The organism is Sphingobium sp. SG1, from assembly GCF_057063145.1.
On sequence record NZ_JBVVOJ010000005.1, the window covers coordinates 166,706 to 222,368 of the forward strand.

At 65.2% G+C, this 55,663-nt stretch carries 56 protein-coding genes, 1 tRNA gene and 2 pseudogenes (1 of these 59 only partly in view); 18 read left to right on the forward strand and 41 right to left on the reverse strand.

Translation table 11 applies throughout. From position 1 onward, the window contains the following. Positions 1-183: 183 nt before the first annotated feature. The 6 genes from AC0KVN_RS13560 to AC0KVN_RS13585 form a co-directional block, all read right to left on the reverse strand. Positions 184-390, reverse strand: coding sequence for a hypothetical protein (locus tag AC0KVN_RS13560; protein ID WP_435568478.1), 207 nt, complete (start codon positions 388-390; stop codon positions 184-186). Between the two features lie 90 nt (positions 391-480). Then, positions 481-557, reverse strand: a tRNA-Arg gene (locus AC0KVN_RS13565). A gap of 36 nt (positions 558-593) precedes the next feature. Next, entirely contained in the window at positions 594-1,088 is a 495-nt protein-coding gene (locus tag AC0KVN_RS13570) for a DUF1178 family protein (RefSeq protein WP_435568477.1), read from the reverse strand. Further along, a complete protein-coding gene (locus AC0KVN_RS13575) occupies positions 1,085-1,915 on the reverse strand; it encodes a carbon-nitrogen hydrolase family protein (RefSeq protein WP_435568476.1) in 831 nt (276 codons plus the stop codon). The genes AC0KVN_RS13570 and AC0KVN_RS13575 overlap by 4 nt, the downstream gene beginning before the upstream one ends. A gap of 6 nt (positions 1,916-1,921) precedes the next feature. Further along, the gene (gene grxC, locus AC0KVN_RS13580; RefSeq protein WP_010335902.1) at positions 1,922-2,179 is read right to left on the reverse strand and encodes a glutaredoxin 3; all 258 of its coding nucleotides are present in this window, start codon (positions 2,177-2,179) and stop codon (positions 1,922-1,924) included. Between the two features lie 50 nt (positions 2,180-2,229). Further along, the gene (locus AC0KVN_RS13585) at positions 2,230-2,976 is read right to left on the reverse strand and encodes a double zinc ribbon domain-containing protein (protein WP_435568475.1); all 747 of its coding nucleotides are present in this window, start codon (positions 2,974-2,976) and stop codon (positions 2,230-2,232) included. 41 nt (positions 2,977-3,017) lie between these two features. On the opposite strand from AC0KVN_RS13585, the gene AC0KVN_RS13590 reads away from it, so the two are divergent. Continuing rightward, a complete protein-coding gene (locus AC0KVN_RS13590) occupies positions 3,018-3,878 on the forward strand; it encodes a class I SAM-dependent methyltransferase (RefSeq protein WP_483656147.1) in 861 nt (286 codons plus the stop codon). Positions 3,879-3,881: 3 nt separating this feature from the next. Here AC0KVN_RS13590 and AC0KVN_RS13595 read toward each other — a convergent pair whose 3' ends face one another. Both AC0KVN_RS13595 and AC0KVN_RS13600 read right to left on the reverse strand, forming a co-directional pair. Further along, entirely contained in the window at positions 3,882-5,459 is a 1,578-nt protein-coding gene (locus AC0KVN_RS13595; RefSeq protein WP_435568473.1) for an EAL domain-containing protein, read from the reverse strand. A gap of 129 nt (positions 5,460-5,588) precedes the next feature. Next, on the reverse strand, positions 5,589-6,518 hold the full coding sequence (locus tag AC0KVN_RS13600) for an AEC family transporter (protein ID WP_435568472.1): 930 nt from the start codon (positions 6,516-6,518) through the stop codon (positions 5,589-5,591). 97 nt (positions 6,519-6,615) lie between these two features. Between AC0KVN_RS13600 and AC0KVN_RS13605 the strand changes: the two genes are divergently transcribed. Then, positions 6,616-7,491, forward strand: a complete 876-nt coding sequence (locus AC0KVN_RS13605; RefSeq protein WP_435568471.1) for a LysR family transcriptional regulator — start codon at positions 6,616-6,618, stop codon at positions 7,489-7,491. Between the two features lie 185 nt (positions 7,492-7,676). Here AC0KVN_RS13605 and AC0KVN_RS13610 read toward each other — a convergent pair whose 3' ends face one another. Next, the gene (locus AC0KVN_RS13610; RefSeq protein ID WP_435568501.1) at positions 7,677-9,458 is read right to left on the reverse strand and encodes a diguanylate cyclase; all 1,782 of its coding nucleotides are present in this window, start codon (positions 9,456-9,458) and stop codon (positions 7,677-7,679) included. A 166-nt stretch (positions 9,459-9,624) separates the two neighbouring features. Continuing rightward, positions 9,625-10,503, reverse strand: coding sequence for a metallophosphoesterase family protein (locus tag AC0KVN_RS13615; protein ID WP_435568470.1), 879 nt, complete (start codon positions 10,501-10,503; stop codon positions 9,625-9,627). Positions 10,504-10,572: 69 nt separating this feature from the next. On the opposite strand from AC0KVN_RS13615, the gene AC0KVN_RS13620 reads away from it, so the two are divergent. The 4 genes and pseudogenes from AC0KVN_RS13620 to AC0KVN_RS13635 form a co-directional block, all read left to right on the forward strand. Continuing rightward, positions 10,573-11,466 (forward strand): diacylglycerol/lipid kinase family protein, encoded by an 894-nt coding sequence (locus AC0KVN_RS13620; RefSeq protein ID WP_435568469.1) that lies wholly within the window; start codon positions 10,573-10,575, stop codon positions 11,464-11,466. A gap of 112 nt (positions 11,467-11,578) precedes the next feature. Further along, a pseudogene (locus tag AC0KVN_RS13625) lies at positions 11,579-11,821 on the forward strand (transposase); the annotation flags it as partial. Between the two features lie 98 nt (positions 11,822-11,919). Beyond that, positions 11,920-12,705: an IS5 family transposase gene (locus tag AC0KVN_RS13630; protein ID WP_483656183.1), complete on the forward strand. Its 786-nt coding sequence runs from the start codon at positions 11,920-11,922 to the stop codon at positions 12,703-12,705. Beyond that, positions 12,699-13,616 (forward strand): annotated as a pseudogene (locus tag AC0KVN_RS13635) (transposase); the annotation flags it as partial. The gene AC0KVN_RS13630 and the pseudogene AC0KVN_RS13635, both read left to right, overlap by 7 nt. A 468-nt stretch (positions 13,617-14,084) precedes the next feature. Here the strand turns inward: AC0KVN_RS13635 and AC0KVN_RS13640 are convergent. Continuing rightward, positions 14,085-15,152 (reverse strand): fatty acid desaturase family protein, encoded by a 1,068-nt coding sequence (locus tag AC0KVN_RS13640; RefSeq protein WP_483656148.1) that lies wholly within the window; start codon positions 15,150-15,152, stop codon positions 14,085-14,087. 301 nt (positions 15,153-15,453) lie between these two features. On the opposite strand from AC0KVN_RS13640, the gene AC0KVN_RS13645 reads away from it, so the two are divergent. Next, positions 15,454-16,611, forward strand: coding sequence for an N-acetyltransferase (locus tag AC0KVN_RS13645; protein ID WP_435568662.1), 1,158 nt, complete (start codon positions 15,454-15,456; stop codon positions 16,609-16,611). Between the two features lie 15 nt (positions 16,612-16,626). Here the strand turns inward: AC0KVN_RS13645 and AC0KVN_RS13650 are convergent, their stop codons facing one another. From AC0KVN_RS13650 to AC0KVN_RS13660, 3 genes are all read right to left on the reverse strand, one after another. Beyond that, complete coding sequence (locus AC0KVN_RS13650) at positions 16,627-17,442, reverse strand: sialate O-acetylesterase (protein ID WP_435568663.1); 816 nt, start codon at positions 17,440-17,442, stop codon at positions 16,627-16,629. Continuing rightward, positions 17,439-19,649, reverse strand: coding sequence for a TonB-dependent receptor (locus tag AC0KVN_RS13655; RefSeq protein WP_435568664.1), 2,211 nt, complete (start codon positions 19,647-19,649; stop codon positions 17,439-17,441). Before AC0KVN_RS13655 ends, AC0KVN_RS13650 begins: the two co-directional genes overlap by 4 nt. A gap of 347 nt (positions 19,650-19,996) precedes the next feature. Continuing rightward, positions 19,997-20,902, reverse strand: a complete 906-nt coding sequence (locus tag AC0KVN_RS13660; RefSeq protein WP_017503424.1) for a LysR family transcriptional regulator — start codon at positions 20,900-20,902, stop codon at positions 19,997-19,999. A gap of 231 nt (positions 20,903-21,133) precedes the next feature. Between AC0KVN_RS13660 and AC0KVN_RS13665 the strand changes: the two genes are divergently transcribed. Both AC0KVN_RS13665 and AC0KVN_RS13670 read left to right on the forward strand, forming a co-directional pair. Then, positions 21,134-21,388 carry a hypothetical protein gene (locus AC0KVN_RS13665; protein WP_435568665.1) on the forward strand — a complete coding sequence of 85 codons (255 nt, stop codon included), beginning with the start codon at positions 21,134-21,136 and terminating at the stop codon, positions 21,386-21,388. 23 nt (positions 21,389-21,411) lie between these two features. Then, positions 21,412-22,308 carry a bestrophin family protein gene (locus AC0KVN_RS13670; RefSeq protein ID WP_069336090.1) on the forward strand — a complete coding sequence of 299 codons (897 nt, stop codon included), beginning with the start codon at positions 21,412-21,414 and terminating at the stop codon, positions 22,306-22,308. 308 nt (positions 22,309-22,616) lie between these two features. On the opposite strand, the gene AC0KVN_RS13675 is transcribed toward AC0KVN_RS13670, so the two are convergent. The 8 genes from AC0KVN_RS13675 to AC0KVN_RS13710 all read right to left on the reverse strand — a co-directional run bounded on the left by AC0KVN_RS13675 (position 22,617) and on the right by AC0KVN_RS13710 (position 29,590). Next, positions 22,617-22,928, reverse strand: a complete 312-nt coding sequence (locus tag AC0KVN_RS13675; RefSeq protein ID WP_026109517.1) for a YdeI/OmpD-associated family protein — start codon at positions 22,926-22,928, stop codon at positions 22,617-22,619. Between the two features lie 30 nt (positions 22,929-22,958). Beyond that, positions 22,959-23,474, reverse strand: coding sequence for a DUF2239 family protein (locus AC0KVN_RS13680; RefSeq protein ID WP_435568666.1), 516 nt, complete (start codon positions 23,472-23,474; stop codon positions 22,959-22,961). Between the two features lie 67 nt (positions 23,475-23,541). Beyond that, positions 23,542-24,318, reverse strand: a complete 777-nt coding sequence (gene xth, locus AC0KVN_RS13685; RefSeq protein ID WP_004211011.1) for an exodeoxyribonuclease III — start codon at positions 24,316-24,318, stop codon at positions 23,542-23,544. A 71-nt stretch (positions 24,319-24,389) separates the two neighbouring features. After that, on the reverse strand, positions 24,390-24,716 hold the full coding sequence (gene erpA / locus AC0KVN_RS13690) for an iron-sulfur cluster insertion protein ErpA (protein WP_004211010.1): 327 nt from the start codon (positions 24,714-24,716) through the stop codon (positions 24,390-24,392). 82 nt (positions 24,717-24,798) lie between these two features. Further along, positions 24,799-25,527, reverse strand: a complete 729-nt coding sequence (locus AC0KVN_RS13695; RefSeq protein WP_435568667.1) for a M23 family metallopeptidase — start codon at positions 25,525-25,527, stop codon at positions 24,799-24,801. Positions 25,528-25,636: 109 nt separating this feature from the next. Continuing rightward, positions 25,637-26,446 (reverse strand): ferritin-like domain-containing protein, encoded by an 810-nt coding sequence (locus AC0KVN_RS13700; RefSeq protein WP_435568668.1) that lies wholly within the window; start codon positions 26,444-26,446, stop codon positions 25,637-25,639. Continuing rightward, positions 26,443-26,904, reverse strand: a complete 462-nt coding sequence (gene bcp, locus AC0KVN_RS13705) for a thioredoxin-dependent thiol peroxidase (protein WP_097382403.1) — start codon at positions 26,902-26,904, stop codon at positions 26,443-26,445. Before bcp ends, AC0KVN_RS13700 begins: the two co-directional genes overlap by 4 nt. Next, positions 26,897-29,590 carry a bifunctional [glutamine synthetase] adenylyltransferase/[glutamine synthetase]-adenylyl-L-tyrosine phosphorylase gene (locus AC0KVN_RS13710; RefSeq protein ID WP_435568669.1) on the reverse strand — a complete coding sequence of 898 codons (2,694 nt, stop codon included), beginning with the start codon at positions 29,588-29,590 and terminating at the stop codon, positions 26,897-26,899. Before AC0KVN_RS13710 ends, bcp begins: the two co-directional genes overlap by 8 nt. Positions 29,591-29,676: 86 nt before the next feature. Here AC0KVN_RS13710 and AC0KVN_RS13715 point away from each other — a divergent pair, with 86 nt between their 5' ends. Together AC0KVN_RS13715 and AC0KVN_RS13720 are read left to right on the forward strand one after the other, a co-directional pair. Beyond that, entirely contained in the window at positions 29,677-29,868 is a 192-nt protein-coding gene (locus AC0KVN_RS13715; protein ID WP_037491094.1) for a hypothetical protein, read from the forward strand. 84 nt (positions 29,869-29,952) lie between these two features. Beyond that, positions 29,953-30,264 (forward strand): hypothetical protein, encoded by a 312-nt coding sequence (locus AC0KVN_RS13720; RefSeq protein WP_435568670.1) that lies wholly within the window; start codon positions 29,953-29,955, stop codon positions 30,262-30,264. A 6-nt stretch (positions 30,265-30,270) separates the two neighbouring features. On the opposite strand, the gene ypfJ is transcribed toward AC0KVN_RS13720, so the two are convergent. Next, positions 30,271-31,161, reverse strand: a complete 891-nt coding sequence (ypfJ, locus tag AC0KVN_RS13725) for a KPN_02809 family neutral zinc metallopeptidase (protein ID WP_435568671.1) — start codon at positions 31,159-31,161, stop codon at positions 30,271-30,273. A 152-nt stretch (positions 31,162-31,313) separates the two neighbouring features. On the opposite strand from ypfJ, the gene AC0KVN_RS13730 reads away from it, so the two are divergent. Together AC0KVN_RS13730 and AC0KVN_RS13735 are read left to right on the forward strand one after the other, a co-directional pair. Continuing rightward, on the forward strand, positions 31,314-32,492 hold the full coding sequence (locus AC0KVN_RS13730; protein ID WP_004210996.1) for a patatin-like phospholipase family protein: 1,179 nt from the start codon (positions 31,314-31,316) through the stop codon (positions 32,490-32,492). Further along, complete coding sequence (locus AC0KVN_RS13735; protein ID WP_099232602.1) at positions 32,489-33,280, forward strand: 3-hydroxybutyrate dehydrogenase; 792 nt, start codon at positions 32,489-32,491, stop codon at positions 33,278-33,280. Before AC0KVN_RS13730 ends, AC0KVN_RS13735 begins: the two co-directional genes overlap by 4 nt. Before the next feature lie 15 nt (positions 33,281-33,295). Here AC0KVN_RS13735 and AC0KVN_RS13740 read toward each other — a convergent pair whose 3' ends face one another. From AC0KVN_RS13740 to AC0KVN_RS13750, 3 genes are read right to left on the reverse strand one after another with little or no spacing between them, the layout of a single operon-like run. After that, complete coding sequence (locus tag AC0KVN_RS13740) at positions 33,296-34,843, reverse strand: hypothetical protein (RefSeq protein WP_010337642.1); 1,548 nt, start codon at positions 34,841-34,843, stop codon at positions 33,296-33,298. Between the two features lie 3 nt (positions 34,844-34,846). Further along, positions 34,847-35,458, reverse strand: coding sequence for a class I SAM-dependent methyltransferase (locus tag AC0KVN_RS13745; protein ID WP_010337641.1), 612 nt, complete (start codon positions 35,456-35,458; stop codon positions 34,847-34,849). Next, on the reverse strand, positions 35,455-36,684 hold the full coding sequence (locus AC0KVN_RS13750; RefSeq protein ID WP_333884677.1) for a glycosyltransferase family 2 protein: 1,230 nt from the start codon (positions 36,682-36,684) through the stop codon (positions 35,455-35,457). Before AC0KVN_RS13750 ends, AC0KVN_RS13745 begins: the two co-directional genes overlap by 4 nt. A 334-nt stretch (positions 36,685-37,018) precedes the next feature. Between AC0KVN_RS13750 and AC0KVN_RS13755 the strand changes: the two genes are divergently transcribed. Together AC0KVN_RS13755 and AC0KVN_RS13760 are read left to right on the forward strand one after the other, a co-directional pair. After that, entirely contained in the window at positions 37,019-37,885 is an 867-nt protein-coding gene (locus AC0KVN_RS13755) for an SDR family NAD(P)-dependent oxidoreductase (RefSeq protein WP_483656149.1), read from the forward strand. Continuing rightward, on the forward strand, positions 37,882-38,796 hold the full coding sequence (locus AC0KVN_RS13760) for a TIGR03619 family F420-dependent LLM class oxidoreductase (protein ID WP_435568673.1): 915 nt from the start codon (positions 37,882-37,884) through the stop codon (positions 38,794-38,796). The genes AC0KVN_RS13755 and AC0KVN_RS13760 overlap by 4 nt, the downstream gene beginning before the upstream one ends. Here AC0KVN_RS13760 and AC0KVN_RS13765 read toward each other — a convergent pair. Next, a complete protein-coding gene (locus AC0KVN_RS13765) occupies positions 38,793-39,368 on the reverse strand; it encodes a hypothetical protein (RefSeq protein WP_435568674.1) in 576 nt (191 codons plus the stop codon). The two genes, AC0KVN_RS13760 and AC0KVN_RS13765, sit on opposite strands and share 4 nt — an antisense overlap. 163 nt (positions 39,369-39,531) lie before the next feature. On the opposite strand from AC0KVN_RS13765, the gene AC0KVN_RS13770 reads away from it, so the two are divergent. Next, positions 39,532-40,953, forward strand: a complete 1,422-nt coding sequence (locus AC0KVN_RS13770; RefSeq protein ID WP_435568675.1) for an APC family permease — start codon at positions 39,532-39,534, stop codon at positions 40,951-40,953. A 4-nt stretch (positions 40,954-40,957) separates the two neighbouring features. Here the strand turns inward: AC0KVN_RS13770 and AC0KVN_RS13775 are convergent, their stop codons facing one another. The 5 genes from AC0KVN_RS13775 to glmM form a co-directional block, all read right to left on the reverse strand. After that, positions 40,958-41,596: a L,D-transpeptidase family protein gene (locus tag AC0KVN_RS13775; RefSeq protein WP_435568676.1), complete on the reverse strand. Its 639-nt coding sequence runs from the start codon at positions 41,594-41,596 to the stop codon at positions 40,958-40,960. 79 nt (positions 41,597-41,675) lie between these two features. Further along, positions 41,676-42,275 carry a ribonuclease HII gene (locus tag AC0KVN_RS13780; protein WP_037509721.1) on the reverse strand — a complete coding sequence of 200 codons (600 nt, stop codon included), beginning with the start codon at positions 42,273-42,275 and terminating at the stop codon, positions 41,676-41,678. After that, positions 42,268-43,029, reverse strand: coding sequence for a bifunctional hydroxymethylpyrimidine kinase/phosphomethylpyrimidine kinase (thiD, locus tag AC0KVN_RS13785; RefSeq protein ID WP_435568677.1), 762 nt, complete (start codon positions 43,027-43,029; stop codon positions 42,268-42,270). The genes AC0KVN_RS13780 and thiD overlap by 8 nt, the downstream gene beginning before the upstream one ends. Further along, positions 43,026-43,250: a DUF1272 domain-containing protein gene (locus AC0KVN_RS13790; protein ID WP_010337632.1), complete on the reverse strand. Its 225-nt coding sequence runs from the start codon at positions 43,248-43,250 to the stop codon at positions 43,026-43,028. Before AC0KVN_RS13790 ends, thiD begins: the two co-directional genes overlap by 4 nt. Further along, positions 43,250-44,590: a phosphoglucosamine mutase gene (glmM, locus tag AC0KVN_RS13795; protein WP_122927864.1), complete on the reverse strand. Its 1,341-nt coding sequence runs from the start codon at positions 44,588-44,590 to the stop codon at positions 43,250-43,252. The genes AC0KVN_RS13790 and glmM overlap by 1 nt, the downstream gene beginning before the upstream one ends. Before the next feature lie 93 nt (positions 44,591-44,683). On the opposite strand from glmM, the gene AC0KVN_RS13800 reads away from it, so the two are divergent. After that, entirely contained in the window at positions 44,684-46,051 is a 1,368-nt protein-coding gene (locus AC0KVN_RS13800; protein ID WP_037509730.1) for an alanine/glycine:cation symporter family protein, read from the forward strand. A gap of 159 nt (positions 46,052-46,210) precedes the next feature. On the opposite strand, the gene AC0KVN_RS13805 is transcribed toward AC0KVN_RS13800, so the two are convergent. The 7 genes from AC0KVN_RS13805 to AC0KVN_RS13835 form a co-directional block, all read right to left on the reverse strand. Then, positions 46,211-46,393, reverse strand: coding sequence for a CsbD family protein (locus tag AC0KVN_RS13805; RefSeq protein ID WP_004210977.1), 183 nt, complete (start codon positions 46,391-46,393; stop codon positions 46,211-46,213). An 87-nt stretch (positions 46,394-46,480) separates the two neighbouring features. Beyond that, entirely contained in the window at positions 46,481-49,246 is a 2,766-nt protein-coding gene (locus AC0KVN_RS13810) for a DUF3857 domain-containing protein (RefSeq protein WP_435568694.1), read from the reverse strand. Positions 49,247-49,430: 184 nt separating this feature from the next. Then, positions 49,431-49,967 (reverse strand): 30S ribosomal protein S9, encoded by a 537-nt coding sequence (gene rpsI, locus AC0KVN_RS13815; RefSeq protein WP_004210975.1) that lies wholly within the window; start codon positions 49,965-49,967, stop codon positions 49,431-49,433. Then, positions 49,967-50,446: a 50S ribosomal protein L13 gene (gene rplM / locus AC0KVN_RS13820; protein WP_004210974.1), complete on the reverse strand. Its 480-nt coding sequence runs from the start codon at positions 50,444-50,446 to the stop codon at positions 49,967-49,969. Before rplM ends, rpsI begins: the two co-directional genes overlap by 1 nt. 130 nt (positions 50,447-50,576) lie before the next feature. Further along, on the reverse strand, positions 50,577-51,368 hold the full coding sequence (locus AC0KVN_RS13825) for a hypothetical protein (protein WP_435568678.1): 792 nt from the start codon (positions 51,366-51,368) through the stop codon (positions 50,577-50,579). Next, the gene (gene cutA / locus AC0KVN_RS13830) at positions 51,365-51,682 is read right to left on the reverse strand and encodes a divalent-cation tolerance protein CutA (protein ID WP_374552936.1); all 318 of its coding nucleotides are present in this window, start codon (positions 51,680-51,682) and stop codon (positions 51,365-51,367) included. The genes AC0KVN_RS13825 and cutA overlap by 4 nt, the downstream gene beginning before the upstream one ends. Next, a complete protein-coding gene (locus AC0KVN_RS13835; protein ID WP_435568679.1) occupies positions 51,679-52,722 on the reverse strand; it encodes a COX15/CtaA family protein in 1,044 nt (347 codons plus the stop codon). Before AC0KVN_RS13835 ends, cutA begins: the two co-directional genes overlap by 4 nt. 137 nt (positions 52,723-52,859) lie before the next feature. On the opposite strand from AC0KVN_RS13835, the gene AC0KVN_RS13840 reads away from it, so the two are divergent. Continuing rightward, complete coding sequence (locus AC0KVN_RS13840) at positions 52,860-54,896, forward strand: hybrid sensor histidine kinase/response regulator (RefSeq protein ID WP_483656151.1); 2,037 nt, start codon at positions 52,860-52,862, stop codon at positions 54,894-54,896. A 5-nt stretch (positions 54,897-54,901) separates the two neighbouring features. Here the strand turns inward: AC0KVN_RS13840 and AC0KVN_RS13845 are convergent, their stop codons facing one another. Both AC0KVN_RS13845 and AC0KVN_RS13850 read right to left on the reverse strand, forming a co-directional pair. Further along, positions 54,902-55,534 (reverse strand): 2-dehydro-3-deoxy-6-phosphogalactonate aldolase, encoded by a 633-nt coding sequence (locus AC0KVN_RS13845; protein WP_483656152.1) that lies wholly within the window; start codon positions 55,532-55,534, stop codon positions 54,902-54,904. Positions 55,535-55,537: 3 nt separating this feature from the next. Beyond that, a protein-coding gene (locus AC0KVN_RS13850) for a 2-dehydro-3-deoxygalactonokinase (RefSeq protein ID WP_435568682.1) crosses the window boundary here: on the reverse strand, positions 55,538-55,663 show its end. Its footprint extends 777 nt past the window's final position; 126 of the gene's 903 nt are visible here — the last part of the coding sequence; its start codon lies off the right edge, out of view — the gene reads right to left on this strand; the stop codon is at positions 55,538-55,540.

The window sequence follows — 55,663 nt, forward strand, 5'->3', positions numbered from 1 at the left end:
CGCCTGAACCTCCTGTTGCAGACTTGGCTGGATCGATCGCAAACCGCCGTCGCCGAACGCCAGGTCGAATTGAAACGGTTGCGAACGAAACTGACACAGCTTGAAGGTGAAAGCGCCAGAGTCATCAAGCTCGTCAGAGCCGGTATCTGCAGCCCTGAGGACCCGCAGATCGCCAGCGAACTCTCAAATATCCGCGCTCAGCGGGCCAGCACAGAAGCCGATCTGGCTGTCCTTGAACGCCAACTCGAAGCAGGCGACCGCAGGATAACTCCTGCCATTATCGCTGCCTTTGGCCAGCTTCTCGATAAAAATTTGCGAGGCTCGGATCCGAAGCTGCGCCGTGAGTACGTCCAATTGCTGGTCGACCGCGTCGAAGTCGGCAACCGCCAAATCCGAATCTTGGGTCGCAATGACATGCTCGAACGAGCGGTCATCGCGTCACAGGCACCGAAAGCCTTGGTGCCCAAAGCTGAACGGAAATGGTGCACCCGACGGGATTCGAACCCATGGCCCTCAGATTAGGAATCTGATGCTCTATCCTGCTGAGCTACGGGTGCACGCAGCGCCGGCTCTATTATGCGCGGCGCGCGCGGTCAATTCTTCGCTTCGGGCGGAATCACCGGAAAGGGCAGTTGGGCGACATTGATGCCTTCCTCGGCCAGTGCCTTGGCCTCGGCCGGGGCGACCTCGCCATGGATGCTGCCCTTGTCCTGCTCGCCATAATGCATGGCCCGCGCCTGCTCGGCAAAGCCGCGCCCGACCCAGGTCGAGCCTTCCAGCACCTTCTTCTGCGCGTCCGCCAGTGCTTCGACCAGCGCGCGCATCTTCGCCTCGTCCGGCCCGGCCGCGACCGGCGCCGTCTCCGCTGCGGCCGCCGGTTGCTGCTGCTGCGACGGCACGATCTCGCGCCGCTGGTTGCCCTTGGCCGCCACCGCCGGCGCCATCAGCGCCTTGCCGACCCGCGTGTCGCCGCATAGCGGACAGGCCAGCAGGCCGCGTTCCTTCTGGTCCGCATAGTCTGCGCTGGAACCGAACCAGGCCTCGAAGACATGGCCCTGGCCCTCGCACTTAAGGTCGAAAACGATCACCTGATCTCAACATCCTGCGGTATCACGCGCCGATTGGCGATAGCGGGCACCCGCCCGCGCACCGCCTCTACGCGGGTCAGGTCAAGATCGGCAAGGGCCAGCCCCGCCCCCTCGCCCATGTCCAGCAGCACATCGCCCCACGGATCGACCACCAGGCTATGGCCATAGGTGGTGCGCCCGTCCTGATGCTCGCCCGCCTGCGCGGCAGCGATCAGGAAGCAGCCCGCCTCGATCGCGCGGGCGCGCAGCAGGACGTGCCAGTGCGCCTGTCCGGTCGGCACGGTGAAGGCCGCCGGCGCCAGCAGTACGGTCGCACCCGCATTGGTCAGCGCCCGGTAGAGATCGGGAAAGCGCATGTCGAAGCAGATGGAAAAGCCCATCCGCGCCCAGGGCGTATCGACCGCCACCACGCTTTCCCCCGGCCCATAGACCGAGGATTCGCGCCAGCTTTCGCCCGATGCCAGGTCGACGTCGAACAGATGGATCTTGTCGTAGCGCGCTCGTATTTCGCCCTGATCGTCGATCATGAAGCTGCGATTGGCCCAGCGCCCGTCGCTGCGCGCATCTTTCAGTGGCAGCGATCCGATATGGACCCACAGCCCCTCGCGCGCCGCCGCTTCGCGCACCGCGGCCAGCACGATATCATCCGCCTCGCCGCCCAGCGTTGCCGCCGCGCGCTTGCGATCCCGGTCCAGATAGCCCGCCATTTCCGGGGTGAAGAGCATGTCCGCCCCCTCCCCCTTGGCGCGCGCCGCCGCATCCACGATCGCGGCCGCATTGGCGGCCGGGTCGATCCCGGTCGTCATCTGGAAGATCGCGGCGCGCATCGGGCGTTACAGACCCAGCAACGGGTCGAGCTTGCCTTCGCGGTTCAGCGCGGCGAGATCGTCGCTGCCGCCGATATGCTGACCGTCGATGAAGATCTGCGGCACGGTGGTGCGTCCGGGCGCCCGCTCCAGCATTTCCTCGCGCTTGGGACCGCCCAGCGAGATATCATATTCCTCGAAGGCAACACCCTTGCCCTCCAGCAGTGCCTTGGCCCGCGCGCAATAGCCGCACCAGTCCTTGGTATAGATTTCGACCTTTGCCATTATCTCGGTAAAACTCCTTTCCCCCGAAATTGGGGGGAATGCGCGCTTTGTCAATCGTCGCCGGTTCTGGGTAACGCCCGCGCCCAGCAGAGCAGATGCACCTCGCGCGCGCCGCCGGCCTTCAACAGCTTCGCGCAGGCTGCCGCCGTCGCTCCGCTGGTATGGACATCATCGACCAGCCATATCACCCGTCCCGCCAGCCCATGGTCCGGCCCCAGTGCAAAGGCGCCGCGCACCGCCTGCGCCCGCTGTTTCGGATTCATCCCCCGCAGCGGCTGCGTCCGCTTCACCCGGCGCAGGCCATGCTTGTCCACCGCCAGACCCGTCAACCGCCCCAGATGATCGGCGATCAGCGCCGACTGGTTGAAACCCCGCCCCCACAGCCGCCAACGATGCAGCGGCACAGGCACGATCAGCGCGTCCTCCATCTCCGGCCGCACATGGCGCAGCATCTGCCCCGCCACCAGCCCGGCCAGGCCGATCCGCCGCCCATATTTCAACCGCAGCGCCACGGTCCGCGCGACATCGCCATAGGCCAGCACCGCCCGCGCGCTGTCGAACGGCGGCGGATTGGCCAGGCAGGCGCCACAGGCCGCGCCCTCGCCCATCTCATGCTCGAACGGCAGGCCACAGCGCGCGCAGCAGGGCGGCCCCAGAAACCGCATCCCGCTCCAGCAATCCAGGCAGAATCCATGATCCGCGCCGACGATCGCGCCGCATCCGGGGCAGCGGGGCGGAAGGGCATAATCCATGACCGGACGCATCACGGTCTTGAGAAGCGGGACCAGCGACATCATCTGCCTTGTCCCCGCTTCGTCCCCGATGCACAAGGCCCGCCATGACTGCCCCCGAAATCCGCCCCGATATTTTCGACCGCGCCCTGCGCGCCCGCCACCGCGACCGGATGCTCGGCGCCTTTGCCGATCACGACTTCCTCCACCGCGCGATGCTGGACGAACTGCTCGAACGGCTGGCCGATGTGCAGCGCGACCTGCCCGAAGTCCTGCTGATCGGCTGCCCGGACGGCAGCGCGAAGGCCGCGCTCGAAGCCATGGGCAAGCGCGTCGCCTGCGCCGATCCCGGTTTCCTCGCCGCGCAGCGGGCCGGCGGCGTGCAGGCGGATGAGGACGCCCTCCCCTTTGCCGACAATAGTTTCGACCTGGTCATCGCCTGCGGCACGCTCGACAGCGTCAATGATCTGCCCGGCGCGCTGATCCTGATGCGCCGCGTGCTGCGGCCTGACGGGCTGATGCTCGCCGCCTTTGCCGGCGCAGGCAGCCTGGCCCGCCTCAAATCCGCCCTGCTCGCGGCCGAAGGCGACCGGCCCGGCCAGCATGTCCATCCCCAGGTCGATGTCCGCTCGGCCGGCGATCTGCTGAGCCGCGCCGGCTTCGCCATGCCGGTCGCCGATGGCGAGACGCTCAATATCCGCTATGGCGACATCGTCCGGCTGATGCATGATCTGCGCGGCATGGGCGCGGGCAATGCGCTCGCCACCCGCCCGCCGGCCCTGTCGCGCGATGTGCTGATGCGCGCCGCCGCCCATTTCGCCAACGCCGCCGATCCCGACGGCCGCACCGCCGAACAGATGGCGCTCATCTATCTGTCCGGCTGGAAACCCGACGCCAGCCAGGCCGCCCCCGCCCGCCGCGGCAGCGCCACCGTCTCGCTGGCCGCCGCGCTCAAGGGCAAGGACTGATCCTCAGGCCGCGACGCTCAGGAAGCGGGATCGCTTGCCCCGGTTATAGTCGCGATAGAAGGCCATGAACTCGTCCGCCGGCAGCGCCTTGGCATAATACCAGCCCTGCGCGAACTGGACGCCGGCCTTGCGGACATAGGCATCCTGTTCGCGCGTCTCCACCCCTTCGGCGATCAGGTTCAACTTCAGCGCCCGCCCCATCCCGATGATATGGGGCGTGACCACGCTGGCCGCCGCATCCCGGCCGATCGCATCGATGAAGCATTTGTCGATCTTGAGCGCGTCGAGCGGCAATGTCTCCAGCAGCGACAGGCTGGAATAGCCGGTGCCGAAATCGTCGATCGCCATCAGATGCCCGGCATCGCGCGCACGGGCAATGGTCGCGCGGGCCGTGTCCGGATTGATCAGGCTGCGCTCGGTCACCTCCAGCCAGATCTGGCCCGGCGCGATGCCGGCCTTGGCTATCTCGCGCTCCAGCACGTCCAGGAAGCGGCCGCTTTCCAGGTCGCGCGCGGAGATGTTGATCGCCACATGCACATGCTGCTCCGCCAGCAGCATGGCGTGCAGATCCGACACCACCTGCTCGATCACATGGTCGGTAATGTCCAGGATCAGCCCGCTCTGCTCGGCCAGCGGGATGAACAGGTCGGGCGCTATCCACCGGCCATCGGGCCGCCGCCACCGCACCAGCGCCTCGGCGCCCACGCAATAGCCAGTCGCAAGCTCGATCAGCGGCTGGTAATGAACCTGGAACTCGCGCTTGCGGATGGCCAGCTTCAGTTCCTTTTCCGGCGACAGGCGCTGGCGCGACACCCACAGGATCAGCAGCATCAGGATCGCGGACGCCACCAGTCCGATCGGCAACAGCAGGCGCATCTCGCTGCCCAGCTTCGCATCGATGGCGCTGCGGTCGGCAATGGCAAAGCCGGTCAGGTCGCCGCGCTGCACCGACGCATAGATGTCCGTATCGTCTATCCCGGTCATCGCCTGCCGGCTCAATTGTCCCACCAGCCCGTCATTGGCCCGCCCGGTAATGGCGATCAGCGTCCCCTGCCGCGTCGCGATGCCCAGGATCATGTGGCTGTCGGACAAGACATCGACCAGCCGCTGCGGCAGGATCAGCACATTATGGTCGCGATAGCCCAACACCATCACCTCGCGGGCATGGCTGATGCGCGGCTTCACATGCAGATGAAGCGCATAACCGCCCGCCAGCGTCGCCGAAGGCGTCCCGCGCCCGATGACGACATCCGCCGGCACCTTGCCCCAACCGGTGCAGGCCAGCCGATCGCCATCATAATGGCCCACCTCCTCCACCGCCCCGCTGTCGATCGCCAACTGGCGCATCCGCTCGATATGGCCGACGGAACAATCGCCCTCGCCGACCTGCGCCAGCACATCCTTGGCGTCGGTCAGCACCTGTTCGGCGCGCAGCAGCGTCCAGTTGGCATATTCCTGCATATGCGCGCGCTCGGCGGCGATCGCCCGCTCGCGCGAAAAATGGACGGTCAGTGCCAGTGGAATGACGATCGCCAATATCGCCAGCATCAGGGCCAGAAAGATAATGATCCGTCGCCGCAAGTCCGGCCCCCATCTTCATTCGCCATCGGAGCAGCAAAACCTGCGCCGTCAGCAGAGCAAAGACGAGTATTTATTTTGTTAACGGCCTGTCCTTGCGCGCGAAAGCGCAACGCCCTGTCGCCCTGATGCTCAGCGCAGGCTCAGATAGAGGGTGATGGTCGCCAGCGAGGCGATGGTGGAGACCAGCACCGCCCGCGCGGTGATGCCCGCTTCCCGGCCATAGAATTCGGCGACCATGAACGGGCCGGTGCCGGTCGGCAGCGCCGCCATCAGCACCGCCGTCGCCGCCAGCGCCGGCGGCAGGCGGAAGACCAGCGCCAGCGCCCCGGTCAGCAGCGGCTGCGCCAGCAATTTCATGCCGACCAGAAACCCCACCGCACCCGCCGGCGGCGGCGCGCCCTCCCGCTTTTCGGCAATGAACAGGCCCAGCGCGACCAGCGCACAGGGCGACGCCGCACCGCCCAGCAGCGCCAGGAACTTGTCCAGCGGCGCCGGCAGCGGAATGGCAAAGGCCAGGAACAGCCCACCGGCCAGCGGCGCGACCAGCAGCGGATTGGTCGCCAGCGACCGTGCGACCTTGGCCATCATGTGCCCCGGCCGCCGCTCGCTCTGCATCCCGATCTCGATCAGGATCAGCGCCACCGCAAACAGCAGGCAGACGGTAATGATCGTCGCCACCAAAGTCGGTGCCAGCGATGCCGGCCCCAATATCGTCACCGCCAGCGGAAAGCCGATGAAGCCGGTATTGGCATAGCCCGCGTTCAACCCGTCGACCGTCGCATCCGCCAGATGCCGTCCCCCGCGTCGCCGCAGCATCAGCGTCGCGGCAAAGCTCAGCCCTGCGCCGATGCCGAAGACGGCAAGGAAACCGGGCTGCCAGATGTCGCTCCATCGCGCCTTGGCGACAATGTCGAACAGCAGCGCCGGCAGCGCCAGCCACACCACGAAGCGATTGAGCTCGCCGGTCGCATGCTGCCCCAGCACGCCGCTCCTGCGGGCAATCCATCCCGCCCCGATCAGCGCGAAGATGGGCAGGACGATCAGCAGCACGGACAACATCGGACGGACTTTCGGGACAGCGGAAACAGCGCTCGCCTACGCCGCCCAATCGATGCATACCAATGCCATTACATGGAATGATTGATACCGATTCCGTATGATTGATATTCGCCAGCTCCGCTATTTCGTCGCCGTCGCCGAAACGCTGCATTTTGGTCGCGCGGCCGAGCGGCTGCACGTGACCCAGCCGCCGCTCAGCCGCCAGGTGGCCGCGCTGGAACAGGAACTGGGCGTCCGCCTGATCGAGCGGCATTCGCGGCGCGCCGTGCTGACCCCGGCCGGCGCCCGCTTCCTGGAGGATGCCCGGCAGATCATCGCCGCGCTCGACCGCGCCTGCCGCGATGCCCGCGCCTGGCAGTCCGGCGATCTTGGCGAACTGACGATCGGCTTCATGATGCATGCCGCCTATAGCAGCGTGCCCCTGCTCACCCGCCGCTTTGCCACCGCCCATCCCGACGTGACGCTGCACCTGCGCGAAACGCTGCCAATGATGCTGGCCGACGGCGTGATGGAGGGGCGCTTCGACGCCGCCATCGGCTTCGATCCCGGTGCCCGGCGCGGCCTCGTCACCAGCCCGCTCTATCGTGAGCCGCTCGCCGCCGTCGTCCCGTCGGACCATCATCTCGCCAGTGCCAGCGCCCTCACCCCCGACCAGTTGGCCGGCGAACGCTTCATCCTCTCGCCCGCGGATGTGACACCCACGCTGCGTCGCGCGATCCTGGGCTGGCTGGCCGCGCCGCCCGCCATATTGCTCGAAACCCAGTTGCAGCAGACGATCGTCAGCCTGGTGGGCGAAGGGCTGGGCGTCGCGATCGTGCCGGAATCGCTGCGGCGCCTCGCCATGACCAGCGTGCGCTTCGTGCCGCTGGTCGACGCGCCGATGATCGAGCAGTTGCTGATGGTCCGCCCCGACGCCCGCAATCCGGCGCTCACCCATCTGCGCGCGATCGCCGACAGCCTCCAGCCCGCATGAAACGGTCCGCTGTCCTACAGCGCGCCGAACTGCCATGATCGCGCCCGGCTCTTTCTCAACTCAGGCAAGCGGGACGACGCAAGGAAATTTCCAACCATCGACATAAAATGTCGAAATATGCAGGAAATATGCGAAGTTAAGCGGCGATTTTCCTATTTTCCGCCGCCCCTTTCAGGCCACTTTGGTCAGGCTGACAGCGCTTCCGCCCGCGCGTCCAGCACCACCCGGTTCCGCCCCTCGCGCTTGGCGCGATAGAGCGCGGCATCGGCCGCCTTGATCAGCGTCGAGCCGTCGCGCTCCATGCTCTCTTCCCAAGTGGCGACGCCGAAGGACATGGTCGTCGACCCCAGCGTGCGGCCACCCTGGTTGACCATCAACTCGCTGATCGCCTGGCGGACGATCTCCACCCGATCGGCCAGCACCACGGCCGACGTGCCCGGCGCGATGATGGTGAACTCCTCGCCGCCAAAGCGGCAAACGACGTCGCCGTCGCGGAAGCGGCTGCGCATTTCCGTCGCGACCGCCTGCAACACCGCGTCGCCCGCCTCATGGCCGAACTCGTCGTTGAAGCGCTTGAAATGGTCGACGTCGCACATCACCAGGCTCAGCGGGCTGCCGGTGCGCGTCGCCCGCGCGATCTCCAGCGCCAGCGTCTCTTCCATGTAGCGGCGGTTGAACAGGCTGGTCAGCGGATCGCGGATCGTCTGTTCGCGCAGGCCGCGCTGCAGGCGATGGTTGACCAGGGCCGACGCGATATTCTCGGTCAGCACGGTCAGGCGGAACCGGTTCTCGGCCCCCACCACGCCGCGCAGATACAGCACGCCGATCACCTCGCCGCCCGCCAGCAACGGCTCGCAATGATAATGGTCCGCCTCGGCCCCGACATGGGCACAGACGATGTCCGACCCCTGCTCGGTCACATAATGGCTCTGTCCGCGCCGCAGCGCCCAGCACTGGTCGGGCGCAAAGCCCGCCTGCTCGACCTCCAGCCCGCCCCAGGCCGCGATTGGCACCAGCAGGTTGCGCGAATTATTATGGGCATAGAGGGCGCCGGGAATATCGGGCAGCACGCGCGGCACGAACACCCGGATGATCGACGCCAGTTCCTCGTCGGTGCGGGCCGCCTGCATCCGGTGGGCCATGCCGCCCAGCAGTTCGATCACCTCGCCCCGTTCGCGCAGCACCTGCGCATTGGCGCTCAGTTCCTGGTTGGCGACCTTCAGCCGCCCCTCGCTGTCCACCTGGTCGGCGACCGCTGCCTCCAGCTCGCGCGCCATTTCATTATAGCCGCCGGCCAGCCGCTCGAACTCGCTCGACCGCATCTCGACATCGATGCGCGCGCTGCGGTCGCCAGCGCCCAGCTTGCCCATCACCGTCATCATCGCCTCGACCGGACGGCGGATGCCGCGGATCAGCGCCACGCCCATGATGACGATGATCGCCACCGTCAGCGGCGTGCCCAGCAGCACCAGCCAGCGAATATAGTTGAGCCGCCGTTCCACCGCGCCCATGCGCTCGACCGACAGCGAACGCTCCTCGGCCAGCAGATCGCCGACCCGCGCCTCGACCATCAGCATCAGATAACGGCCGCGTCCGGTCGCGGTCGATGCCTGCGCCCCGGCAAAGTCGCCCGCGCGGGTCATGGCCGCCGATTTCTCCAGGCTCGCGGCCCGTTCCGTCACCAGCGCGCGCACCTGCCGCGCCCGTTCATTCTGCGGCGGATTGTCGGCGGTCAGATTGACCAGCGCGGCGGCATCATGCTTGGCGGCGGCGATCTCTGCGGCGACGGTCTCGCCAAATTCGGGATTGCGGGTCAGCACATAGCCGCGCTGTCCCGACTCCGCTTCCTGCAGATGGCCCAGCGTCCGGTTCGCGGTCTTGAGCACCTGCGAGGAATGAGTCACCCAGCCCAGGCTACCGCGCATCTGCGCCGACCCGTCGAGCAACAGCCCGGCGAGCAGCACCATCACCACGCACAATATGCCGCACAGCACCACAATCCGATGGGACAATGATCCGACCAACTGACACTCCCTGGGTCCGCAAGCCCATCGCCTTTGGTCAATCGCTTCGCCGATGCAACATGAATCATTGTTTTTTAGGGAGAATTGCGACCGATCGAAGACTCCTGCCTCAGCTTGTCCCTTGTAGCACAGCCACGCTGCCAATCGTCGGCGGGTCGATCACATCCCGTCCCGTCCATGCCTCGCCTTCCCGCACATAATCGACATGGCTGGCCCGACGAAACGCGTTGCCGTCCCAGACGATCACCTGCAGCTCGATCGCATTGTTGCGCCGGACATGCAGCCAGTTGAAGCTTTGCGGCTCGGCATTGCGCAGCCGGGTGGATGTCGCCGTCCCCGCCTGGATGACCAGGGCCCCGCCGCTATGCGCCACCATCTTCTGCGCGGCCTCCGCATAGGTGCGGTGGAAATGGCCGGCCAGGGCGACATGCACCCCCGCCTCGCACGCCGCCTGCACGGCATCCTCATGCCGCCCCACCGCCTCGCTCAATTCCCCGCCCCGGCCGATCGGCATGGCGAACAGCGGATGATGGGTCACCAGGATGCGGGTCTTGGCCGGCGCGACCTGCGCGAAACTCTCGCGCAGCCGGTCCATCTGGTCATGGTTGATCCGCCCGTCCTTGATCGTCAGCGACCGGGCGGTGTTGAGGCCCAGTATCGCGACCTCGTCATCCTCGTAGAAGGGACAGAGATCGCGGCTGATATAGCGCTTGTAGCGCGCCAGCGGCCGGGCGAAGCGTCGCACCACGTCGAACAGCGGCACGTCATGATTGCCGGGGATCACCAATATCTTCAGCCCCGCCGCGCGCAGGCGACCCAGCCAAGCTGCCGCCGCCCGGAACTGCTCCACCCGCGCCCGCTGGGTCAGGTCGCCGCTGATGACGACCAGATCGGGCCGGCGCTCCTCCAGCCAGGCGGTGGCGGCGTCGACGATGCGCGGATCATGCGCGCCGAAATGAATGTCGGACAGATGGGCGATACGGGCCATGCCTCCCCAACGAATCCATCGCTATTCGTTTCCGATGGACCCGAAATCGCCGCACGGTGTTATTGCGGCATGGAAACGAAAACGCTCCCCCGGCAGGCGATCCTCGTCGTCAACGCCCATAGCCGACGCGGCCAGGACAATTTCAATCAGGCAAGGGAAAAGCTCGAAGCCGCCGGCGTCGAGCTGATCGCCGCCCATGCGGTCGACGATCCCGAACAGATGGCCGCAACCGTCCGCCAGGCGGTGGAAAGCGGCGCGCCGATGGTCATCGTCGGCGGCGGTGATGGCTCCATGTCGGGCACGGTCGACGAATTGGTCGGCAAGGATTGCGTCTTCGGCGTGCTACCGCTCGGCACCGCCAACAGCTTCGCCCGCACATTGGGCCTGCCGCTCGACCTCGACGGCGCGGTCCGCGCCATCGCCACCGGCCAGCGCCGCCGCGTGGATCTGGGCATGATTGATCGCGACTATTTCGTGAATGCCGCGTCCCTGGGCCTGTCGCCGATGATCGGCCAGACCGTGCCGCACAAGCTCAAACGCTATCTCGGCCGCATCGGCTATCTGCTCTGGGCGGTCAAATGCTCGGTCGGCTTCCGCGCCTTCCGCCTGACCATCGACGACGGCGTCAAGGAAAGGCGGATGTGGTCGACCGAAGTGCGCATCCTCAACGGCCCCTATCATGGCGGAGTGGAATTGTCGGATCATGCTGCCGTCGATACCGGCGAGATCGTGATCCAGGCGGTGGTCGGCCGTTCCAAGCCGCGCCTCGCCTGGGACTGGTATGCCAAATTCGTGAAGCTGCGCGACCGCAATGCCCATACCGAGGAATTCCACGGCCGCCAGTTCAAACTCGCCTGCCACCCGCCACAGAAAATATCGATCGACGGCGAAGTGCTGGCAAAAACCCCCGTCACGGTAAAGATCGCCCCCGGCGCCGTCGATGTAGCGGTGCCGCAGGACTAGGGCGGCAAGAACAAATCCAGACGGTCGGGAAGCGACCGATAATGTTGAAAACCCGACCTCGCAGTAATGGCGCAATTCCGATTCACTGGCGTTGTCGTTAGGAGGCAGGCTCATGATGAGTGATCGGACGGTGATGCAGGAGGCGCTGTTTTACAGCTTCAGCTTGGAAGATCATGTTCCTCAGAACCACCTATTGCGGACGGTGGAACGCTTCGTGTATTTGGACGGACTCGGAGAGAAGCTGCGGCCATTCTATAGCGAGATAGGCAGGGCCCCGATCAATCCTAAACTGACGATCCGAATGTTACTGATCTGCTACTGCCTGGAAATCCGGTCTGAGCGGCGGCTGTGCGAGTAAGTACATCTCAATCTACGCGCCTAGGCCGCGTTGACAAAGTGGATTCCCAATCTGCCTGATTTCTGATTGAGAGCTTCTTTTTGCGAGGAGCGATGATGGGCCGGGGCGATCTGACGGACGAGGAATGGGATGTGATCGCGGGGTTGTTGCCATCGGAGCGCGGTCGCAAGTCCCGTCCTGCCCATGATAACCGGCGTTTTCTCAACGGCATGCTGCATGTTCTGCGGGTCGGCTGTCCGTGGCGGGATATGCACGAACGCTATGGCCTGTGGAACTTGGTCTATGTGCGGTTCCGGCGCTGGGCCGAACAGGGCGTGTGGGATGCGATCTTGGCGACATTGGTGGAATTGGGACTGACCGACGACTGGCAACACATGATCGACAGCACCATAGTTCGCGGCCATGTATCGGCGGTGGGCGGAAAAGGGGGGGCTTGTGCGCAGGCTCTTGGTCGATCACGCGGCGGCTTTACGTGCAAGGTCCACGCCCGCTGTGACAATCAGGGACGCCCTATCGGCTTCATCCTGACCGACGGGGGGGGGGCGTCGGACTACGGTGCTGTCGATGCCCTCATGGCGATCCCCGTCGCCAAGCCCAAGGCGCTGCTGGCCGACAAAGGCTATGACGGCGATGCTGTCCGCGAAAATTTGCTGATGCAAGGCATCCTGCCGATCATCCCGCCCAAGGCCAATCGCCGCGAACCCATTCCCTGCGACTTCTGCCGCTATCGTGACCGCAACCGCATCGCGCGCATGTTCGGTCAACTCAAGCAGTTCCGCCGTATTGCCACGTGCTACGACAAAACCGCTTTATCCTTTGCCAGCTTCCTCAACCTCGCCGCCATTCGAAAATGGCTGCCTCACTTTGTCAACGCGGCCTAGGCCTCGACGAATTCGTCCCCAATTACTTAATATTCTCGAAGAATCGGCACGGCCGCTTCCGGACAGTGATCTGTTACGGAAACTGTTCGAGATGACCGTCTCGCGCTGCATCCAGGAAGGACTGGTCGGTGGCGAAAGCTTCGTCGTCGACGCCAGTCTGATCAAGGCCGACGCCGATCGCCAGCGCGGCGTTCCCGGCGCAGAGGGGCTACCGCCGGATATCATCAATCATGCTGTTCGGGAGTATCTGGAGGTACTGGACAAGGCCGCCTCTCGCGCAGCTTTGCCCGTCACGCCCAAATATCTGTCGCCAGCTGATCCAGCGGCACGCTCGACGGGCGCCCATGGCGGGCAGGCCTTCCTCGCCTACAGCACCAACTACCTCATCGATCTGACTAATGCCGTGATCGTCGATGTGGAAGCCAGCACCGCCATCCGTCAAGCTGAGGTAACGGCGCAGCGAACGATGATCGACAGGACACAGAAGCGCTTCGGCATCTGGCCCCAGCGGTTAGCTGCCGATACCGGCTATGGCGATGCGGCTAATCTTGCCTGGCTGGTCCATAAGCGCGGCATCGAGCCGCACATCTCCGTCTTCGACCATGTGGGCCGCAGCCCCGACAGCTTCCAGCGCACCGTATCCGCTATGACCACCAGAACGATCTCTATGCCTGTCTCGGCGGCAAGCATCTCGTCCAGCACCGGAGGGACCATGCCAACCCACGGCCCGGCGCGAGCGAAAAAAGGTCGAAATGCTGTTCGCCCATCTCAAACGCATCCTGAAGCTCGACCGCTTGCGCGTACGAGGACAAAATGGCGTAAAAGACGATTTCCACCTCGCAGCTACAGCCCAGAACCTGCGCAAGCTCGCGACACTTATCCCGATCCAGTCGGCTATTCCCCCAGCCTGACACCGGGAGCCGACTTAACCTCAACTTCAGAGACCGACAATCACGGACGCCTTCAAAACCATCTACCACCTACTGAAATCCCACCGTCCGCAGCTTACTTAATATAAAAAATTCGATAAATATAAATAAAATTATCCAATTTATCATAAAATCCCAAAAACAGACCATTTCTCTCATTTCATGATTTGCAACACTATTTTTCTAAAAATCCGCATTGCGATAGCCTGAATGTTAAATAAAGTACCCAATAAGATAACGATTTTAGAGATTACTACAGTATAAATAATAATTTCACGCGGTCGGGTTAGAAGTCTATCCGCCCCTCCCCTTTCCCGGCTGGATCACGACCACCTGATCGCCGCAAAAGCGTCGCCCCACGGTCGCCACGCACCCCGCCCCCCCCCCATCCGCCAACAAAAAAAGGCCGGCGTTTTCACCGGCCTTCTTTCCTGTCCCGATCCACCGCGATCAGCGCGCGTGCATCGTGCTCCGGGCGATCTTGGCGACCAGCAGGAACATGCCGGTGTAATTGCCCTGGCGATAGGGCGAGTCGATGTCGAGCGTCGCCATCATCTGCCGATGGGCAGCCGCCAGATTATGATAGGGCACGCTCGGCAGCAGGTGATGCAACGCATGATAGCGCAGGCCGACCGGCGCCCACAGTTCCGGCAGCGTGCCGGGCGGCGGCACATTGACCGAATCCAGATATTGCGCCGTCACGGTCATCGCCTCGCCCTCATTCTCCCACAGATGGGCGACCAGCGTGCGCAGCTGGTTGATGACGGTCATCGCCGAATGGATCGCCATATAGACCAGTAAGGGCTTCCAGCCGAAGGCGAACACGCTGCCGACCAGCGCCAGCGCGAACAGGCAGGCGCCCGCTTCCTGCCAATGCCACATGCGGGCAAACTCACCCTCGGGCGCACGGCGGCGATAGGCGGGATTGATCGACAGCGCCGAAAACTCCGCCACCACCTTGCGCCGCAGCGGCGGGATGATCAGGCTGAGCGGCGTCAGCACGCCAAAGCGCAGGATCAGGCCGATCGGCGCCAGCGCGGCGACGACGATGAACAGGGGCAGCGACCAGGGCTTCATCAGCGCCAGCGGCAGATATTCCGGGTCTTCCGCCGTGCCATAGCGGGTGCGGGCATGATGCTGGGTATGCACGCCTTCATAGAGGAAGGACGGGATCATCAGCGGAATGCCGACCAGCAGATTCCAGCCGAAGCGGAAGCCGGGCAGCGCGCCTTTGCGGATATGGGTCAGCTCATGGATGAAGCTGGCCGCGCGATAGAGCGCCATCATCGACAACAGGGCACAGCCGATCGCGATCGCCACATTTTGGGCCAGAATCGCACCGGCCAGCGCGCCATAGCCGATCAGCGCCGACGCCAGCATGTCCGGCCAGTAGATGGCCGGGTTCGGGGTCGACAGGGTGCGCGTCAGATCCGCGGCAGCGCGCAGCATCTTCGTATCGTCGGGTATAGCCGACCGCGTACGCGACGCGGCGGCCAAAATGGGATCATGCACAGTCATGCTGCCTTCCCTACACTCCAAATGCGCTGCAATCGTGGCAGCAACGTGACATATTCACCCCGGTTTGGGCTGTTTGAAAATGCGCGAAAGAGCGCATTTTCAAGCGCCGCACCGGCCCACACCCCCACCCGGCCTCCCATCAGGCTACCATGTCTGGGTGGCCGGGTGAGGGTGTGGGCCGGTACAGATGCGCCAGAGGTGCATTTCCAGACCGACTCTTAGCGCTCCTCCCCCGGCCCGAGATTGACATTCCGCAAACAAGCGCCGAACTGCTCGACACATTTCTTCAAGGGCCTGCGCCGTGGCATCAACCGATCTCCTCATCACCCCCGTTTCCTCCAAGGCCGATCTCAAGGCCTTTGTCGACCTGCCCTGGCGGCTCTACGCCAATGATCCCAATTGGGTGCCGCCGCTCAAGTCCGAAGTCTACGGCCTGCTGACGCCGGGCAAGAATCCCTTCTTCGAGCATGCCGAGGCCCAATATTTCCTCGCCCGGCGCGGAAACAAGGTGGTCGGCCGCATTTCCGCGCATTTCGACAAGCTGGCGCTGGCCCAGCCGGTCGAACAGGGCATGGGTCCGGGCACCGGCAATTTCGGCCTGTTCGAGGCGGAAGATGCCGAAACCGGCGCCGCCCTGATCGCCGCGGCCGAAGGCTGGCTCAAGGCCAAGGGCATGACCCGCGTGCTCGGCCCGATCTCGCTGTCGATCTGGGAAGAGCCCGGCCTGCTGATCCAGGGTCATGACCATCCGCCGACGGTGATGATGGGCCATAACAGCGCCGCCTATCAGCCGATGGTCGAAGGCGCCGGCTATCAGCCGGTCAAGCAGCTCAAGACCTATGAGCTGGACATCACCAAGAATTTCCCGCCGCTGATCGAGCGCATCGTCGCCTCGGGCGAAAAGAGTGCGCGCATCACCATCCGCAAGGTCGACAAGTCGAAATTCGATCAGGAAGCCGCGATCATCCTGGGCATCCTCAACGATGCCTGGGGCAAGAATTGGGGCTTCGTGCCGATCACCGACGCCGAAGTCGCCTTCACCGGCAAGAAATTGAAGCCGCTGGTGTTCGAGGATCTGATCATGATCGCGGAGCTGGAAGGCGAGCCGGTCGCCTTCATGATGACCCTGCCCGACCTCAACGAGGCGTTGAAGCCGCTCAACGGTTCGCTCCTCCCGTTCGGCTGGATCAAGCTGCTGCGCTGGCTGCGCAAGCCGCAGGTCCGCACCATGCGCGTGCCGCTGATGGGCGTGGTCCAGCGGCTGCAATCGACCCGCATGGCCAGCCAGCTCGCCTTCATGATGATCGAATATATCCGCCGCAACGCCCTGGCCCATTACAGTGCGACGCGCGGCGAGATCGGCTGGGTGCTGGACGATAATCAGGGCATGAACGCGATCGCCGACGCCATCGAATCCCGGGTCAACAAGATCTATCAGGTCTACGAAAAGACGCTGTAAGGCGGCGGGCGCGCCTCAGCGCCCGCACCCATCCGCCTGCAAGGCCATCATCGCCCGCGCCATCGCCATGCCCAGCCGGCGCTGGGCATCGGTCACCAGATGCAGTTCGTCCGCCTGCCGCACAAGGCCGCCGGTCGGCACCATATAGGCGCAGCGCAGGGCGATGTCGCGCTGCGCCGCCTGCACCACCGCCCATCCCGGATAGCGCGCGACATACTCTGGCGCCGCCGGCCGATCGGCAATCTGCGCAAAGATGAACGGCAGCTCTGCGCGTCCCAGATCCCGCCGAAAATGTCCGGCCAGATCGGCCAGCGCAGCGCCATAGCCCGTTGCCGCCGTATCTTTCTCCGTGTCGCTCTCGCCCTGATACCAGAGGATGCCGGCCAGCCGTCCGCGGACCGATCGCACCCGCGCCAGACAGGATCCATAGAGCGTCGTCCGATCCCCGCCGGGTCGCCAGCGCGCGATCGCGCTGCCGCCCTTGGCGCAGGGGATCAGGAGGATCGGCCGCCGCTGCCGCGCGATCAGCGCGCGGGCAAAGAACAGGCCCGGTCCGACCGCCGCCAGCCGGTCCGCCGACACCATGTCCTGCTGTCCCTGCGCACTGTCGATCGGCTCCATCGCCGGCCGGACGATGCCGTCATTGCCCAACATCATCACGCCCGGCACCGGCGCCCTTTCCGCCTCGGTCAGGTCCGCCAGCGCGCCCCGCCCCGACATGTTAGACTGGCCGGCCAGCACATAGATGTCCGGCAAGGGCGCCGCGCCGCCGGCCGAGCCAGCCGCGCCGATCAGCGCGGTCAGGCCCAGTCCAGCGACCCGCCAGCTCAATAGCTGTAGCTCAGGCGGATGCCGCCATAACGATGGAAATCACGCGGCACATAGCCCTGGATAGCGGTGGTGCCATAGCGGTTCGACACATCGTTGATCAGATAGCGATAATGCTGGTCGAACAGATTGTTGATGAAGCCCGTCACCTGCCAGGACTTGTCGGCGCTGCGCAGGCCCAGCGCGATGTTGACCATCGCATATTCCGGCTGGATGGTGCGCGGATTCTGGTCCAGCGGCACGACCTTGCTCTGCCAGGTGACGGCGCCCTGCGCGACCAGTTCCAGCGGCCCCTGCCCCAACGGCTGGGCATAATCAATATTGCCCGCCAGCTTCCATTTGGGCGAGATCAGCATCGCCTTGCCGCTCAGATCCTGGCGCGGCGGCGTGCCGACGCATCCCTGCGCCGCGGTCTGGTTCACATAGCAGGCCGCGCCGGCAAATTCCTTGAACTTGGCGTCCAGATAGGTCAGCGACCCATTGATCGTCAGCCCGGCCACCGGGCGGACGCTGGTTTCCATTTCCAGGCCCCGGATGCGCACCTTGCCGACATTGGTCAGGCGGAAATTCTGTGTCCCGTCGGCCAGATTTTCCACCGCCTGGGTCTGGAAATCGCGGAAGTCGGAATTGAAGACGGTGACGTTCAGCGTCACCTTGCGATCCAGCAACTGCGATCGGAAGCCAAGCTCCAGGCTGTCGGATTTTTCCGGGTTCACCGGGCCGGCATCGGCGCGCGCCTGGTTGAAGCCCGACGAGATGTCATAGGCCTGCCCCTTATGCCCGGTCGCATAGGTGAGATAGAGGTTCATGTCGCGCGCGACATCCTGCTTGATGCCCAGCTTGTAGGTGCCGAAACTGTCGCTGCTGCGCCCCGCATAGACCCGGCTGGCCGCCAGATCGGTGAACACATAATCGATCTTTTCCCGGCTGTAGCGGCCACCGGCGATCAGCGTCGTGCCGGGCAGCGGATCATATTCCAGCTGGCCAAAGCCCGCGATCAGGTCGCTGCCGTTGGTCGCATCCCAATTGGCGTTGGAAAAGAGCGGTCCGCGATAGAAGTCGCGGCCAATGTCGACATTGCTGTAATAGGCGCCCAGCGTATAGCGGAACCGGTCCTTGCCGGGCGAAATCAGCCGCAGTTCCTGGCTGAACTGCTCGCTGTCGAAATGGCCATATTGGAAATTCTGGAAGCTGCTGATCGCGGAATCGTCGCTGTCGAACCAGTCATGCGACTTGTAGCGGTCATGCGCGGTGATCGACATGATCGTCGGGCCACCCGTATCATAGCTCAGCCGCAGCGACTGGGCGAAGTCATTATAGGTGTTGCCGGTCGGGAAATCGATCGACACGTCCGTATTGTCCTTGTCGACCGTGATGCCCGGCGCGAACACATCCTGGGTGAAGGCGGGATTGCCACGCAGGATCGCATTGTCGCCCAGTTCGATGAAGGGCCGCGTCGCTGTCGTCCGCCCATCGGCATAATCGATCGCCAGATCAGCCTGTAACTCAGCCGTCGGGTTCCAGCGCAGCTTGTTGCGGGTGGAGAAATAGCGGCGCCCGTTCAGTGTCTTGCCATCGGCCAGGTTGCGCGAATTGCCCTTGAAATCATCATAGTTGACGCTGGTGCGGAAACCCAGCGTGTCGGTCAGCGGCCCGGAAAGAACCGCGCCGATCTGCTGCTCGTCATCGGTGGTGATCATGCCGCGCACCGACGCGGTCAGCGTCTTGGTCGGTGCCTTGGACACGATATTGATCAGGCCGGCCGAGGCCGACTTGCCATACAGCGTCGTCTGCGGCCCGCGCAGCACCTCGATCCGCTCGATATCGGAAAGATCGGTGAAGGCGCGCGACTGGAAGGCCAGCGCCACATCGTCCAGGATGACCGCGACGCTCGGCTCGACGCCGGGGCTGAAGGCCAGGGTGCCGACGCCGCGGATCGCGACATTGGCGCTCGCCGGATTTTCCGCCGGCCGGATGCTCAGCGACGGCGACACGCGGCTCAGATCGTTGAAATCCTGCACCGCATTGGCCTGCAACTGGGCCTCGCCCAGCACCTGCACCGACAAGGGCACATCCTGCACATTCTGTTCGCGCTTCTGCGCCGTCACGATGATGTCGCCGGCCGACATATCCTGCGCCTGCGCATGGGCCATGCCCGCCAGCGCCCCCGACGCCACGCCAACCAGCAGGCTCGCCATCACGACTGCCATTTTCGACTGCCCCTTCATCAACCTCTCCCGATCCTGTGTTCCAAAGCTGCCACCGGGAGCCATCGGCCGATGCGCCGGTTTGCCCGACTGCACCGACATCAAAGCCCACATTGCGGGACTCGACTCCAGATTTCGAAAAGGCTGTAACTGACAGATCAGGCCAGCGCAACATATTGGTCAAACCAATATTGATGAACACGGCACTTGTCAGACAAATTGGCCTGACAGATCGATTGTCATGGCGAATGGCTGCGCTCCGGCGGAAGCAGGCCGCCGTGAATCAGCATCGGCGCGATCGACGGTCCGCAGACAGTCGATCGCGCCGATCGCGCATTTTCAAAATCGGGTCAGGCGGCGGCCGGGGTCGCCTCGGCCGGCTTCAGATGGCGCGCCAGGAAGTCGAGGCAACTGCGCACCTTGGCGCTATCCCCCTGCGCCGGCAGATAGAGGGCGACAATCGGCGATTCCGGCAGCGCGACAGCGGGCAGCACCGTCTGCAACCGCCCCTCTTCCAGATCGTCCGACACCGCCCATAGCGACTTGATGACGATACCGGCGCCATTGAGCGCCCACAGCCGTGCCATTTCGCCATCATTGGTGCTCAGCACCCGGCTCGCCCGATTGTCCCGCCCCATGTCCATGTCGATCGCGCGCCACATATCCTGCCCGCCACCAATGACGATCCGGTCATGGCTGGCCAGATCCTCGATCGTGCGCGGGACACCGCGTCGGCTGAGATATTCGGGCGAGGCGCAGAGCATGCGCGGATTGTCGGCCAGCCGCTTCATGATCAGACCGCTGTCGGGCGGCGGATCGAAACAGATGGCGATGTCATGGCCGGTCTCGACGATATTGGCCGCCTGCCCCGCCGCCTCCAGATGCACCGCCACTTCCGGGTGCAGCGTCGCATAATGCTGGAACAATGGCGCCAGCCGACTGCGGCCCGAGTGCAGCGTCGTCACCACGCGCAATGCCCCGACCGGCTCGGTGGCGTTGCGCATCACGACATTTTCCGCCTGGTCGATGTCGGACAGCGCCTGCCCCGCCTTCTCGTAGAAGATCTGGCCTTCCTGGGTCAGCGTCATGTGCCGGCTGTTGCGGCGCACCAGCATCACCCCCAGCCGCGACTCCAGTTGCGACAGGCGACGACTGGTCGCGGCAAGCGACAGGTCCAGTCGTTTGGCCGCTTCGGACAGGCTGCCCGATTCGGCAATTTTCACGAAGGACAGGATTTCAGCATAGCGATCGGCCATGCGCAAAAAGCTATGCGCGTTACGCTGCATTGCAATAGGCGCAAGGTTGCAGTTCCGTGTGAAAACATTGCCACGTCTCCCAAACGGCACGGAAATGCGACGGAATTTTGCTGGCGTTACCGCTACCGCAAGGCTGGCTTGCATGGTGTGGACCACGTTGACCGTCGCTTGTGCGTCGCATCATTTTTCGAACAAAGGCCGCCCGTCGGCTCCATTTCGGAAAGGACCGCCATGATCCGCACGCTCGCCGCAACGCGCGCCGCGCCCACGCCAAAGACCAATCAGCGTCTTGCCTGGAACGATATCGAGGCGCTGCCCATCTATGCCGCCATGGCGCTCTGCTTCGCCTGCGCCTGGCTGGCGATCAGCGATAGCACCCCCACCATCTATGCGACCATCCTGAAGGCGGTCGGCATCATCGGCGGCATGGCGCTGCGCCATGCCTGGCTGAAACTGGATGAAGCCGACGGCACGGACATCGGCTGACCCTGTAGAGAACCGCTCCCCCTATGATCGTCGGACGTGCCCCACGTATCCGCCAGAGTTTCCAGACCGCGTGGCGCGCGCTGATCGCGCTGTTCTTCTGGGATCTGGCGGTCACCATCTTCTACTTCATCTCGCCCTTCAAGGCCCCGGCCCTGCCGCTCACCATCTTCGGCACCGCCCTCGCCCTGGTACTCGGCTTCCGCGTCAACTCCGCCTATCAGCGCTGGTGGGAAGGCCGCATCCTGTGGGGGGCGATGGTCAATGTCTCGCGCAGTTGGGCACGCGCGGTGATGAACTTCATTCCCGACCGGGCCGAAACGGCGGACCTGCGCCAGACCCTGGTCGAACGCCATATCGCCTATGTTCAAGCGCTGCGCTGCCAGCTCCGCCGGATCGATCCCGCGCCCGATGTGCGCCGCGTGCTCGCCGGCCCGGAGATTCCGGAGGAGATTCCGGAACTGGGCCGCCGTAATCCCGCCAACGGCCTGCTCGACGGATCGGGGCGCCGGGTCGAACAGGCGCGCGCGGATGGCTGGATCGACAGCATCCAGCAGACCCAGATCGAACGGCTGCTGGTCGACATGTCGAACGCGCAGGGCGGCATGGAGCGGATCAAGAACACCCCGCTGCCCGCCCAGTATCGCAGCTTCCCCAAATTCTTCACCCGGCTCTTCTGCATCCTGCTGCCGATCGGCCTGGTCGAAACGCTGGGCATCGCCACCCCGGTCGGATCGGCGGTCGCGGGCTTCATGTATCTTGCCGTGCTGCAGATCGGCGACGACCTGGTCGATCCGTTCGGCAACGACGTCCACGACCTCCCGCTCGACAGCATCACCACCACGATCGAAGCGGACATGTGCGACACGCTTGGCCGCGAAGGGCCTCCGCCGGTCCAGCCGGTCGACGGCGTGCTCTGGTAAAGCCAAAGGTCGCCCGTCAAACCGGCCGTCATCCCGGATCCTTCGACGAGTCCAGGCGAGTTTTTCACCAGGATGACGCCGATAGGGATCAACGGATTTCGACCAGCAGCGGACATTCCTCCCCGGCACGGGGAGGTGGCAGCGCGAAGCGCTGACGGAGGGGCAGGTGCCTCTTAGCGCTGCGCTATCCGGCCTGTGCCCCTCCACCACTCGCTACGCGAGCGGTCCCCCTCCCCGTGACGGGGAGGAATGTCTTGTTCCCACCCCATCCCGTCCCTTCGGCGAGCGTTGAATCTGTCCACGCCGGCCTAGCCCCGCTTCCCCTTCCCCTCGATCAGCACCGCCTGTTGCCAGCGGCTTGGCGCCTTGTCGGTGCGGTGGATGCAGCCGGCCCAGCAGCAGGGCCGCTTCTTGCCCTCCTGCAATTCCTCGACAGTGCGCGCAATGCGCCGCGCGCGGGTTGCGGCCTGTTTGGCATCCTCGACCCAGCAGATGAACTCGTTGCGGCCAAGCGGCGTCAGCCCCTGCCACAGTGCGAAGATGCCGGCGTCGGCCCGGATCGCCGCCTGCATGTCATCGGCCGCCTCATGCACTATGCCCTGAAGGAAATCGTCCGTCACCCAGCCTCTCCGATCATTGCGATGCGCAGGCTAGGCGGAAAAGGCCGGCTCCGCCAGCGCCAGACCATGCGCCCGGATCGCGCCGGGCCAGCCTTCCGCCGCTAGGTCGAACGCCGCCCTGTCCCTGGCATAGAGCGCGCGGATCGCCGCTTCATAGCCGGGCCGGTCGCCCGCCATCGCGGTCAGGAAATGATAGGCCGCGTCCATCGCCGCGCGGGGCGACGGCCTGTCCGCGCCCGCCTTCATCGCATCCTCCACCAGTTGCCGCAACGTGGCGGAGGCGCCGCGCGGCTGCGCCGCCAGCCAGTCCCAATGGCGCGGCAGCAGGGTGATCTCGCGCGCCTGCACCCCCATCTTGGGTCGCCCCCGCCCCCGCGGTGCCGCATCGACCTGCAGGTCGATATCCACCTGCCGTCCGGTGCGATCGTCGAACAGCAGGATATTCTGCGCGTCGTCCCCCATCGCACGCAGCGCCGCGCGCACCTCATCCTCGTCGCCGGTCGCGATCCAATAGTCGCCCGAAAAGGCGGTCAATGTACGGTCCATGCCGAATCTCCTTCGGCACGGCATTTATTACCCGGATATAATATAGTCAATAATATCCGGATTAAATTCAGATATCGCGCAGTTCGACCCAGGTCGGCGCATGATCGCTCGCCTTTTCCCGGCCGCGAAACGCCTTGTCGACCTGGGCGTCGACCAGCCGGTCGGCCGCCGCCGGGCTCAGCAGCAGATGGTCGATGCGGAAGCCCGCGTCGCGCGGCCAGGCGCCGGCCTGATAGTCCCAATAGGTCCACACGCCCCCGGCCGGATGGCGGGTCAGGATCGAATCGGTCCAGCCGTCACCCAGCAGCCGGCGATAGGCCTCCCGGCTTTCGGGCTGCATCAGCGCATCGTCCGCCATCGCCTTGGGCGAATAGATATCCACGTCGCGCGGGATGACATTATAGTCGCCAGCCAGGATGGCGGGCACTTCCTCCGCCCAGATTTCCGCCGCCCGTTCCCGCAGCCGCTTCATCCAGCGCAGCTTGTAATCGAATTTCGGCCCCGGCTGGGGATTACCGTTGGGCAGGTAGATGCTGGCGACCCGCACCCCCTTCACATCGGCTTCCAGATAACGGCTCTGCTCGTCCTCGGGCTCGCCCTCCAGGCCCCGGCGCACCTCCACCGGCTGGTCGCCGCGCGCCAGGATGGCCACGCCGTTGAAGCCCTTCTGCCCGTGCCAGATCACGCCATAGCCGGCATCCTCGATATCCTTGACCGGGAAGGTCTCGTCGGACGTCTTGATTTCCTGCAGGCAGGCGATGTCGGGCCGGGTCTCGTCCAGCCATTCCAGCAGGCGCGGCAGCCGCGCCTTGATGCCGTTGATGTTGAAGGTGGCGATACGCATAATGGACCTGTCTCTTTCGCTGTCCACCTCCCTTTAGAGAAGTGGGCTGCGTCTACAAGCCAATGCGCCGATCAGACCGAGAAGCTGGTGCCGCAGCCGCAACCGGCGGTCGCGTTGGGATTGGTCACCTTGAACGCCGCGCCGCCCAGGTCCGACACGAAATCGACCGCGGAGCCGCGCACCAGGTCCAGGCTGACATCGTCCACCACCAGCGTCACGCCATCGCGCTCTACCGCCAGATCCTCGGCTTCCACCTGCTCGGCCAGGCCAAAGCGATACTGAAAGCCCGAACAGCCGCCGCCTTCCACGGCCAGCCGCAATATGGCGGGCTTGCCCTGCTTGGCGGCGATCGCCGCGACGCGCGCGGCAGCGGAGGGGGTGAGGTCAATATCGGCCATGGCGCCTAGATAGGATCAAGCAAAAGCCCCGGCAACCCATGGGCGCCGGGGCTTTGGAAAAGTCGGGATCAAAAGCGGTCGATCAGTCGACGGCCTTTTCGTCCGCCTTGGTCGGGCCGCCCATGGCGACCGGCGGCTTGGTGTTCATCGCGATCAGATAGTCGGGACCGGCGACGAACGGGATCGGGTTGATCGCCGCGCCATCGACGCGGACTTCATAATGGAGGTGGCTGCCGGTCGAACGGCCGGTCGACCCCATCAGGCCGATCACCTGACCGCGATGGACGTAGCTGTTGGGCGCAACCAGCAGCTTGGACATATGGCCGTAGCGGGTTTCCATGCCATTGCCGTGCGAGATCTGGACCAGGTTGCCATAACCGCTGGCCCAGCCGGCGCGGCTGATGATGCCGTCGGCGGTCGCGTGGATCGGGGTGCCGATCGGGCCGGGGATATCGATGCCCTTGTGCATGCGGGCGCTGCGGTTGAACGGGTCGGAACGCACGCCGAAGTTCGAGGTCAGCGACAGCTTCTCGACCGGGCGGCCCGAGGGGATATAGGCCGCGGTCTTGGCGTTGCCGTCCATGCGCTGCAGGCTGGAGAAGATGTTGGAGAAGCCGACATCGGCCGGGCCGAGCGCGCTGGTGTTGATTTCCGACGCGTCGCCATAGGGATCATCGTCATCCTTGGCATTGGCCGGGGCTGCGGCGCACATCACGCCTACCATGCCGACCATCCCGAAAATCTTGGCCGTCTTGCTGGCCGATTGGAACCAACGCGCACCCAGCGCATTCACAGTACGAAGAATCAACATGCCGACCCCGACTTATGCCCGCGAAGGCTTTTGCCTCTCGTGGGTTCCCCATGTTCAATAAAATGGCGACCTAGATCGCCCCCGCTGGATGCAGACTGCAAATCGCCGCTCAGCTTGCAAGCGCGTCGTAGAAATCCCGCGTCAAACCGGCCTGCCGACGCGCCGAGTCGTTGAACGGTGGCTTAACGCTCCCCCGAAAATGGCGTTTCACAAGGATTTGGTAATGTTTGACGGGGTCTAGGCCCAATCGGTTCGTCGCCTGGCTGAACCATGTCGTCCCGGCCGACACATGGCGAACCTCATCCGTCATAATCCGCTGCAACATCCTTGCGGATATATGGTCGCCCACCCCCTCGAACCGCGCGATCGTCGACGGCGTGATGTCCAGCGCACGGGCCTCCAGCACCATCGGCACCACGGCCAGCCGCGCCAGCGCATCGCCCGACGTCTCGCTCGCCGCCTGCCACAGCCCGTCATGCGCGGGTAGCGCGCCATAATGGCTGCCCAGCTGCCGCAGCCGCCGGTCGAGCAGCGCGAAATGCATCGCCTCGTCCGCGCCGACCCGCATCCATTCATCGGTAAAGCCTGCCGGAAATTCGCCGCCGAACCGCCCGATCAGGTCGAACGCCAGGTCGATCGCGACAAACTCGATATGTGCCAGCGCGTGCAGCATCGCGATCCGCCCGCGATCCGTGCCCATCTTGCTGCGCTTGGGCATTTGCCCCGGCGGCAGCAGTTCGGGCGCATCGGGCCGGGCCGGCCGATCGGGCATCGCCACGTCGAACCGATGCGCCAGCCGGCCCAGTCGCCAGCTACGCGCCACCGCCCGCGCCGCCATCAGCTTGGCGGTCGGGTCGGCAATGGTCAGCACATGGGCGCAACCCGCGCCCACGGAATCAATCGCAGGTGGCAGGGTCAAAGCGCCTTCGCCGCCTCCAGCACCTCGGCGGCATGGCCCTTGACCTTCACCTTGGGCCAGACCCGCACGACCTTGCCGTCTGCGTCCGCCAGGAAGGTCGCCCGCGCGATCCCCATATATTGGCGGCCATAGAGCGACTTTTCGACCCAGGTACCAAATGCCTCGCAGGCCGTGCCCGGCTCGTCCGACGCCAGCGTCACCGCCAGCCCATATTTGTCGCCGAACTTCTTGAGCTTTGCCGGCTTGTCCTTCGACACGCCAACCACCGCCACGCCCAGCGCCGCAAATTCGCTCGCCAGTTCGGTGAAATCCTTCGCCTCGCTAGTGCAGCCGGGCGTATCCGCCTTGGGATAGAAATAGACCACCACCGGCTTGCCGCGATAGCGCGCCAGGCTGAAATCGGCGCCATCCGCATCCTTCAGCGCCACGTCGGGCAGCATCGCTCCCTGTTCAAGCATCTTGATCCTCCTGATAGGGCGCGGCCAGCGCGCGCCATGCGTCGCCGACGCTTTGCCGGGCCTTGGCATAGCTTTCAAGCAGCGCGTCCCAATCGGTCGCGCCACAGGCCCGAGCGACCAGCGGCCGGGTCGCCTCCGGCGGCTCGGTCGACTTGGGCGATACCAGCCGCGACACGATCAGGAAGCGGGTGATCAATTCCTGCGCCGGGATCAGCGCGGCGGGCAGATGGCCGGCCGCCACCAGCTCGGCCAGCGCCTCGCCCAGATCCGGGTCGAACCCCAGGCGATAATGGAACTGGCTGATGTGGATCAGAAACTCGATGTCGACCAGCCCGCCGGGCACCAGCTTGACGTCCAGCTCGCTTGCCGGCGGCTTGTGCCGGGCAATGTCGCCGCGCATCTTCACCGCCTGCCGCGCCAGTTCGTCGAAGTCGCGCGGTCGTTGCAGCGTCTCGGTCAGGATCGCCTCCAGCGCGCTACGCGCCTGCGGCGATCCGAACACCGGCCGCGCCCGCGTCAGCGCCAGATGCTCCCAGGTCCAGGCTTCCTCGCGCTGATATTTGGCGAAACTGTCGAGGCTGACCGCCAGCAGCCCCTGCGCGCCCGACGGCCGCAGCCGCGTATCCACCTCATAAAGCGGCCCCGCCGCCGTCGATACCGACAGCGCATTGGTGATCCGCTGGCCGAGGCGGTTGAAATATTGGGTAGCGCCCAACGGCCGCGCCCCATCCGATTCCCCCAGGAAATCACCGGTGAAGAGGTAAACTAGGTCCAGGTCCGATGCGTGAGTCAGCACCCCGCCGCCCATCCGCCCCAGCGCCAGGATCACCATCTCGCCGCCCGGCACCTTGCCATGCGCGCTCTCGAACTCGGCCACGGTGGCGCCCGCCAGCGCCTCGATCGCCGCTTCCGCAACCCGGCCATAACCGCGCCCGGCCTCCAGCGGATCGCCGCCCCGCACGATCTGCACGCCCAGCGCGAAGCGGCGATCATTCACCCGCTGCCGCACCCGGTCGAGCAACGCCTGATAATCCTCGCCCGCCTCCAGCGCGGAAAATTGCTGCGCCAGGACATCGACCGGCGGTACTGGGTCAAAGGCCGACGCATCGATCAGCCCTTCGAGCAGTTCGACCCGGCGGCTCAGCACATCGGCGAGCGCCGGCGCATGGCTCAATATCTCCGCCAGCAGTTCGACCAGCCCCGGTCGCGCGCCCAGCAGCTTGAAGAAATTGATCGCGCTCGGCAGCCGGCCGATCATGTCGTCCAGCCGGTTGAGCGCCCGCCCCGGATCGGGCGCGGTGGCGATCGCGGGCATCAGCACCGGCAACAGCCGCTCCAGCGCCTCGCGCGACGCGCCGCTGCGCAGCGACCGGATCGTGCCGTCGCGCCAATGGGCGACCCGCGCCGCCGCCCAGTCGGCATCGGCAAAACCCATCTCCTTGAGCTGCGCCTTCAACCTGTCCTCGTCATGCGACAGGCTGCCATCGTCGGGCGCGGCAGTCAGCCGGTCATAATTGGCGCCGACCCACTCGACATGGGGCCGCAGCAGGTCGAGCAATGCCGCCCCGTCAGCCAAGCCATGCAAGCGCGCAACATTGTCCAGCGAGTCCGGATTTTTCGGCAATTCATGAGTCTGGCGATCCTCGACCATCTGCAAGCGATGCTCGATCGTGCGGAACAGGACATAGGCCTCGTCCAACCGCGCGGCCACCTCCGCCTCGATCACGCCGGCCGCCGCCAGCGCCCGCAGCGCCGTGCGCGTATGGCCCGACCGCAAACTAGGGTCGCGCCCGCCATGGATCAGCTGATGGACCTGCGCGAAAAACTCCACCTCGCGAATGCCGCCGCGCCCGCGCTTCAGGTCATAGCCCGGCCCGAACGCCTGCCCCTGCGCATAATGGTCGCGGATGCGCCGGCTGATGTCGGTGATCGCGTCGATCGCGCCGAAATCCAGGCTGCGTCGCCACACGAAAGGACGGATCTGGCGCAGAAAATACTCGCCCAGCGCCATGTCGCCCGCCGCCGGCCGGGCGCGGATGAAGGCGGCCTGTTCCCAGCCCATCGCGGTCGATTCATAATAGCCGATCGCCGCCTCCACCGGCAGCGCGATCGGCGTGGCTTCCGGGGACGGCCGCAGCCGCAGGTCGACGCGAAAGACATAGCCGTCGCCATCGCGCGCGTTCAGTATCTCGCTGACCCGCCGCCCGATCCGCACCGCCGCGTCGGCCACATCCTCCCGCTCGCCATGTGGCAGGGTGGTGGGATCATAGAGCAGGATCGGGTCGATATCGGACGAATAATTGAGTTCCCGGCTGCCATGCTTGCCTAGCGCCAGCACGACGAAGCCCTGTGGCACGGCATCGGGATAGCGTTCGGCAAAGGTCGCGGCCAGCGCCTCCTCCAGCGACTGGTCGGCAAAGTCGGACAGGGTGCGCGTCACCCGGTCCATGTCCCAGGCCCCGGCCAGGTCAGCCGCCGCCGTCACCAGCGCGATCGCGCCGCGCCGCCGCCGCAGCGATTTGGCCACGCCATCCTCCGGCACGCCCTGCGCCTGCGCCGCCGCCATCGCCGCGTCGAAATCGCCCGCCGCCAGCAGCGCGACGACGGCCGGATAGCGGTCCATCTGCCGCGCCAGAAATGGCGAATGCGCGCGTATCCGCGCTTCCAGGTCGATCCAGTCCGTCACGCTTCCGTCTCCTTGTTGACGGCGATATCGCGTCCGAATGCGACGAAATCCAGAAACTTTTGGCTTACATGGCCGTTCTGTCTCTCATGGAAATGCAGCGCAAACCTCTTGGCCGATCGGCACCGGGACGGGACAGCGGCGGCGCCCGCGTCGTCAACGTCGCCCTGCCCCTGCCTTATGAGGGCGTAGGCAAGGCGCTGCGGTCCAGCTTCTCCGCGCAGCGCGACACTCTGCCGGACGACATGCTGGCGCTGCTGGCGAAGCTTGATCAGCATTAACCAATAAAACGCAGACATTTTTTCATGTCTTGCCGCTAAGGCCCGAATCTCTTTCCATTTTCAGGCGGGAATGCGGGTCAATCGATGATGTACAAGGTCTTTGCCGGCGGCACGCTGGTGGTCGCACCGATGATCGTCCTGGCGCTGCAGAATTTCGCGCCGCATCACCAGCCAATCGCCCAGCCTAGCGAGGCACAGCCGGTCGCCACGCCGGTTGCGCCGCCGCCTCCCCCCATCGCCCCCGGTGCGCCCCAGGACTTTGCTGTCCCGTCCTCGGGCGAACCGATGGCCGATGCCGGCCAACCCAGCATTATGCCGCCGCTGGACACGGCCGCGTCCGTCAGTCCGGGGTCATCAGACTCGCCGCCGCCAGGCTCCCCCAACGCCGAACATTGATCGCGCCTACAGCGTCCCCTTGAACGTATCGCATTGGGCCGGATCGCCACTGTCCAGTCCCTTGCGTAGCCAGTTCATGCGCTGCTCGCTGGTGCCATGGGTGAAGCTTTCCGGCACCGGCCGGCGCCCGGCCGACTTCTGCAGTGTATCGTCGCCGATCGACTGCGCCGCCTTCATCCCCTCTTCCAGGTCGCCCGGCTCCATCAGGCCCGTGCGCTTGGCCCAGACGCCAGCATAACAGTCCGCCTGCAGTTCCACCTTCACCTGCAGCGCATTGCCCTGCGCCTCGCTGACGCGGCGCTGCTGCTGGTTCACCTGACCCAGTGTGCCTTCCAGATCCTGGACATGATGGCCCACCTCATGCGCGATCACATAAGCCTGGGCGAAATCGCCCGGCGCACCGAAGCGGTCGCGCAATTCGGTGAAGAAATCGGTGTCGAGATAGACCTTCTGGTCGTTCGGGCAGTAAAATGGCCCCATCGCGCTCTGTGCCGCGCCACAGCCCGACGTACCGCTCTGCGCATAGAAGGACAGGATGGTCGGCTGATAGGTCTGGCCCGCTTCCTTGAAGATCTGGCCCCAGACCCGCTCGGTCGATCCCAGCACCTTCAATGACCAATGCTGGATCTCGGTCAGCTTGCTCGCATCCTGGCTGCCCGCCGGCGCGCTCTGCGGCGCCTGCTGCTGCACGCCGCCACCCCCGCCCAGCAGGCTCAGCGGATTGACGCCCATCACCGCCAGGATGATCAGCACCACGACGATGCCGCCACAGCCGAAGCGACTGCCGATCAGCGGCAGCAGCAATCCCAGGCCGCCCATCCCGCCGCCGCCGAAACCGCCACCGCGCCCGTCCTGCACCTCGAAATTGCTGCTTTCCTGTTCGTCGTCGAGCCGCACCCTGGCCTCCCTCGCATCCTGTTCCCGTGCCTACTGCATAACCGGCTGGCTGCAAACCATCGGCTGACGATGCACGTTCCATCGACGGGAAGGACTTTGTTACGAGACATTAAGTTGGAATGGCCGGACCAAAACCTATATTGCAGTGCGACATGGCCGACACCGAATCCCGACCGCGCCGCCGCGCCACCACGCCCCTCCCCCTCCCCCGCGAAGTCGCATTGCTGTTGCAGGGGGGCGGCGCGCTCGGCTCCTTCCAGGCTGGCGTCTATCAGCGGCTCGATGAACTGGGGGTCGATGTCAGCTGGGTCGCGGGCATTTCGATCGGCGCGGTCAATGCCGCGATCATCGCCGGCAACCCACCGCACCGGCGCCTGAGCCAGCTCAAGAAATTCTGGCTGACCGTCTCGGGCGGCATGCCCAACATGATCCTGCCAGAAATCGACCATATCCGCGAGGCCGCCCATCTGATGGCCGCGGGCACGGTCGCGACCCTGGGCGTGCCCGGCATGTTCCGCCCGCGCCTGTGGCCCGCGCCGCTGATGCCCGAAGGATCGGCCGGCGCGATCAGCTTCTATGACAGCGCGCCCTTGAAGGACACGCTCGACGCCTGTGTCGACTGGGATCTGCTCAATGACGGGCCGGTCCGCCTGTCGGTCGGCGCGGTCGATGTCGAGACCGGCAATTTCGCCTATTGGGACACGCGCGGTCCAGGTGGCAACACCCGCATCGACGCGCGCCATATCATGGCCTCGGGCGCGCTGCCCCCCGGTCTTCCCCCGGTCGAGATCGATGGGCGCTGGTATTGGGATGGCGGCATCGTCTCCAACACGCCGCTCGCCCATGTCCTCAACCACCAGACCGACGACATGCTGGTATTCCAGGTCGATCTCTTCCCGGCCGAAGGGCCGATGCCGCGGCAGATGACCGATGTCTATTCGCGCATGAAGGACATCCAGTATAGCAGCCGCACCCGCCAGGTGACCGACCAGTATCTGCGCCTGCGCCGCGAGCATGGCGCGATCAAGGCGCTGCTCGACAAGCTGCCGCCCGAACTGCAGGACGGGCCGGAGGCGCAGAAGCTGCGCGACATGCTCGATGGCGGATCGGTCAACATCGTCCACCTCATCTACCGCACCCGCGCCTGGGAAAGCGGCGCGAAGGATTTCGAATTTTCCCGCGCGACCATGCTCGATCATTGGAGCCAGGGCCGCGAGGCGGTGGAGGAAGTGATGCACAAGGGCGACCTCATCGCCCGCAACATTCTCGACGGAAAGAGCGCGACCTTCGATCTCGACGCGCCGGATCATCTCAAGGAGAAAATGGCATGAGCAAGTCCCTCGCTGGCAAGACCGCCCTGATCACCGGTTCCACCTCGGGCATCGGGCTTGCCTATGCCAAGGCGCTGGCCGGCGAAGGCGCCAATGTCGTGATCAACGGCTTTGGCGACGCGGACGGAATCGAGAAGGAACGGCTCGGCCTTGAAGCTCTTTCGGGCGCCAAGGCGCTCTACAGCGGCCATGACCTGACCAAGGTCGACCAGATCGAGGCGATGATGCAGGAAGCGGCCGATGCCTTCGGCGGTATCGACATCCTCATCAACAATGCCGGCATGCAGCATGTCGCCCCGGTCGAGGAATTCCCGCTCGACAAATGGGATCTCATCATCGCGCTGAACCTCAATGCCGCCTTCCACACCACGCGCCTCGCCATTCCTTACATGAAGGACAAGAAGTGGGGCCGGATCATCCAGACCGCCTCGGCCCACTCGCTGGTCGCCTCCCCCTTCAAGAGCGCCTATGTGACCGCCAAGCATGGCCTCAACGGCTTCACCAAGACGGTCGCGCTGGAAGTCGCCACCTTCGGCATCACCGCCAACTGCATCTCGCCCGGCTATGTCTGGACTCCGCTGGTCGAAAACCAGATTCCCGACACGATGAAGGCGCGGAACATGACCCGCGAGCAGGTGATGAACGACGTGCTGCTCGCCGGCCAGCCGACCAAGCAGTTCGTCACCGCCGAACAGGTCGCCGCCACTGCCCTCTATCTCTGCAGCGACGCCGCCGCCCAGATCACCGGCGCCAATCTCTCGATCGACGGCGGCTGGACCGCCCAATAGGGGCGGGCCAGCGGCCTATTCCAGATCAAAGCGGAACAATGGCCCGGCGGTGCGCATCCGCACCGACTGACGGCGCAGTGTCGCCAGCAGGTTTTTAGGCATTTCCCGGCGAAGCGGGCCATCCGAGTCCACAATAAGCGTCTTCACGCCCCATTTCCGGGTAATCACAAGCCGCTGAGACCGGGTCAATTCGGGCCGGAACAATGCCTCCAGATCTTTCTGGCGCACGGCAAGGTCGGTGATCATCGGCTCTGGCCAGGGCACTGACATCACGCGCTGTCCCGTCGCCACCACAGGCCACGCGACGACGTCCCACGCTGCCACCGGCTGTTGGTCGGGAATATCTGCCGTCAAGCGTTGCGCCTGCGCATATGCATTGCCCCGCTTCGCATTATCTCCAGTCTCGATCATCAGATAGGAAATGGTCACCATCAGATGCCAGGCGATGCACAGGCTGGCAAAGGTGAACCAGCCCAGTTGTTTCGCATCACTCATGGCGGACCAGCGCCGTGCCAGCATCAGAATCAGGCCTGCCAGGCCAATTTGCAGCATCAGTACCAGCGGGGGCGCAAAACGGGTGGCGACCAGGACGCCATAGGCGCCGGTTGCGAACAAAAGGCCAAAGCCGGCAATGCTCGCCATTATCGGCCATGCCCGGCGGCGACATTCAGGCTGCCAAAGGCCAATCAGCCCCAGGCTTGACGGAAAGAGGATCAGGAACAGACGGGTCGGCGCATAGAAATTGATTCCCCCTGTCCAGGTCGCATTTCCGGTTTTTACCATGGCGACAAAGGGATTATGATAAGGCCAAAGCGCCGCCAGGCCGAGACCGACCGTCATCGCCAGGATCACCGTCAGTCGGTTGCGCCAACAAGAGTGGGGCCAGAGGAGGATGAATGCCCCCGCAACCATGAAGCCGATTCCCGCCCCCAACTGGTGGGTGGCGAACATCAGAGCCGTCAACGGCGTCACAATCAGCGCAGCCGCGGGGCGAGCCAGCGCCTGGATCACCAGCGCCCAAAGCAGCAGGGACAAGGCGATTAGCAGCACCGCAGGATAGGCAAGCCCCTCGATCAGCGTCTCGATCGAATGAAAGCCGGTGTGACTTATCGGGAAAGACCATCCCAATGCCATGGCCATCATTAATGCCATCGGTGCCCAGCGATCCCGAAAGAAAGACAGAGCGAAGGCGCGAATTCCAACGACCAGCAAGGTAGCGGTGACGAAGCCGCCAGCCGCGATCGCCTGCCATCCATTCCATCCCATCAACCGAGCCAGCATGGCCATTCCAACCCAATAGGGGTGGAAATGTCGGGAGCCCTCTTGCCCTGGCAAAAAGGGGTTCTTCGGATTCCAGGGATTTTCGATCAACGCATCGACGGCCGCCAGATGCTGCCACAAATCCCGCGATGTCTGATAGAGGAAATGGCCATGCGCCGCATAGATCGCAACCATGCCATAAAGCAGCACGGCTACGATCCAGTAGCAGCGATCTGGATAAGCGCCGATGGCATCGCGCCATCGGTTCGCAAACCCCGACGGGGCCGACGCCAGGCTTGCCATGGTTCAGGCCGCCAGACGGGCCACAAAATGCAGGCGCCGATCGAAGAACCAGGAAAAAGGCGCCGGATATAGCCCTATCTTTTCCTGCATGCGTTCCACCTTAAGGTTCAGCCGCGACCAGATGCCGCGCCATTCACTGTCAGACAGATAATTATAGGGTAATACAACGCCATGGGACGCATTGCCGACCCAGTCCATGAAGCGCAGCGTCACATTGGCGAACACCCCTTCACGCAGATGGTCCTTGATGATGATACCCTGCTTGGAAACGCGCTTGGCCTCGGCCATCAGAGCATCGGGCGCCTCGGTATGGTGCAGGACGTCGACGAACAGCGCCACGTCGAAATGTCCATCTCCCCAGGGGATGCTGGCACCGTCAAATGCGGTCACGGGGATATCGGTCCCCGGTCGCACCAGCACGTCGATCCCCTCGATCGACACGTCGGGGCGCAGCGCCATGATCGCCTTGGCCAACGTCCCGCTCCCGCAGCCGATGTCCAGTACACGGGCATTTTCGGGGATAAAATCGGCGATCGTCGTCGCCAGCACGACAACGCGCCGGTTAAAGACAGCCTTGGCATGCGCCTTGGTGTGGAAATTCCGCAGGACGCTCATTCGTAAATCTCCTTAGCGCGCGCCGGATGCGACAAAAGCTCCAGCAGGAAGGATGTTAGGGCAAGTTGAAGACCGACCCCCATCAGCAAGATCGAGGGAATGGACAGGCGCATCAGCGTTTCCGGTCGCATCGCGCTGAAGCCGACATCTGCCCAGGAAAATAGTGCCGCCAACGCACCGACAAATCCAGCCAGCAGCATCACACCGCCGCACAGACAAGCTCTGTCGACGCTCAACCATGATTTCACTCGACGGACCAGCCGACCTTCGGGCCAATAGCGTTCCCGCGCACCAAAATGGCTGGCCAGGATGCCGAAACTCAGAAGCTGCGACCCGATGAGGACAGCAGCAGCGGCAAACAACATGGTATGGATGCTCAGCGTGATGCCACCGGCGCGTATATCGCCAGGCAAAAGCGCGGCAATGGCGGCCATGCCCAGGACCAGCATCGCACTACCCGGATGGATGAACAGCCAGCGCGGCGAAAAGATCAGCAAAAATTTCAGATGTCGCCAACCGTCGCGCCAACTGCGCAAGTGCGGCGGCCGTGACCGGCCATCTTTGGCCAGCGTCGTTGGCACTTCCTCCATGGACAGGCCGACCAACTGCGCCTTGACGATCATTTCAGAGGCATATTCCATGCCGCCCGAGGACAAACCCAGATCGAGTATCGCCGTGCGGCGAAAGGCACGTAAGCCGCAATGGAAATCGCCGATCGGCGCGGCATAAAGAACTCGTCCAGCGAAGGAAAGGATCGGATTGCCGAGATAACGGTGCAGCGGCGGCATCGCTCCCTTGCCGATGCCGCCTCGAAAGCGGTTGCCAATGACCAGATCCACGCCGTCGCGCAACCGTTCCACGAACGGCATCAAGCTCATGAAATCATAGCTGCAATCGGCATCTCCCATGGCCACGAAAGTGCCGCGCGCTGCCGCGATGCCAGCGCGCAGGGCAGCGCCGTAGCCGCGCTCGGAAACTGCCACTATTCGTGCCCCACCACCGATCGCAATCGCGGTCGAACCATCGGTCGAACCATTGTCCGCAACGATCACCTCGCCCGCTATCGCGTAGGCGGTCAGAAAACGCTGCGCACGATCAATCACCTGTGCCAGCGTTTCCGCCTCGTTGAGACAGGGAATGACGATGCTCAATTCAATCTCAGGCGTGGATTCCGGTACGAAACTGACCGGAACCATGATGGCATCCGCCGCAATGCTGGTGCTCATGATATGTCCCCAGACCCTAACCCGGACCCAGCAATGACACGCCATGGTTAACAAAGTATTTTTACTTGGTTCTTCTTACCCGTCGACTTGCCTCCAAATTACATTGTCCCTTACCCTGCTGGTTAATTCCCCCTTCCTCGCGGACCAGATGGTTCTCGATCCGCATGAATCACGGTTCAGTCCGCCGCCCAGATCACCGGCGTCAATCTCTCGATCGACGGCGGCTGGACCACCCAATAAGCGCCATCGCCCGGTCGATATGACCGGGCACGCGATTGACTCCCCTTCCCCTTTGGCCGCGAACTGACGGTCAAAAGGGGAAGAGGATCGCGCCATGGCGCCAGACCAGTGCCGCATCACCGATCAGGTCGCCATCGTCACTGGCGGCGGTGCCGGCATCGGCCGCGCCATCGCGCTCGCTCTGGCAGAGGCCGGCGCCGACATCGTCATTGCCGACATCATCCCCGAACGCGGCGCGGAAGTGGCGGCGCGCGTTGCGGAGCATGGCCGCGCCTGCCTCGCCATCCCGACCGACATGGCCCAGCCCGATCAGGTCGCGGCGATGGTGGACGCGGCCCAGGCCCGCTTCGGCCGCATCGACATCCTCGTCAACAATGTCGGCGGCGTCGGGCGCAAGAGCTTCCTCGACCAGAGCCAGAACAGCTGGCGCCGCCATATCGACCTCAACCTCGTCTCGATGCTCGCCGCCACCTCGGCCGCCGTGCCGCACATCATCGCCGGCGGGCGCGGCGGCGCCATCATCAACATCTCCAGCATCGAAGGATCACGCGCCGCGCCGGGCTATGCCGTCTATGCCGCGTGCAAGGCGGGGATGAACAATTTCACCCGGACCATGGCGCTGGAGCTGGCCGACCATGGCATCCGCGTGAACGCGATTGCGCCCGATTTCACCACGACGCCGGGCACGCGCGGCAATCCCCCCGGCCCTGTCGACGAAAGGACATGGTTCCCCGTGCCCCCCGCCATGGCCGATGCCACCGCCCGCCGCATCCCGCTGCAACGGCCCGGCATCGACCGCGAATGCGGCCAGGCCGCCCTGTTCCTCGCCTCGCCCATGAGCAGCTACATCACCGGCACCATATTGCCGGTCGACGGCGGCAGTTGGGCCTCGTCCGGCTGGGTCCGCAATGCCGCCGGCCAATGGGTGCTGGTCGAACCGCATGGAGTGTCCGAAGCATGAAGATCAACGTCCCCCTGCCCTTCGACCATGCCGATCTGCCGGGCGAGTTCGGCACGATGGCCGCGGTCGCCGAAATCGGCCGCACGATCGAGCGGGCCGGCTTCCACGCCGGCCTCGTCACCGACCATCCGGTGCCGACCGGCCGCTGGCTCGACGCCGGTGGCCATCATGCCCAGTCGCCCTTCGTCATGCTTGCCCTGCTCGCCGCCCATACCACGACCCTGCGGCTCCAGACCGGCATCCTCGTCCTGCCCTATCGCAACCCCTTCATCGTCGCGCGCGACATCACCACGCTCGACGCCTTCGCCGGCGGCCGGGTGACCCTCAGCGTCGGCGCGGGCTATCTCAAGGGCGAATATCGCGCGCTCGGCGTCGATTTCGAGCAGCGCAACGAGCTGATGGACGAATATCTGCGCGCCATCCGCGCCGCCACGACCGGCGAGGAGTTTGTCTTCGAGGGCAACGGCTATCAGGCGTTCGGCAATCGCATCATCCCCGGATCGCCGCAAAAGCCCGGCCTGCCCCTCTATGTCGGCGGCAATGCCAGGCGCGCGATCCGCCGCGTGGTCGATCTCGCCGACGGCTGGAACCCCTTCTTCACCGCCGGCGGCGGGGTCAACAGCGCCACCACCCGCACCGCCGCGATGGAGAACGAGGCCGATCTGCAGGCCGGCATCGCCTATATGCGCGACTATGCGGCGCAGGTCGGCCGCACCGCTTTGCCCGACGTGATCCTGGGCGGCGTCAACAAGCCGGGCGAGGATCTGTCCAACCAGCAGATCGTCGACCGCATCGGCACCTATGCGCAACTGGGCGTCACCGCCTGCGGCGTCACGGTCAAGGGCCGCACCCGTTCTCAATGGTGCGACAATGCCGCCCGCATCGGCGAAGAGGTGATCGCGAAAATCTAGGGAACGCCGATCACCGTTTCGGGCTGCTCGGGATAGGCACGCAGCAGCGCGTTGCACAGCGCCGTGGCAGCACTAGCCCGCTTGTCGGCTGGGCGCACCGTCACCGCACTACCGCTCCAGATCACCGCCGCGTCGCCGCGCCGGTGCATGCGCATCTCCAGCTCGGTGCGTTCCAGCGCGACATGGCGCGTCTTGCCGGACGGCACCGCCAGCGAGAGGCTCGATCCGACCGCGCCGGATACGCCGCCAGGCATCAGGTCGGAATTGCTCTTTTCGACCTTGCCGGTCCCGGTCCCGACCTCGGACGCGCGGATCACCAGTTCCATGACCAGCGCGGCATGGCCGTCGTCCAGCAAGGTGAAGCCCTTGTCCGACAGGGCCAGGGTGGCCGCATCGACAAAGGCGTCGGCCGCGCCCGCCTGCCCGCTCGCATCCTCCCGCATGGACACCGATATGGTGCCGCCGCTCGGCACATCCGCCGCCGATGCCATCGCCGGCAGCAGCATCGCCGCCGCCGCCATCAGCATGGATCGCGCCCATTTCCACGCGCCAGGCAATCGCTTCTGATCCATCAAGGCTCGATCATCCATCCCAAGCCGAACAGGTCGGCGGCCAACACCCCATGCCTAGCCCAGCGGCAGCCCGCCGACAATCGCGCGCCCTCATCGGTCCCGCCGCTCCAATCTCACACGATATTCATTTGCCTTCCCGCGCGCGGCATGACAGCGGCGGAGCATGACGAACCGATCGCCCCGCCATCCGCTCCTGATCGCGCTGCTGCGCTGCAAGCCGGTGCTCGACTTCATCGGCGACGATCCCGACGCGAAGCCCCTCGCCCGCAATATCGGCCTGTTCCAGCTGACCATGCTGGGCGTCGGCGCGACCATCGGCACCGGTATCTTCGTGGCGCTGACTACCGCCGTGCCCGAGGCGGGGCCGGCGGTCACGTTGTCCTTCGTCATCGCCGGCATCACCGCCGCGCTGACCGCGCTCTGTTATGCCGAAATGGCCTCGGCCGTGCCGGCGTCGGGCTCCTCCTATTCCTATGCCTATGCGACCATGGGCGAACTCGCCGCCTTCCTGATCGGCAGCTGCCTGCTGCTGGAATATGGCGTCTCCGCCTCCGCCATCGCGGTGGGATGGGGGCAGTATCTCAACGAACTTCTCTCGATCAGCACAGGCTGGCGCCTGCCCGACATCATCGCCCGGCCGCCCGGCGCAGGCGGTATCGTCAACCTGCCCGCCGTGCTGCTGGTGGGCCTGTGCCTCATCCTGCTGCTGCGCGGCACGCGGGAATCGACCACCGCCAACGCCATATTGGTGATCGCCAAGCTGGCCGTGCTGGCGCTGTTCGTCGCGGTCGCGCTCGCCCATTTCCAGCCGACCAACTTCCATCCCTTCGCGCCCAAGGGCATGGTCGGCATCGGCGCTGCGGCCTCCTCCATCTTCTTTTCCTATATCGGCATCGATGCGGTCTCGACCGCCGGCGAGGAAGTGCGCAATCCGCGCCGCGACCTGCCGCTCGCCATCATCCTGTCGCTGCTGATCGTCACCGCCGCCTATATATTGGTCGCGGTCGCGGCGATCGGCGCCCAGCCCTGGACCGAATTTGCCGGGCAGGAAGCGGGCCTCGCCGTCATCCTCCACAACCTCACCGGCGCGGGCTGGCCGGCGGTGATCCTGTCGCTGGGCGCCATCGCCTCGATCTTCAGCGTCACTTTGGTCGTGATCTACGGCCAGACCCGCATCCTCTATGCCATGGGCCGCGACGGGTTGCTCCCCGCCTTTTTCTGCCGGGTCGATCCGGTGCGCCATGTGCCGCGCCAGAATACGTGGATCGTCGCGATCGGCGTCGCCCTGCTCGCCGCCTTCGTGCCATTGGACGTGCTGGTCAACCTCACCAGCATGGGCACGCTGATCGCCTTTGCCACCGTGTCGATCGGCGTCATCATCCTGCGCAGCACCCGGCCGGACCTGCCGCGCGGCTACAAGGTGCCCTTCTATCCGGTCCTGCCGATCGCCAGCACGCTCTTCTGCGCCTATCTGATCTTCGGCCTGCCGGCCGACACCTATGCGCTGTTCGCGGTCTGGGTTGCTGCTGCCGCCCTGCTCTATTTCGGCTATTCGATGCGACGCTCGGCACTGGCCCAGCGCTGATCGTTCACCTTCGCGATACGCGCGGCAAGAAGATGATCGGGTCGATATCCAGCACCGGCTTTGCCGGGGCCGGCGCAGCGACCTTGGCCACGGCATCCGCCGCCGCCATCTGCTCGATCGTCAGCGAGGGATGCAGCCGATCCCTGGTCACCGTCACCAGCCCGCCCAGGCTGGTCATCCCGAACAGCTTCTGGGCAAAGGCATAGGGCAGGCGGATGCAGCCATGGCTGGCCGGATAGCCCGGATTATGCCCGGCATGCAGCGCAATGCCGTCCCAGGTCAGCCGCTGCATGAAGGGCATGGGCGCATTGCTGTAGAGATTGGACCGGTGCCACTGATTCTTCTGCAGGATCGGATAGTCGCCGATCGGCGTGCTGTGCCCGGCCATGCCGGTCGACACGCTCGCCATGCCGATCAACCGGTCGCCGCTATAGACATGGGCCATCTGTCGATCGATGCTGATGACCAGATGGATCGGCCCGTCGAGCGGCCCCTCCTCCAGCCAGCGATAGCCACCCGGCGCCAGTGCGCCGGCCTTGGCCGCCGGCCGCGCGCGCTTGACCGGTGCGGCCGCCTGCACCGGCAGCGACAGCGCGCCAACAAGCAGGAACAGGCTGGAAAGGCCGGAACGGGCGAAGGACATGAATCCCTTCTTAAGCATGCGCCACACCCGCGCCAGCCCTCAAATCATCCCGATCCCGCCCCGCGACGGGACAGCATCGTCAGATCAGCAGCAACTGCGCCACCGGCGAAAAACTGCGCCGGTGCAGCGGCGTCGGGCCATGCTCACGCAGCGCCGCCATATGCTTGGCGCTGCCATAGCCCTTGTTGCTCTCCCACCCATAATGCGGATGCTCGGCGGCCGCCGCGATCATGATCCGGTCGCGCTCTTCCTTGGCCAGGATCGATGCGGCGGCGATCGACAGGCATTTGGCGTCGCCCTCCACCACCGCGGTCGAGGGCCAGCGCCAGTTGGGACAACGATTGCCATCGACCAGTACATGGGCGCAATCCTGCCCCAGCGCCTCCACCGCGCGGGTCATGGCCAGCATCGTCGCCCATAATATGTTGAGTTCGTCGATCTCCGCGACGCTGGCGATCCCCAGCCCCCAGCACAGCGCGCGGACCTTGATCTCCCCCTCCAGCGCGGCACGGCGCTTGGCGGTCAGCTTCTTGGAATCATTGAGGCCCTCGGGGCAATCCTCCTGCCGCAGGATGACGGCGGCCGCGACCACCGGCCCCGCCAGTGGCCCGCGCCCGGCTTCGTCCACCCCCGCCACCAGGCCGGGATGATGGATCAGTTCATGCGCAAAATCAGGCATAGGCGTGGAAGCCGAAGGGGTTGCCCATCGGGCCATGGCCCGCGCCAAGCCCCGGCGCCAGCGCCAGTGCCTCGCGCACATATTTGCGGCCACGTTCGACCGCCTCGATCAGGTCCAGCCCCTGCCCCAGACCAGTCGCGATCGCGCTCGCCAGGGTGCAGCCGGTGCCATGACTGTGCCGCGTGTCGATCCGCGCATTGCTCCACGCCTTGCGCACGCCCTGCGGCCCGATCAGCCGGTCGGTCAGCATCGGCCCCTCGCCATGGCCACCCTTGGCCAGCACATGGGTGGCGAAACGGATGGCGATCTCCTCGCCGCCCAGCGCCGCCAGTTCGGGGATATTGGGCGTCACCAGCGTGGCGATGGCCATCAGCCGCTCGAACGCCGCGATCGTCGCATCGTCGGCCAGCAGCGATCCGCTGGTCGCGACCATGACGGGGTCGAAGACGATCGGCACATTATCGAGCTGCGCCAGCCGCTCGGCCACCGCTGCTGCCGTCTGCGCCGAACCGATCATGCCGATCTTGACCGCGTCGACGCCGATATCGCTGATCACGCTTTCCATCTGCGCCAGCACCATCTCGGTCGGCACCGGGTGGACGCCCTGCACGCCGAGCGTGTTCTGCGCGGTGATCGCGGTGATCGCGGTCATGGCATGGCCGCCCAGCAGCGTGACCGTCTTGATATCCGCCTGGATACCGGCGCCGCCGCCACTGTCCGACCCGGCAATGATGAGAATGCGGGGCACGCTCATCCCTTGAACTTGCGCTCCGTGGAGGCGGGGTTGTTCGCCAGCGCCTTCCCCATCCGGGTCGGCCGGTCCATCAGTTCGCCGCCGCAATTGGGGCAGCGATCGTCCAGCGCCTCGGCACAGGGCGCGCAATAGGTGCATTCGAACGAACAGATGAACGCGCCGGGCTCATCGGCCGGCAGGTCAGTGCCGCAGCGTTCGCAATCGGGACGCATTTCAAGCATCAGGCCGCCGCCTTCTCGACCGCGGCGCAGATACGCTCGACCACGTCCTTGACCTGATCCTCGCGGTCGCCTTCCGCCATGACGCGGATCACCGGTTCGGTGCCGGACGGACGGATGACCAGCCGGCCCGACCCGTTCAGTTCAGCCTCGGCCTGGGCGATCACGCGTTGCACCGCCTCATCCTCCAGCGGCTTGCCGCCGGCGAAGCGGACATTCTTGAGCAATTGGGGCACCGGATCGAACTGGTGCAGCGTCTCGCTCGCCGGCTTGCCCGAGCGGACCAAAGCGGCCAGCACCTGCAGCGCCGCCACCGTGCCGTCGCCGGTCGTCGCATAGTCCGACAGGATCATGTGGCCGGACTGTTCGCCGCCAACATTGAAGCCACCCTCGCGCATCCGCTCCAGCACATAGCGGTCGCCGACCTTCGTCCGCTCCAGGCCGATGCCCTGCCCGGTCAGGAAGCGCTCCAGTCCCAGGTTCGACATGATCGTCGCCACCAGCCCACCGCCGCGCAGCGTGCCGGCGCGGGCGAAATTGGAGGCAATCAGCGCCATGATCTGGTCGCCGTCGACAATCTGGCCCTTTTCATCGACCACGATCAGCCGGTCGGCGTCGCCGTCCAACGCGATGCCAATGTCGGCGCCGGAGGAGACGACGGTTTCCTGGCACAGCAGCGGCGCGGTCGATCCGCAGCCGTCATTGATATTGGTGCCGTTGGGCGTGACGCCGACCGCGACCACTTCCGCGCCCAGTTCCCAGAAGGCCGACGGCGCAACCTGATAGGCGGCGCCATTGGCGCAATCGACCACGATCTTGAGGCCGTCGAGGCGCAGGTCAGCGGGGAAGCTGGACTTGACCGCATGGATATAGCGGCCACGCGCATCCTCGACGCGGCGGGCGCGGCCGATATCCTTGGATGCGGCCAGCGGCACATCCTGATTGAGCAGCGCCTCGATCTTCAGCTCATCCTCGTCCGACAGCTTGTAGCCATCCGGACCGAACAGCTTGATGCCATTGTCATAATAGGGATTGTGGCTGGCCGAAATCATGACGCCCAGGTCGGCGCGCATCGAATGGGCCAGCATGGCGACGGCCGGCGTCGGGATCGGGCCGAACTGGACCACGTCCATGCCGACCGCGGTGAAGCCCGCAACCAGCGCATTTTCGACCATATAGCCCGACAGGCGGGTATCCTTGCCGATCACCACCCGGTGGCGATGGCTGCCGCGCTGGAAATGGGTGCCGGCCGCCATGCCGACCTTCATCGCCAGTTGCGGCGTCATCGGCCACTGGTTGGTGCGACCACGAATACCGTCAGTGCCGAAATATTGTCTGCTCATGCGATCCTGCCCCGGGGCGGCTATGGGTAAAACTCACCTCCCCCATAGCAATCTTTGATCGACTTTCCACCGCTGTCCCGGCATCGCCGGCGCATGGAAAATTTCAATGCCGCCGTCGATGCGCTGTCCAGCGCGGTCTTCTTCAAGGTTCCCCTGTTCGGCGCGCAGATCGAGCTGATCGTGCTCTATCTGGCGCTCCCCATGCTGTTCTTCACCATCTGGCTGGGCTTCCCCAATGTCACCCAGGTCGGCCGAGCGATCCGCATCCTGCGCAGCCAGCCGCATGAGGGCGAAGCGAAGGGCGATGTCAGCCAGTGGGGCGCGCTGTCCACCGCCCTGTCCGGCACCATTGGCCTTGGCAATATCGCCGGAGTCGCGGTGGCGCTGACCATGGGCGGGCCGGGCGCGATATTGTGGATGTTCATCATCGGCTGGTTCGCGATGACGGTGAAGATGGCGGAGGTCACGCTGGGCCTCAAATATCGCGTCTTCGACGAACGCGGCCATGTCCATGGCGGGCCGATGTATGTGCTCAAAGCCGTCGGCGCGGCGCGCGGCTGGCCGAAGATCGGGCTGGTGCTGGGCGGCGCCTATGCCTTCTTCGCCCTGTTCGGCGCGATTCCGATGGTGCAGGTCAACCAGAGCTTCGCCCAGGTGAAGGTGGTCACCGGCATGACCAATGGCTGGGCCTATGGCGTGTTCATCGCGGCGGCCGTCGCGCTGGTCACGATGGGCGGCGCGGCCTGGCTGGGCGAAGTGTCGAAGCGCCTGACCCCGCTCAAGGTCACCGTCTATCTGGGCGGCGTCGCGGCGATCCTGATCCTGCATGCCGACGCCATTCCCGGCGCGCTGGCGCTGATCTGGCACGGCGCCTTTTCCAGCGATGCGGCCACCGGCGGCGCGATCGGCGCCTTTGTCGCGGGCATGCGCCGCGCGGTTTTCGCCAGCGAGGCGGGCGTCGGGTCCGCCGTCATGGCGCACAGCCTGGCACGGGCGCGCCATCCAGTGTCCGAAGGCCTTGTCGCGCTGCTGGAGCCGCTGCTCGGCACGATGATCGTCTGCGCTCTGGGCGGGCTGGCACTGGTCGTCGCGGGCACCTGGAACAATGGGCTGGAGGGTATCGCTATCACCTCCGCCGCCTTTGCCAAGGTGTCGCCCTGGTTCCCCTGGCTGCTCGCCGTCGTCGTCTTCCTCTTCGCCTATTCGACACTGGTCGCCTGGGGCTTCTATGGTCTTCAGGCCTGGGGCTATCTGTTCGGCAATGGCCCCCGCGCCCAATGGGTCTACAAGATCCTCTATGTCGTCGCCCTGCCGCCTGCCGCCGCGATCGACCTCGGCCGGGTGGTCGGCATCGTCGACAGCAGCTTCTTCCTGATGGCGATCCCCAATGTCATCGCCCTCTATCTGTGCGCCGGCGAGCTGCGCCGCGACGTGAAGGCCTATCTGGCGGAACAGGCTTAACTTCGCACATTTCCCGCACATTCTGACATAATATTGCGGGGCCGCGATCCTATCGGAAAGCGGCCCCGTTCTTATAGCATGACCTTAACCAGATAGGACAGAAACGAAAAAGGCCCCGCCTGTCGGCGGAGCCTCTTCGATCGTGCAGACGGCGGGGCGTCAGATCTTGTCGCCGAGCGCACCCTTGACGGAGCCGGCCACATCCTGGGCCGTACCCTTCGCCTTCTGCAGCTTGCCTTCGGCTTCCAGGCGTTCATTATCCGTGGCCTTGCCGATCGCTTCCTTCGTGGCACCGGCGGCCTTGTTGCCCGCAGCCTTCACCTTGTCGGTCAGTTCACCCATATGGTTTCTCCTTGGAAGTGGCTTTCCCCCTGTCAACCATCGGACAGGGGGAAAGGTTTCCATCGAAACGCGGGCGTCACGACAAAATCAGGGCTTGATCCCATAGCGGGCATAGACGGCGTCGATGCGCGGATCGATGCGGCGGGCGACCGCGATTTCCGCATCCCCCTCGCTCGCCCGGCCCAGCCGGTGCAGCACGATGCCGCGCATGTAGCGGCTCGGTTCCTTGCCCGGCTCCTGCGCGACGACGACGTCCAGGTCGCGCAGCGCATCGTCGAACCGGCCCATGCGGAACCACAGCATCGCCCGGCTGTCGAGCGCGGCCATGCTGCCCGAACTCAGCTCCACCGCCTTGGTGCAATCCTGCATCGCGCTGTCCAGTTCGACATTGCGCGATCCCTTGACCCAGCAGCGCTCGTTGAACAGCCCGGTCATGCCCGGCTTTTCCGCCAGTTGCGCGTCAATGATCTCGATCGCCTTGGCCGGATCGCCATAGGTTCCGAGCAGCGTCGCCTTGAAGCTGCGATAGCCGTCCCGCGCCTCGCCACCGATCGCGATCTTGGCGTCGACCATGCCCAGCGCATCGTCCAGCTTGCCGCTTTCCGCCAGATAGGTCGCGACCGTGCCGACCGCCGCGCCCGACGCCGGGTCGAGCTGGCGCGCCATGCGGCCATCGGCCAGCGCGCCGGTCACGTCGCCGGTCTGGAACCGGCGATAGGCACGCTGCAGATAGAGGTCGACGTCGGGCTTGATTCCGATCGCCTTGTCGAGATCGACCAGTGCATTCTTGTAGTCGCCAATGCCCCAGCGGAAATTGCTGCGGCTGGAATAGCCGGTCGCATCCTCCGCATCGGCGGCGATCGCCTTGGCAAAGGTCGCCTCGACCGCCTTGGACTGCGGCCAGGCGGCGATGGTCGCCGGGCTGTAATCCCACAAATAGGTGGGCTTGGCCGGGCCGATCACATGCGGCGACATCGCCTGCACTGTCGCCAGCGCATCGCGCTCGTCGGGCAGGCGATCGGCCGCGATCTCGACGCCGGTGGCGTCGGTCCGCTCCTCGACATCCAGCACCCCGTCCTTCAGCTGCACGGTCCGGCGCAGGTCATAGCCGGCCACCGTCTTGCTGAGGCCCTGCTCGCCTTCGATCGCATAGCCCTTGCCGCCCTGGGGCAGGCGCAGGCGCAGATGATAGCGGATGCCGATCGGCGCGCTCGTCGCCACCGGGATCGCCAGCCAGGCGGGGCGCGCCCGGTCCGGCGCGAAGCTGATCTCGTCGATCAGCTTGCCGGCGTCGCGGCGATAGCGCCGGTCGCTCAGCTTCCAGGGCGAGCTGGTGACGCCATGGGCGGTGAAGGTGACGGTGGCCGAAGCTGCATCGGTGGTGACGCCGACCTGGCTATATTGAGCGGTGCCGACCTGCTCGCTGAAAAAGCCCTGCACCATCTCGTCGCGCCGCTTGGCATCCATCTGGCCGAGACCGGTGCTGATCATCGTCGCGATCTGCCCGCGCAGCACCGCCCTGGCATCGAACACGGTCGGCAGCTTCTCATGCCCGCTCTCGTCCGCCTCGACACTGACGTCGATCGTCGGCCGGGCATTGGCATGGGTCTGGATCGGCATCAGCTCCGCGCCGGCGGTCCGCACCGGCAGCACCGATCCGAAGCGCGGCGTATCGCCGATATCCTCCAGCCGCGATCCCAGCCCGGTGCCGTCGAGCCAGTAGGACTGGCCATCGATCACCGCACGCACCAACACATGGTCGAACGCCGCGGCCGTGGGCAGCCGTTCCGGCACGGAATCGCCCAGGGTCGAACTGGCCAGCACCGGCTCCGCCTCGATCCCCAGCCCGCGCAGCAGCGAAAGCAGCAGCAGCGTCTTCGCCTTGCAGTCGCCATAGCGCAGCGTCCAGGTCTCGGCCGGCTTCTGCGGGACATAATTGCCGCCATTCATGCCGACCATCAGATAGCGGACATGGTCCTGCACCAGTTGCAGCGCAGCCGCCGCCTTTTCCTTCGGCGATCCCGGCAGCGCCTTGAGCTTGGCCAGTTCGCCCGCCAGCGGCGATCCATCGGCGATCAGCCCATCGGTCGCATAGAGCGGCGCCATCGTCTTCGACACATCGGCCCAGTTGGCAAAGGTCGACAGTTCGAACAGCGGCGGATGGGTGAAGCGGGTCGGCGCGTCGGCCGGCATTTCCGGCTGCTTGGCCAGCGGCACGGCAAAGCTCAGCTCGGTGAGGCCACCCTTCTTGACCGGCTTGGCATCGACGCCGCTCGCCAGCAGCTTCCAGCGCGGCGCATCCGCATCGTCCCACAGCAGGCGGACCCGGCCATAGCCCAGTCGCAGCGGCGCTGCCGGCAGGGCCGAGACATTCTGGACATGGCCGCCCAGCGCATCATCCTTGCTGGTGGTCGAATAGCGCAGCCGCACGACATCGCCCACCTGCACCCCCTCGACCGCCATGGTCGCGGTCAGGATGCCGCTGATCTGCAGCGCCTCCAGCCCCTGCTCGCGGCGCAGCACGGTGAATTTCTTGCCGCTGGCCAGCGCATCGATCACCTGATCGCCGCGCAGGATCGACAGTTCATGGATGATGAGGTCGCCCTTGTCCGGCGCCCAGGGCAGGGTCAACGACGACAGCTGGGTCAGCGCCTCGGCCGAACCGGCGCGGGTGGCGATGTCGGCATAGTTCCACAGCTGGCCCTTCTCGACCCGCTGCTGGCTGTCGAGGATCATCATCGAGGGCGGATCGCCATCGGCCGCCAGCTTGGGCATCGCCGCCTTGTCGATCCAGCCGGGCGCCGGCTGATACAGCGGCACCTCTCCGGCAAAGGCAGGCGCCACAACCGTCATGGCCGCCGAAGCCGCCAACCACCCGAAATGTCTCATTTCCCCCCGAACTTCCTTTTGCACTAAGCCCCGTTTGATCAAAGGCTATGGCATCGCGGCGAAGCGCTCAAGGGGAAGCATCACGCGCAAAGAAAAAGGGGCCGGAAAACCGGCCCCTTCTCGAAATTCGCGGCAGTCGCGAAGCGGATTAGCGCTTCGAGAACTGGAAGCTGCGGCGGGCCTTGGCCTTGCCGTACTTCTTACGCTCGACGACGCGGCTGTCGCGGGTCAGGAAGCCTTCGGCCTTGACCGCGCTGCGCAGCGCCGGCTCATACTTCGACAGAGCCTGGGCGATGCCGTGCTTGACCGCACCGGCCTGGCCCGACAGACCGCCGCCCTTGACGGTGGCGATCACGTCATACTGACCTTCACGGTCGGTAACGCCGAAGGGCTGGTTGATGACCAGACGCAGGGTCGGGCGAGCGAAATAGACTTCCTGGTCACGGCCGTTGACCGTGATCTTGCCGGTGCCGGGCTTCACCCACACGCGGGCCACGGCATCCTTGCGGCGGCCGGTGGCATAGGCGCGGCCGAGGCCGTCGATTTCCTGGGCGCGCAGCGGAGCCGAGGGCTGGACCGGCGCGGCAGCGACGGGCGCTTCGCCTTCGACGGCAGCCGGGGCAGCGGCAGGAGCGGCAGTGGCCAGCGACGCGAGGTCGGACAGGGACTGACGGTTATCGGACATTATGCACCCACCTTGTTCTTGCGGTTGCGCGACGCGAAGTCGAGCACTTCGGGGTTCTGGGCTTCATGCGGATGCTCGGTGCCGGCGAAGATGCGCAGGTTGCGCATCTGCTGGCGGCCCAGCGGACCACGGGGGATCATACGCTCGACGGCCTTTTCCAGGACGCGCTCGGGGAAACGACCTTCCAGGATCTTCTGGGGGGTGGTTTCCTTGATGCCGCCGGCATAACCGGTGTGCTTGTAGTAAACCTTGTCGGTCAGCTTGCGGCCGGTGAACTTGACCTTGCCCGCGTTGATGATGATGACATTGTCACCGCAATCGACATGGGGGGTGAAGCTCGGCTTGTGCTTGCCGCGCAGGATATTCGCCACAGTCGAAGCGAGACGACCCACGACCAGCCCTTCGGCGTCGATCAGGATCCACTTCTTTTCGACCGTTGCCGGGGTTGCCGGCTTGGTGGTCTTCATCAGCGCCTTCATGGTGCCAATTCTCCAAGAATGAACAGTGAACCAGCTACCCTAGGGTCGCCGGAAGATGGGCGCTAATGACGTTTGGGGGCCGACAAGTCAAGAGATTCGGCGGCTTTCACGACGGGTAAAATAATACCACTCACTTGCCGGCGACGGTCAGGCTCCGCTTTTCGGTCAGCGTCTGGGCGCCCAGGGTCAGGGTGCGCTCCTGCGCATCGACCAGTCCCGTCTGCGCCGACACGATATAGCGCATCGCGACATGGGCGCCCTCCCCCTGCAGATCCTCCTGCAATGTCAGCCGGTTGCCGTCATGGGCGGCGACGGTGGACTCGCCCTCCACCGCGACGGCGCGGCCCAGCGGCGGGCCGGCCATGGTGCGCACGCCACGCGGCCTGGCATCGTCAACTTCGCTGTCAACGAACAGCAGCAACGGCTGCACCTCGCCCGACAGCAGCGCCAGCCGCCCTTCGGGCGTCAGCCCATCGAGCAGGGTCAGGACATTCTTCGCCGTGCGCTGCCCCGCACTGCCCTCCGGCGCCTTTGCCACCATGGCGTTGAGCGCCTTTTCCATCGTCGCCCGGACATCGTCGACATTGTCGAGGCCGACGATCTTGCCATGGACATCGAGGCGGAAGCGATGCTCCACCCCGATCAGCGGCGACAGGGCAGCGCGATAGGCATCGGCACCCGCACCGGGCACATCGCTGTCCAGGCTGCGCAGCGTGACGTGCAGGATATAGCCATCCCCTGCCTTCTCGAAACGCAATATCCGGTCGGCCCGGAACAGGCTGTCACGGCCGTCGACCGGGCGATGCTGTTCGATGCGATAGAGCAGATCCTGCCCGGTCGGCGGCGCGAAGCCGATGGCGACCGGAGCGGCCAGCGCCGGTGAGGCGAGTACCAGCGACAGGAAGGCGATCGCTCGCTTCATGCCAGTTGCTCCGCGACCCAGGCGGCAAAGGGCGGATGAGCGGCATCGACCGGCAGCGCCAGGATCGCCGGCACGTCATAATCGTGCAACTGCGCGACCCGCGCCATCAGCGCGTCGCGCCGGTCGGCGCTGGTCTTGAACAGGATCGGGACTTCGGCGCCTTCTTCCACCTTGCCCTGCCATTCATAGATGGAGGTGCAGGGACCAAGGATATTGGCGCAGGCGGCCAACCTCTCCTCGACCAGCGTGCGGGCGACGGCACGCGCCTGCTCGGCCGATCCGAACAGGCTGTAGACCAGCACGACCCCACTCATGCTCGGCGCGATCCCACGGCATGGGTGCCCCAGGCGGCCGAGGCCACCACCAGCGCGCCGACCGCCTGGTGCAGCACGGCCAGCGGCAGGGCGATGCCGCTGATGACGGTGGCGATCCCCAGCAGCACCTGCGTGCCGACCGCCGCATTGATCGCGATCGACGCGCCGCGATGGCCCGCCGCCTTGGCCTTGCGCGCCAGGATGATCAGCATCGCCGCCGCAACCCAGGCCCACCAGCGGTGGATGAAATGGACCAGATAGGGATCGCTGGACACGGTCGCCCAGAGCGAACCGAGCCATTGGATGCCTTCGGGCACCAGATGGTCGTTCATCAGCGGCCAGGTGCTGGAGACATAGCCGGCGTCGAGGCCGGCGGTGAAGGCGCCGAACATCAGCTGGACCAGCAGCACCAACAGGGTCGCCAGCGCAAAGGGCTGCAGCGCGGCGGGCCGGGCATAGGGATTGCGCGCCAGCGCCAGCAGGTCGAGCGCGGTCCAGATCAGCCCGCCGATGATGAAGAGCGCGGTCAGCAGATGCACGGCCAGCCGATAATGGCTGACATCGGTGCGCACCGACAGACCGGACTTCACCATCCACCAGCCTATCGCGCCCTGCAACCCGCCCAGCGCCAGCAGTGCGACCAGGCGCCAGCCATAGCCGGCCGGGATCGCCCGCCGCGCCGCGAACCAGATCAGCGGCAGGGCAAAGGCGACGCCGATCAATCGGCCGAGCAGCCGGTGCAGCCATTCCCAGAAGAAGATGAACTGGAAGGCGGCCAGGCTCATGCCCTTGTTGATCTCCTTATATTCGGGGATCTGCTGATAGTCGCGAAACGCCTCCATCCACTGGTCGTGGGTCAAGGGCGGGATCGCGCCGGTGATCGGCTTCCACTGGGTGATCGAAAGGCCGGATTCGGTAAGGCGCGTGATGCCGCCCACCACCACCATGCAGAAGACCAGCGCCGCCACGATGAGCAGCCAGCGGGCAATGGCAACGGGACGTGGAGCCGCGCTGAACGCGGTCGGGGAAGAACGTGTCATGCCCGGTCCATGCGCCCATGCCGCCCCCTATTCAAGAGGCACGGACTGGGACAAAAGGTCATGGGGCTTCCATCGCCGGGGGATACAAATCGGCGCACGGGCGTCTCCCACCAACGCATTGCAACGACAGGGTTATGATGAGCCAGCAGAGGGACATTGCCGACATGATCGCCGAACAGGGGCCGATGGGCGCCCTGACCGCGACGATCGACGGGTCGTCGCCTCTGGGGCCAGCATCGGACTGGTCGCCATCGCTCGTGTCGACGGTGCGGCTGATGCTGTCGTCGCGCGCGGAGATCGTGCTGTTCTGGGGGCCGGATTATTGCGCCCTCTATAATGAAGCCTATGCCCCCACGATCGGCGACAAGCATCCGCGCGTGCTTGGTCGCCCGGCCCGCGAAGGCTGGGCGGAGTTGTGGGATGATCTTGGCCCGCTGCTGCAATCGGTGCGGGACACGGGCGAAACCTTCCATGCCAAGGACCGCCCCTTCTATATCGAACGCGACGGCGGACGCGGCGAGGAGGTCTTCTTCGACATTTCCTATTCGCCGGTGTTCGAACTGGATGGGTCGATCGGCGGCGTGCTGTGCATCGTCAGCGAAACCACGGTGCGCGTGCTCGCCGAGCGCGAGGCACGCGCTGACCGCAACCGCCTCTGGGCGCTGGCGCGCGACCCCTTCCTGATCGCCGACAGCGAGGGCATCTGGCTGTCCGCCAGCCCCGCCTGGACCGACATATTGGGCTGGTCGCAGGAGGAATTGATCGGCCGCACATCGGAATGGATGGAGCATCCCGACGATGTGAAGCGGACGCGCGGCGAGGTGCAGGATCTGGCCGACGGCCATCCGACCATCCGGTTCGAAAACCGGTTCCGCACCAAGCGGGGCGATTATCGCATCTTCAGCTGGACCGCCGTGCCCGAGGGCGACCTCATCTATTGTGTCGCCCGCGACGTGACCCGGCACCGCGCCGACGCCCAGGCCCTGGCCGAAACCGAAGCCGCGCTGCGCCAGGCGCAGAAGATGGAGACGCTGGGCCAGCTCACCGGCGGCGTCGCGCATGATTTCAACAATCTGCTGCAGATCGTCACCGGCAATCTGGACCTGCTGCAACGCGCCCTGCCCGACGATCAGCCGCGCCTGCGCCGCGCCGCCGACAATGCCATGGCTGGGGCCGAGCGGGCGGCGATACTGACCCAGCGGCTGCTCGCCTTTTCCCGTCGCCAGCCCCTGGCCCCCGACCGGGTCGATCCCAACCGGCTGATCGCCGGCATGTCGGACCTGCTGCACCGGACGCTGGGCGAGATGATCGAGGTGGAGACGGTGCAGAGCCCGCGGGTCTGGCCGGTCGAGATCGACGTCAACCAGATGGAAAATGCACTGCTCAACCTGGCGGTCAATGCGCGCGACGCGATGCCGCAGGGCGGCAAGCTGACGATCGAGGTCGCCAACACCCATCTCGACAGCCATTATGCCGCGACCGAGCAGGAAATCACGCCCGGCCAATATGTGCTGATCTGCGTGTCGGACACCGGCATGGGCATGGACGCCGACACGCTGTCCCACGCGATCGAACCCTTCTTCACCACCAAGGATGTCGGACGCGGCACCGGCCTTGGCCTGTCGATGGTCTATGGCTTCGTCAAGCAGTCGGGCGGCCATGTCCGGGTCTATTCAGAGACCGGCCATGGCACCACGGTGAAAATCTACCTGCCACGCTATCATGGTCTGCTGCCGGTGGCCGAGGAGATCGTGCAGGCCCCGCCCCCACCCTATCCGCAGGCCGGGCAGGAGGTGATACTGGTGTGCGAGGATGACGAGAATGTCCGCGCCTATTCGGTCGAGGTGCTGCGTGACCTGGGCTATCGCGTGATCGAGGCGGGCGATGGCCAGACCGCCCTCGCGGCGCTGGATGCCGCGGCCGAGCCGATCGACCTGCTGTTCACCGACGTGGTGCTGCCCGGTGGCATGACCGGGGCAGACATTGCCCGCGCCGCCAAGGCGAAGCAGCCGGGGCTACGCGTGCTGTTCACCACCGGCTATGCCCGCAACGCGATCATCCATCATGGCCGGCTCGATCCGGGTGTCGAGCTGCTGACCAAGCCCTTCACCTACAGGGCACTGAGCGAGAAGATCCGCGATATGCTGGACCGGGTGGAAAGCCCGGCCCAGTAAAAAGGTCAGCCCTTGGCGCGCTGCCAGGCGGCGACCAGATCGACCGTCCGTTCGCGCACGGTCAACGCATCGTCGCCCGGACGATAGAGCGCGCCACCCACGCCGATCCCTTCGCAGCCACCGGCGAGCCAGTCGCCGATCGTGTCCGCGCCGGTACCGCCCACGGCCCAGACGCCAACATGCTTGGGCAGCACATCCTTGACCGCCTTGACATAGGCCGGGCCAAGCTGGGCGGCGGGGAACAGCTTCACCCGGCGCGCGCCGGCCTCGACCGCGCGGAACGCCTCGCTCGGCGTCATGAAGCCGGGCAGCAGTTCAAGGCCGAGTTCGGCGCCGCGCGCGATCACGTCGGGGACGGTATTGGGCGTCACCATGATGCGGCCGCCCGCGCCCGCCAGCGCCTCGACCGCCTCGACCGTCAGCACCGTGCCGCCGCCGATCAGCGCGCGATCGCCAAAGGCCCGCTGCATCGCCGCGATGCTGACCAGCGGCTCGGGCGAATTGAACGGCACCTCGATCACGCGGATGCCGGCTTCCACCAGGGCGGCGGCGATGTCGAGCGCCTCTTCAGGCTTCACGCCACGCAGAATGGCGGCGATCGGCGGCGCGCCGTCGGCCAGCAGGTCGTCGAGGATCATCGGTCAGTTCTCCAGAAAGCCAAGGCCAGCCCGCGCACAGGCGTCGCCGTCCAGCGATTGCGAAGCGATGCCCTGCGCATCGAGGGCACGGGCATAGCGATCCGAAAGCCGCGCGTCACCAATCAAGAC

Coding starts and splice junctions, on each gene's coding strand:
- AC0KVN_RS13575 (WP_435568476.1), bottom strand. CDS start 1,915: ATGCGCGCCGCGATCTTCCAGATGACGACCGGGATCGACCCGGCCGCC.
- grxC (WP_010335902.1), bottom strand. CDS start 2,179: ATGGCAAAGGTCGAAATCTATACCAAGGACTGGTGCGGCTATTGCGCG.
- AC0KVN_RS13585 (WP_435568475.1), bottom strand. CDS start 2,976: ATGATGTCGCTGGTCCCGCTTCTCAAGACCGTGATGCGTCCGGTCATG.
- AC0KVN_RS13590 (WP_483656147.1), top strand. CDS start 3,018: ATGACTGCCCCCGAAATCCGCCCCGATATTTTCGACCGCGCCCTGCGC.
- AC0KVN_RS13600 (WP_435568472.1), bottom strand. CDS start 6,518: ATGTTGTCCGTGCTGCTGATCGTCCTGCCCATCTTCGCGCTGATCGGG.
- AC0KVN_RS13605 (WP_435568471.1), top strand. CDS start 6,616: ATGATTGATATTCGCCAGCTCCGCTATTTCGTCGCCGTCGCCGAAACG.
- AC0KVN_RS13610 (WP_435568501.1), bottom strand. CDS start 9,458: ATGGTGCTGCTCGCCGGGCTGTTGCTCGACGGGTCGGCGCAGATGCGC.
- AC0KVN_RS13615 (WP_435568470.1), bottom strand. CDS start 10,503: ATGGCCCGTATCGCCCATCTGTCCGACATTCATTTCGGCGCGCATGAT.
- AC0KVN_RS13620 (WP_435568469.1), top strand. CDS start 10,573: ATGGAAACGAAAACGCTCCCCCGGCAGGCGATCCTCGTCGTCAACGCC.
- AC0KVN_RS13630 (WP_483656183.1), top strand. CDS start 11,920: ATGGGCCGGGGCGATCTGACGGACGAGGAATGGGATGTGATCGCGGGG.
- AC0KVN_RS13640 (WP_483656148.1), bottom strand. CDS start 15,152: ATGACTGTGCATGATCCCATTTTGGCCGCCGCGTCGCGTACGCGGTCG.
- AC0KVN_RS13655 (WP_435568664.1), bottom strand. CDS start 19,649: ATGGCAGTCGTGATGGCGAGCCTGCTGGTTGGCGTGGCGTCGGGGGCG.
- AC0KVN_RS13660 (WP_017503424.1), bottom strand. CDS start 20,902: ATGGCCGATCGCTATGCTGAAATCCTGTCCTTCGTGAAAATTGCCGAA.
- AC0KVN_RS13665 (WP_435568665.1), top strand. CDS start 21,134: ATGATCCGCACGCTCGCCGCAACGCGCGCCGCGCCCACGCCAAAGACC.
- AC0KVN_RS13670 (WP_069336090.1), top strand. CDS start 21,412: ATGATCGTCGGACGTGCCCCACGTATCCGCCAGAGTTTCCAGACCGCG.
- AC0KVN_RS13680 (WP_435568666.1), bottom strand. CDS start 23,474: ATGGACCGTACATTGACCGCCTTTTCGGGCGACTATTGGATCGCGACC.
- xth (WP_004211011.1), bottom strand. CDS start 24,318: ATGCGTATCGCCACCTTCAACATCAACGGCATCAAGGCGCGGCTGCCG.
- erpA (WP_004211010.1), bottom strand. CDS start 24,716: ATGGCCGATATTGACCTCACCCCCTCCGCTGCCGCGCGCGTCGCGGCG.
- AC0KVN_RS13695 (WP_435568667.1), bottom strand. CDS start 25,527: ATGTTGATTCTTCGTACTGTGAATGCGCTGGGTGCGCGTTGGTTCCAA.
- bcp (WP_097382403.1), bottom strand. CDS start 26,904: ATGCTTGAACAGGGAGCGATGCTGCCCGACGTGGCGCTGAAGGATGCG.
- AC0KVN_RS13715 (WP_037491094.1), top strand. CDS start 29,677: ATGGAAATGCAGCGCAAACCTCTTGGCCGATCGGCACCGGGACGGGAC.
- AC0KVN_RS13720 (WP_435568670.1), top strand. CDS start 29,953: ATGATGTACAAGGTCTTTGCCGGCGGCACGCTGGTGGTCGCACCGATG.
- AC0KVN_RS13730 (WP_004210996.1), top strand. CDS start 31,314: ATGGCCGACACCGAATCCCGACCGCGCCGCCGCGCCACCACGCCCCTC.
- AC0KVN_RS13735 (WP_099232602.1), top strand. CDS start 32,489: ATGAGCAAGTCCCTCGCTGGCAAGACCGCCCTGATCACCGGTTCCACC.
- AC0KVN_RS13740 (WP_010337642.1), bottom strand. CDS start 34,843: ATGGCAAGCCTGGCGTCGGCCCCGTCGGGGTTTGCGAACCGATGGCGC.
- AC0KVN_RS13745 (WP_010337641.1), bottom strand. CDS start 35,458: ATGAGCGTCCTGCGGAATTTCCACACCAAGGCGCATGCCAAGGCTGTC.
- AC0KVN_RS13750 (WP_333884677.1), bottom strand. CDS start 36,684: ATGAGCACCAGCATTGCGGCGGATGCCATCATGGTTCCGGTCAGTTTC.
- AC0KVN_RS13755 (WP_483656149.1), top strand. CDS start 37,019: ATGGCGCCAGACCAGTGCCGCATCACCGATCAGGTCGCCATCGTCACT.
- AC0KVN_RS13760 (WP_435568673.1), top strand. CDS start 37,882: ATGAAGATCAACGTCCCCCTGCCCTTCGACCATGCCGATCTGCCGGGC.
- AC0KVN_RS13765 (WP_435568674.1), bottom strand. CDS start 39,368: ATGGATCAGAAGCGATTGCCTGGCGCGTGGAAATGGGCGCGATCCATG.
- AC0KVN_RS13770 (WP_435568675.1), top strand. CDS start 39,532: ATGACGAACCGATCGCCCCGCCATCCGCTCCTGATCGCGCTGCTGCGC.
- AC0KVN_RS13775 (WP_435568676.1), bottom strand. CDS start 41,596: ATGTCCTTCGCCCGTTCCGGCCTTTCCAGCCTGTTCCTGCTTGTTGGC.
- AC0KVN_RS13780 (WP_037509721.1), bottom strand. CDS start 42,275: ATGCCTGATTTTGCGCATGAACTGATCCATCATCCCGGCCTGGTGGCG.
- thiD (WP_435568677.1), bottom strand. CDS start 43,029: ATGAGCGTGCCCCGCATTCTCATCATTGCCGGGTCGGACAGTGGCGGC.
- AC0KVN_RS13790 (WP_010337632.1), bottom strand. CDS start 43,250: ATGCTTGAAATGCGTCCCGATTGCGAACGCTGCGGCACTGACCTGCCG.
- glmM (WP_122927864.1), bottom strand. CDS start 44,590: ATGAGCAGACAATATTTCGGCACTGACGGTATTCGTGGTCGCACCAAC.
- AC0KVN_RS13800 (WP_037509730.1), top strand. CDS start 44,684: ATGGAAAATTTCAATGCCGCCGTCGATGCGCTGTCCAGCGCGGTCTTC.
- AC0KVN_RS13805 (WP_004210977.1), bottom strand. CDS start 46,393: ATGGGTGAACTGACCGACAAGGTGAAGGCTGCGGGCAACAAGGCCGCC.
- AC0KVN_RS13810 (WP_435568694.1), bottom strand. CDS start 49,246: ATGACGGTTGTGGCGCCTGCCTTTGCCGGAGAGGTGCCGCTGTATCAG.
- rpsI (WP_004210975.1), bottom strand. CDS start 49,967: ATGTCCGATAACCGTCAGTCCCTGTCCGACCTCGCGTCGCTGGCCACT.
- rplM (WP_004210974.1), bottom strand. CDS start 50,446: ATGAAGGCGCTGATGAAGACCACCAAGCCGGCAACCCCGGCAACGGTC.
- AC0KVN_RS13825 (WP_435568678.1), bottom strand. CDS start 51,368: ATGAAGCGAGCGATCGCCTTCCTGTCGCTGGTACTCGCCTCACCGGCG.
- cutA (WP_374552936.1), bottom strand. CDS start 51,682: ATGAGTGGGGTCGTGCTGGTCTACAGCCTGTTCGGATCGGCCGAGCAG.
- AC0KVN_RS13835 (WP_435568679.1), bottom strand. CDS start 52,722: ATGACACGTTCTTCCCCGACCGCGTTCAGCGCGGCTCCACGTCCCGTT.
- AC0KVN_RS13840 (WP_483656151.1), top strand. CDS start 52,860: ATGAGCCAGCAGAGGGACATTGCCGACATGATCGCCGAACAGGGGCCG.
- AC0KVN_RS13845 (WP_483656152.1), bottom strand. CDS start 55,534: ATGATCCTCGACGACCTGCTGGCCGACGGCGCGCCGCCGATCGCCGCC.